This window comes from Eisenbergiella porci, assembly GCF_009696275.1.
Classification (GTDB): Bacteria; Bacillota; Clostridia; order Lachnospirales; family Lachnospiraceae; genus Eisenbergiella; species Eisenbergiella porci.
The window spans coordinates 1-48,015 of the sequence record NZ_VUMI01000042.1; the positions used below are offsets into that span (position 1 = coordinate 1).

Annotated in this window: 37 protein-coding genes and 2 pseudogenes; 10 read left to right on the top strand and 29 right to left on the bottom strand. The window is 41.2% G+C overall.

Annotated elements, in window-relative coordinates; translation table 11 throughout:
* Positions 1-493: 493 nt before the first annotated feature.
* The 3 genes from FYJ45_RS20720 to FYJ45_RS20730 all read right to left on the bottom strand — a co-directional run bounded on the left by FYJ45_RS20720 (position 494) and on the right by FYJ45_RS20730 (position 6,144).
* Entirely contained in the window at positions 494-4,723 is a 4,230-nt protein-coding gene (locus FYJ45_RS20720) for an Ig-like domain-containing protein (protein ID WP_154467065.1), read from the bottom strand.
* 715 nt (positions 4,724-5,438) lie between these two features.
* Complete coding sequence (locus tag FYJ45_RS20725) at positions 5,439-5,780, bottom strand: EamA family transporter (protein WP_021636863.1); 342 nt, start codon at positions 5,778-5,780, stop codon at positions 5,439-5,441.
* A complete protein-coding gene (locus FYJ45_RS20730; protein ID WP_154467066.1) occupies positions 5,770-6,144 on the bottom strand; it encodes a DMT family transporter in 375 nt (124 codons plus the stop codon). The genes FYJ45_RS20725 and FYJ45_RS20730 overlap by 11 nt, the downstream gene beginning before the upstream one ends.
* Before the next feature lie 537 nt (positions 6,145-6,681).
* Between FYJ45_RS20730 and FYJ45_RS20735 the strand changes: the two genes are divergently transcribed.
* Positions 6,682-7,839 carry a hypothetical protein gene (locus FYJ45_RS20735; RefSeq protein WP_154467067.1) on the top strand — a complete coding sequence of 386 codons (1,158 nt, stop codon included), beginning with the start codon at positions 6,682-6,684 and terminating at the stop codon, positions 7,837-7,839.
* Between the two features lie 163 nt (positions 7,840-8,002).
* Here FYJ45_RS20735 and FYJ45_RS20740 read toward each other — a convergent pair whose 3' ends face one another.
* From FYJ45_RS20740 to FYJ45_RS20795, 12 genes are all read right to left on the bottom strand, one after another.
* Positions 8,003-8,776 carry a hypothetical protein gene (locus FYJ45_RS20740; protein WP_154467068.1) on the bottom strand — a complete coding sequence of 258 codons (774 nt, stop codon included), beginning with the start codon at positions 8,774-8,776 and terminating at the stop codon, positions 8,003-8,005.
* A 15-nt stretch (positions 8,777-8,791) separates the two neighbouring features.
* Positions 8,792-9,877: a DUF6077 domain-containing protein gene (locus FYJ45_RS20745; protein ID WP_154467069.1), complete on the bottom strand. Its 1,086-nt coding sequence runs from the start codon at positions 9,875-9,877 to the stop codon at positions 8,792-8,794.
* Between the two features lie 79 nt (positions 9,878-9,956).
* Positions 9,957-11,018, bottom strand: a complete 1,062-nt coding sequence (locus FYJ45_RS20750; protein ID WP_117545269.1) for a hypothetical protein — start codon at positions 11,016-11,018, stop codon at positions 9,957-9,959.
* Between the two features lie 72 nt (positions 11,019-11,090).
* Positions 11,091-12,599, bottom strand: a complete 1,509-nt coding sequence (locus FYJ45_RS20755; protein ID WP_154467070.1) for an MBOAT family O-acyltransferase — start codon at positions 12,597-12,599, stop codon at positions 11,091-11,093.
* A 150-nt stretch (positions 12,600-12,749) separates the two neighbouring features.
* Positions 12,750-14,153, bottom strand: a complete 1,404-nt coding sequence (locus FYJ45_RS20760) for a hypothetical protein (protein ID WP_154467071.1) — start codon at positions 14,151-14,153, stop codon at positions 12,750-12,752.
* A gap of 88 nt (positions 14,154-14,241) precedes the next feature.
* On the bottom strand, positions 14,242-15,291 hold the full coding sequence (locus tag FYJ45_RS20765) for an acyltransferase family protein (RefSeq protein ID WP_117545266.1): 1,050 nt from the start codon (positions 15,289-15,291) through the stop codon (positions 14,242-14,244).
* 29 nt (positions 15,292-15,320) lie between these two features.
* A complete protein-coding gene (locus FYJ45_RS20770) occupies positions 15,321-16,115 on the bottom strand; it encodes a glycosyltransferase family 2 protein (RefSeq protein WP_044914626.1) in 795 nt (264 codons plus the stop codon).
* Entirely contained in the window at positions 16,112-16,900 is a 789-nt protein-coding gene (locus tag FYJ45_RS20775; protein ID WP_117545265.1) for a sugar phosphate isomerase/epimerase family protein, read from the bottom strand. The genes FYJ45_RS20770 and FYJ45_RS20775 overlap by 4 nt, the downstream gene beginning before the upstream one ends.
* A gap of 4 nt (positions 16,901-16,904) precedes the next feature.
* Entirely contained in the window at positions 16,905-18,017 is a 1,113-nt protein-coding gene (locus FYJ45_RS20780) for a hypothetical protein (RefSeq protein WP_154467072.1), read from the bottom strand.
* Positions 18,018-18,513: 496 nt separating this feature from the next.
* Positions 18,514-19,254, bottom strand: a complete 741-nt coding sequence (locus tag FYJ45_RS20785) for an NAD-dependent epimerase/dehydratase family protein (RefSeq protein ID WP_276919346.1) — start codon at positions 19,252-19,254, stop codon at positions 18,514-18,516.
* Between the two features lie 200 nt (positions 19,255-19,454).
* Entirely contained in the window at positions 19,455-20,393 is a 939-nt protein-coding gene (locus tag FYJ45_RS20790) for a glycosyltransferase (protein ID WP_117545262.1), read from the bottom strand.
* A complete protein-coding gene (locus FYJ45_RS20795) occupies positions 20,386-21,507 on the bottom strand; it encodes an FAD-dependent oxidoreductase (protein WP_117545261.1) in 1,122 nt (373 codons plus the stop codon). Before FYJ45_RS20795 ends, FYJ45_RS20790 begins: the two co-directional genes overlap by 8 nt.
* Positions 21,508-22,074: 567 nt before the next feature.
* Here FYJ45_RS20795 and FYJ45_RS20800 point away from each other — a divergent pair.
* Together FYJ45_RS20800 and FYJ45_RS20805 are read left to right on the top strand one after the other, a co-directional pair.
* Positions 22,075-23,229 (top strand): MBOAT family O-acyltransferase, encoded by a 1,155-nt coding sequence (locus tag FYJ45_RS20800; RefSeq protein ID WP_235930926.1) that lies wholly within the window; start codon positions 22,075-22,077, stop codon positions 23,227-23,229.
* A 12-nt stretch (positions 23,230-23,241) separates the two neighbouring features.
* Positions 23,242-24,324: a D-alanyl-lipoteichoic acid biosynthesis protein DltD gene (locus tag FYJ45_RS20805; protein WP_117545259.1), complete on the top strand. Its 1,083-nt coding sequence runs from the start codon at positions 23,242-23,244 to the stop codon at positions 24,322-24,324.
* 66 nt (positions 24,325-24,390) lie between these two features.
* Here the strand turns inward: FYJ45_RS20805 and FYJ45_RS20810 are convergent, their stop codons facing one another.
* The 8 genes from FYJ45_RS20810 to FYJ45_RS20845 form a co-directional block, all read right to left on the bottom strand.
* On the bottom strand, positions 24,391-25,425 hold the full coding sequence (locus tag FYJ45_RS20810) for a GDSL-type esterase/lipase family protein (protein WP_117545258.1): 1,035 nt from the start codon (positions 25,423-25,425) through the stop codon (positions 24,391-24,393).
* Between the two features lie 119 nt (positions 25,426-25,544).
* Positions 25,545-26,489 (bottom strand): glycosyltransferase family 2 protein, encoded by a 945-nt coding sequence (locus tag FYJ45_RS20815; RefSeq protein WP_117545257.1) that lies wholly within the window; start codon positions 26,487-26,489, stop codon positions 25,545-25,547.
* A 36-nt stretch (positions 26,490-26,525) separates the two neighbouring features.
* Positions 26,526-27,899, bottom strand: a complete 1,374-nt coding sequence (locus FYJ45_RS20820; protein ID WP_235930927.1) for an MBOAT family O-acyltransferase — start codon at positions 27,897-27,899, stop codon at positions 26,526-26,528.
* Positions 27,900-28,130: 231 nt separating this feature from the next.
* Complete coding sequence (locus tag FYJ45_RS20825; protein WP_117545255.1) at positions 28,131-28,376, bottom strand: acyl carrier protein; 246 nt, start codon at positions 28,374-28,376, stop codon at positions 28,131-28,133.
* Between the two features lie 28 nt (positions 28,377-28,404).
* Complete coding sequence (locus FYJ45_RS20830; protein WP_117545254.1) at positions 28,405-30,201, bottom strand: HAD-IIIC family phosphatase; 1,797 nt, start codon at positions 30,199-30,201, stop codon at positions 28,405-28,407.
* A gap of 88 nt (positions 30,202-30,289) precedes the next feature.
* Positions 30,290-31,654, bottom strand: a complete 1,365-nt coding sequence (locus tag FYJ45_RS20835) for a DUF3329 domain-containing protein (RefSeq protein WP_117545253.1) — start codon at positions 31,652-31,654, stop codon at positions 30,290-30,292.
* The gene (locus FYJ45_RS20840; RefSeq protein WP_276913510.1) at positions 31,654-32,568 is read right to left on the bottom strand and encodes a ChbG/HpnK family deacetylase; all 915 of its coding nucleotides are present in this window, start codon (positions 32,566-32,568) and stop codon (positions 31,654-31,656) included. Before FYJ45_RS20840 ends, FYJ45_RS20835 begins: the two co-directional genes overlap by 1 nt.
* Positions 32,565-33,581 carry a glycosyltransferase family 2 protein gene (locus FYJ45_RS20845; protein ID WP_330588788.1) on the bottom strand — a complete coding sequence of 339 codons (1,017 nt, stop codon included), beginning with the start codon at positions 33,579-33,581 and terminating at the stop codon, positions 32,565-32,567. Before FYJ45_RS20845 ends, FYJ45_RS20840 begins: the two co-directional genes overlap by 4 nt.
* Positions 33,582-33,920: 339 nt before the next feature.
* On the opposite strand from FYJ45_RS20845, the pseudogene FYJ45_RS33245 reads away from it, so the two are divergent.
* Both FYJ45_RS33245 and FYJ45_RS30940 read left to right on the top strand, forming a co-directional pair.
* A pseudogene (locus FYJ45_RS33245) lies at positions 33,921-34,442 on the top strand (ArnT family glycosyltransferase); the annotation flags it as partial.
* Between the two features lie 48 nt (positions 34,443-34,490).
* A complete protein-coding gene (locus tag FYJ45_RS30940) occupies positions 34,491-35,222 on the top strand; it encodes a hypothetical protein (RefSeq protein ID WP_235930928.1) in 732 nt (243 codons plus the stop codon).
* Between the two features lie 60 nt (positions 35,223-35,282).
* Here FYJ45_RS30940 and FYJ45_RS20855 read toward each other — a convergent pair whose 3' ends face one another.
* Positions 35,283-36,308, bottom strand: coding sequence for an NAD-dependent epimerase/dehydratase family protein (locus FYJ45_RS20855; protein ID WP_276913508.1), 1,026 nt, complete (start codon positions 36,306-36,308; stop codon positions 35,283-35,285).
* A gap of 4 nt (positions 36,309-36,312) precedes the next feature.
* A complete protein-coding gene (locus FYJ45_RS20860; protein WP_021636893.1) occupies positions 36,313-37,626 on the bottom strand; it encodes a UDP-glucose dehydrogenase family protein in 1,314 nt (437 codons plus the stop codon).
* A 184-nt stretch (positions 37,627-37,810) separates the two neighbouring features.
* Here FYJ45_RS20860 and FYJ45_RS20865 point away from each other — a divergent pair, with 184 nt between their 5' ends.
* From FYJ45_RS20865 to FYJ45_RS32810, 3 genes and pseudogenes are all read left to right on the top strand, one after another.
* On the top strand, positions 37,811-39,406 hold the full coding sequence (locus FYJ45_RS20865; protein WP_154467076.1) for a hypothetical protein: 1,596 nt from the start codon (positions 37,811-37,813) through the stop codon (positions 39,404-39,406).
* A 968-nt stretch (positions 39,407-40,374) separates the two neighbouring features.
* Positions 40,375-40,584: a Mu transposase domain-containing protein gene (locus tag FYJ45_RS33250; protein WP_408609528.1), complete on the top strand. Its 210-nt coding sequence runs from the start codon at positions 40,375-40,377 to the stop codon at positions 40,582-40,584.
* 366 nt (positions 40,585-40,950) lie between these two features.
* A pseudogene (locus tag FYJ45_RS32810) lies at positions 40,951-41,662 on the top strand (ATP-binding protein).
* A 262-nt stretch (positions 41,663-41,924) separates the two neighbouring features.
* On the opposite strand, the gene FYJ45_RS20875 reads toward FYJ45_RS32810, so the two are convergent.
* The 4 genes from FYJ45_RS20875 to FYJ45_RS20890 form a co-directional block, all read right to left on the bottom strand.
* On the bottom strand, positions 41,925-43,025 hold the full coding sequence (locus FYJ45_RS20875) for a glycosyltransferase family 2 protein (protein ID WP_154467077.1): 1,101 nt from the start codon (positions 43,023-43,025) through the stop codon (positions 41,925-41,927).
* The gene (gene rffA / locus FYJ45_RS20880; RefSeq protein ID WP_154467078.1) at positions 43,000-44,136 is read right to left on the bottom strand and encodes a dTDP-4-amino-4,6-dideoxygalactose transaminase; all 1,137 of its coding nucleotides are present in this window, start codon (positions 44,134-44,136) and stop codon (positions 43,000-43,002) included. Before rffA ends, FYJ45_RS20875 begins: the two co-directional genes overlap by 26 nt.
* 10 nt (positions 44,137-44,146) lie before the next feature.
* Positions 44,147-44,953, bottom strand: a complete 807-nt coding sequence (locus FYJ45_RS20885; RefSeq protein ID WP_154467079.1) for a hypothetical protein — start codon at positions 44,951-44,953, stop codon at positions 44,147-44,149.
* 461 nt (positions 44,954-45,414) lie between these two features.
* Positions 45,415-46,086, bottom strand: a complete 672-nt coding sequence (locus FYJ45_RS20890; RefSeq protein ID WP_154467080.1) for a helix-turn-helix domain-containing protein — start codon at positions 46,084-46,086, stop codon at positions 45,415-45,417.
* Positions 46,087-46,580: 494 nt separating this feature from the next.
* On the opposite strand from FYJ45_RS20890, the gene FYJ45_RS20895 reads away from it, so the two are divergent.
* Complete coding sequence (locus FYJ45_RS20895; RefSeq protein ID WP_321170281.1) at positions 46,581-47,642, top strand: replication initiation factor domain-containing protein; 1,062 nt, start codon at positions 46,581-46,583, stop codon at positions 47,640-47,642.
* Positions 47,642-47,845, top strand: a complete 204-nt coding sequence (locus tag FYJ45_RS20900) for an excisionase (RefSeq protein ID WP_002610247.1) — start codon at positions 47,642-47,644, stop codon at positions 47,843-47,845. The genes FYJ45_RS20895 and FYJ45_RS20900 overlap by 1 nt, the downstream gene beginning before the upstream one ends.
* Positions 47,846-48,015: the final 170 nt, after the last annotated feature.

The window sequence follows — 48,015 nt, forward strand, 5'->3', positions numbered from 1 at the left end:
TTCAGCCCTTGTCACGATAAATTTTCTCCTTTGCGAAAAACTTTTTTTTATTTTATCATGCATCGGCTAAATCTTCAGTGCTTATCAGTAATTTTTGTGCGAGAAATTTTCGCCTTTCAGAGCTGTTGAAAATGGTAGTTATTCGTAATAGTTCAGGCAGGTTTGCGCAGTGAATGCGCAAACCGTGAGAAAACGTGGTGGAAGCAAACATCCGCCCCCCTCGCCGAAGGCGACTTTTAATGGGCGGATGCAGTAACAGTTCGGCCGAAGGCTGAACTGTTACTGCAGTTCAGAACCTATACTGTAATGTTTCCCTGTCAAAATTTATGCTTTCGGCAAAAACAGCTTCCGCCGAAAGCAATCAAAGACCCCGCCGCAAGCAGCGGGATATCAGACTTGCAACGCTGCTAAGCAGCGGGGTCTTTGGCCCTTGCGGCAGTCGCCAAATAGCCATGCAAGCATGGCTACCTGGCTCGTTGCCCGCGGAAATAAATCAGTAGCCAAGATAGCTGATATTCAAATCCGTATAACCGCTGATTCCGCCGATTTTTCCTTTGGAGGAATACTGCCACATATCATATCTTCCGTTATACGTAGGTGCGGCAGCATACTGGGCCAGCCAGATTTTGTAGCTTCCCAGGGCGCCTACGTTCAGCTTGGAGTTGAGCCATGTTTTATTGGCATAAACTCCCGCCGTATAGCCGCTGTTGGCAATGGTCTGGCAATAAGCGTTAACAATCTGCGTTCTTGTTGCAGTATCCAGGCCGTCCGCACGGCCGCCGCTGGCTTCCACATCCAGAAATACAGGATAGGAGATCTTATAATTTTTGATCAGCGCCACCGTCATGGAGGCCTCCTCCACCGCTTCAATCTGGTTTACCGCCTGAGTGAAGAAATAGATTCCTACCTTCAGCCCCGCGGCAGTCGCCCCCTGAATGTTGGCCCTGAATTTCGGATCTTCAATCAGCGCTCCCGTGGAAGAACCACGGTATCCGCATCGGATAATGACATAGGATACCCCTGAATTCCTTACTTCCGTCCAGTTAATATTGCCGTTATGCTTGGATACATCAATTCCCAGGACACCTGAGCCTGCATTCAGTGCGCCGTCGCTTCCAAAGGTATATTTCACACCCTGGATAACCTGTTCGCCGGTTACCTTGTTGCCGTTCTTATCGAAATAATAGCGCCTGCCGTCTATGGTCTGCCAGCCGGTGTATTTGTACTCTGTGTTTTCATTGACTCTGTAGAAGGTATCATATTTGTAATAATCTGCAACCACTGCCGCCACGAATTTTCCATCAGCGGTTTTAACATAGAGGAGATTGCCGCTTCTGTCCTTTAAAGGCGTCTTGGTATCATTCCTGGGATCGTCTCCCGTTACCGTCACTTCACAGGTCGCGGTCTTGGAAGTGTCCTCGGAGCTCTTTGCCGTTATTGTTACCTTACCGGGCCTCAGGGCTTTGATGGTTCCGTTTCCATGCTCTTCCAGAGAAACAATGCTTTTATCCGAAGTATACCAGAGACAGCCTGTATATCCCGATGTGGTAATCGTGGGATTCAGCTTTACCGTATCCCCTACCTTCATGGTCAATTTATCCTTGTCAAGGACAATTTTTTCAACCTTGGCTGCAACTACGGTTAATTTCACTTTTTTGGACCTGGTATCGCCGTTTCTGTATTTCGCAGTAACCGTTATTTCCGTTTCGCCGGAGCGGATTGCCCTGATCTTGCCATTGCCATCCACCGTCGCATACTTGGTGTTGGCGATGGAGAAGGAGCGGCTTTCCACATCTCCTTTAATGGTGAAATAATCGTTTTTGGTTTCGCCTGCCGTTACCTTTACTTCTCTCACGTCAAACTCATTTTTTTCATCAGCTGTAACCTGGAAGGAAAATGTTGCTGTTTTGCCTGTGTCCTTCTTGGAGGTTGCGGTGATGGTAACCTTACCGGTATTGACGCAGGTCACTTTACCGTTTGCATCCACTTTGGCAATCTTTTCATCTGAGGATTTCCAGGTGACGGATGCATCTGCATTGGCCGGATCAGGAGTGATGGAAAGCTGAACCGTGGTTCCTTTCTTACCGCCGTCTGCACCGGTTATTTTAATGCTCTTTAATACAGCCTCCGCCTCTTTCACCGTCACGGAAATATTCCCTGATTTTCCTCCCGCTTCCGCTGTGATGGTTACGGTTCCGGCCTTTATGCCAGTTACATTGCCGCCGTCCACGGTTGCAATACTTGTATCCGAGGAGGACCACCTGATGCTATCATAGCTGGCTCCATCAGGCGAGACTTTAGCCGTCAGGGTAATGCTGCCGCCTGCGGTTACGGCAGAATCTCCGGTAATCGTTACGTTTTGTACCGGATTTTCTTTGGCGGATACTGTTACATCCGCGGTTGCCGTCTTACCTCCGCTGTTGGTGGTTACGGTAATTGTTGCATTACCTGCGCCTACAAAGTTAACGGTTCCGCCGCTTACCTTTGCTACGCTTTCGTTGCTGCTGGACCATCTGATACTCTTATCCGCAGCATTATCCGGGCTGACCTGGGCACTGAGTGTTGCACTCTCTCCTACCTTTCCCGAAAGGCTGGACGGGCTTAATGATACGCCTGTTACCTCCACCGGGCCGGGATCCGGATCTGACGGCTCAGGATCCGGTTTGGAAGGATCCGGGTCAGGATTGGAAGGCTCCGATGGATTATCCGTAGACTCCGAAGGTTTGGAGCCGGGTTCCTCATCAGAAACAGACGGCTGATTTGTATCCGATGTTTTTGTGCCACCGCCTTCGGTTATTGGCTGTGCCGTATCATTTTCCCTCATTATCCAGGGCTTCTGTGACTTCATGCCGGACAATTTATCAAATGTAATACTCGCCGAAGCAGAAGGATCCGGAATATCGGATTTCTTCACTTCCACATATTCCCCCTTGCCGTCGGTGCTGCCTATCGGTGTTTTGGTTGATTCCACCCATTCCACGGTATCCTGGATTACCGATTCCGTCTGGGTTTTAACCTGTGTATCCTCTTTGGCGGCGTTTACCTCAGATTCTTTTTTGACCTCATCACTGACATCGATTTTCTTATATTCAATATGATCCTTTACGGTAACCTCCTGGGCATCCGAAGGCATGGCATATCCCTCCTGGTTCTCCGGGCCGGTTATTCTAACCGTATATTTGCCAGGGGTAATTCCGGTCAGATAAATAATTCCATCCGTATTATCATCATCTTTGTTATATGTTTTATCCGGTCCCTTGATCTCCACCTGGAAATCCACATGAGGAATCAGCTTTCCGGTCTTCCTGTTAACGAACTTGATTTTCAGGTCCTTTTCCACAGAAGTCATGTTCAGGCCTACCTGAACGTCGGAATTATCATCCTTTTCGTTATATTCCTCCGATTCCTCCATAGACTCCGAGAAATCCGCCGCTTCCTGTTTCGCCTTATGCGCATCCGCAACGGCCATGAAAGTACTTTCCCCTGCTATATTGAGCTGTGAAAGATTTTGTCCCACAGAGGCAAAAGCATCCACCTGTTCATCTACAGTCTTGGCATTCGCAAGTACGGAGAATGTAACTACGGCAAAAATGCATACGAAAATCCCCATGAAACCTACTACTTTGTCCATTGTATGCAGGCTGTTCCAAAATTCCACCACAGGATTTTCCTGTTTTTTATGGGATGCGCTTTTTCTGCCGGGATTCCGGGAAGAGGTATTTTCTGCATAGTCCCTGCTTTTACCGGAAGGCGGCTGGGTACGTTTTTTCGCATTGGCCGTGCGTACTTCAGCTTCCTCGTCCCAGTTGTCATTCTCACGGGGACGGCGTTTTCCGGCATTTCTATCCGACTGTGAACGGCGTATATATTCTTCCCTTTCAGTTCCTCTGTATTCCGAAGCCCTCTTGCTTTTTTCCGGGCCAGCTGCCGCAGCTTTGGAGTTCGCGCTGCGTTCGGCGCCGTTTCTTGCAGCCATCGCAGCGGAGGATGTCCTGTTGGGCCGTTCGGAATCCGCCATACGGGGTGTCTGCGAGCCCTGACGGGATTCATATCTTTCCGAGCGCGGCGGGCGGGCGGCGGCATCTTTTCCAGAATCATGTTTCACCGGCTGTCTTTTCTCCGCAGGATCTTGGCGGCGGGATTCTCTTGTGTCCGTCTGCGGTTTCTGACGGCTCCGTTCAGCGGAGGTGTTCCTTTTATCGGCAGTTTTACCAGCTTCCTGGCGCCTGGTTTCTATCTCCGGGCGGTTAGAAGAGACTTTTCTTTCTCCGGTTCTCTCTGTCGCCGGACGTCTGCTTTCCGGCCGATTACTGCCTTCCGTCCGGTAACCGCCTTCCTTTCCGCTTCGTTTTTCTCCTGCGTCACCGCGGGGAGCCGCCGCTTCGCCTCTGGCAGCTGCCTGACTGCGGGGCACCGTCTGACTGAGGGGCCCCGCTTCTTCCCTGCGTATGCTGCCGGCTGCGTTCCCGTTGGAAGCGCCAGGCGCAATCTGCCTGGAAATACGCGCTGCCGTTTCCGTAAGATCCTGCGTATCCTCGAAATCATCTTCGCTGATTTCCCATTGGGACAGCAGGCTTTCTGTTACTTTTTCTATTTTCCCCGACAGCTGTTCTTCTTCGGTACCGGCTGTTCTCTGCGGCTTTTCATCGCTGGGATTCGACATTCTTCTTCCTGTTTTTTCCAGAACAGCTTTCTGATTTTTATCTGTTGGTTGATTAGGCATGATTCATTCTCCGTTTTCTGCAGTTCTGAATTAAAGAAAACCGGCGCATCGAACCTCACCGGAGCTATACAGAACCCGTTTACAGTAAAATCCGGGACATGCCGCTGCGACGGCATTTTTCCCGCAGAAACAGTATACCACACCCCTTCCTCACGGTTCAACCTTGCTTCCTCTTTTTCCAGCAATTACTTCCTTAATATTCTCTTAATTTTCCTTTTGTTCCTTGGTCTGCCGGGCGGATTTCATCCTTTTCCTTCTCCTCATACCGTAAGAATCCGCATTTTTTGTCGAATACTTTTCATTGCGGCTTCTGGCATGATATGACAGAATAAGAGGGAAAGAAAGTTAAAAAAACAGCGTTTTCTGCTTTCCTGTGCGGTGCATGTCAAACACGGGGCGGAGAGTCAAAAAGAAAAGGAGTGATTCGTCATGATGTATATCCATTACTGCAAATATTGCCGTCGAATTCACATTCTCAACGGCCACAAGGTGTATTGCCCGGCCTGCAGCGGCAAGCTGACGGAGCTGGGGATTTCGTACATGAAATATGTGAACCTGAGCAAGGAGGAGCGCGGCCAGCTGAAAGAAAAATGTGCGGATGAAAAAAGCCTGAAGGAGCTTTCCGTGGAATACCGGATGCATCGGTACAGCAAATGGTTCAAGGCGCTGCCGTCCGGCATAAATTCTGACAAAGTCATTGCTGCGGCCACCGCTTCTACAGATAGTAAACAATCACGCCTGCCAGAATACAGCCCACGCCTGCGAGTTTCCGTTTCGTAATTTTTTCCGAGAAGAAAAGCCGGCTGAGCAGAAGGACAAGCACATAGCCAAAGGATTCAATCACCGGACCATTCATAAAGGAAAGGCCTCGGAGGCCGCTGACATTCAGTATGGTAGAACCTACAAGCAGTATATATCCGCTGATTACATAGGGATTCAGATATTCGCGGATAAAGGAGCCGTACTGTCTGCAGGCGGCTTTTTTTAAAAGAACCTGGGAAAAAGAGGCTGCCAGAACGCCTGCGAAAAGGAACAGGTAATAGATATTAAGCTTCATCGCACAGTTCCTCCTTCTGCTGTCCGCCGTTAACGATTATTGTCCCGGTAATTACCAGGGCTACGCCGATTATGTTTTTCAGGGTTATTTTGTCATGAAATATTACTCCGGCCCAGATAAGGGACCAGAGCAGGGCCATGGCCCGGTTTGTATAGGCAATGGATAATTCGAATTTTTTTATCATCTGCTGCCATAAAAGGGCGTAAATCGCCAAAATGGCGAGTTCGGCGCCGTAGAAGAGGAAGAAATTAAGTGATAATGTGGGGTGGCCGCTGGCCAGCTTAGCCATTACTGTGGAAAGTGTGTATATGGCGATTACGGCTTGAAGAATGAGGATGTCTTTCAGGGTGATTTTCTTTTTCATGGGGAGTGTCTCCTTGGCTTAGTTTTTTGGATGAGGGGATTATTGTGTGATTATAGCAGGTTTTATGGGGGTTGGGAAGATGTGGGGGAGGGGAAAATGGTGGGGAGAAGGGTTTGGGGTGTTGGCGGGCCTCAGCCATGCCATTCATAATTTGGCGGGAGGTTATGTTGTGTGTTGCTTTTTTGTTGTGGACGCCAAATTATGAATGAGGGCTGGCGCCCAATAGAAATACAGATAGAAACAGTCCTTAGTGAGCAAGCTCCCACGGGCTGTTTCTATCTGTATTTCTGCATGGCTTGGGGGTGTCAAAGTCTTAATTTTAACTATTCAGTACCCCTCACAGTTACTGCTAAAATCCATCCTAAATCGCCTTTGGCGATGGATTTTAGCACTCTTGAATCACTTTCTTACGGTCAGCGCAAAGCGCTGGCCTGCGCAGCTAAATGCGCTGACCTACTGAGCAGTTACAATTTTTCCTTATAATATGGACACTTGGGGCCTATAATGGTAGTATAGAGTCGGTAAAGGAGGTAATTTATGACAGATAAGGACAGAATGGAACAGTCGGGGGAGATTGATGAATTCTGGGAGTTGGATGAGGCTTCGGATACTGCTGCCCAGAAGGGTTCCGGGAAGCGGCAGGAGGGGCAGGATACTGTCGGCCGCAAAGCTTCCCCGCATAGTACTGCTTCCCGCCGGGGTGTGTCGGGTAAAAATACCGGCAGACGCAGAAAAAGGAAAAATACGGAAACCTACGTTCACTATATAATTGCTGCCGTTCTTGCGGCAATGCTGATATTTGCTGTTGTCAAGCTGGTTGTGTGGAATATTGGGAAGGATTCCGGGTATGACCCCAATGCGGATTCTTCGGAATTTGAAGTGGAAGCCCTGGATTATATCCAGCCGCTGGATCCAGAGTTGCTTAAAGGGCGGGAGGATGACGGCGTCAACACTATCGTCTGTCTTGGGAACCATCCTTTTTCCGATGAACGGGGAAAAGACGGCCTTGCGGAGTTAATTGCCGAGAAGTGTGATGCCACGGTTTATAACGGTGCATTTCCGGATTCCTATATTTCTATGAAAAATACCGAGTATACCGACAGCTATCCTCAGGATGCGCTCAGCCTGTATCTGGTAACAGCCTCCATATGCGGCGGGAATTTTGACCTTATGGAACATGCTGTGGATTTGCTTTCAGAATCTGACAAGGCTTACAGGGAAGCGCTGGATACCCTGAAAAGTGTGGATTTTTCCAAGGTTGATATGATCGTCATCATGTATGATCTGAATGATTACATGGATAAACGGCCTGTTATGGATGAAAATAATGACATCAACCTGCTTACCTGGAACGGCGCGCTGAATGCTTCTCTTCAGGAAATCCAGAAGACCTATCCTTACATCCGTCTGGTGGTCCTGTCTCCTTCCTACGGGCAGTTTGAGGATGGTGGCGGCAAGATGGTTAACGGGGATACGGAGGATTTCGGCAACGGCGTGCTTCCTGATTATGTGCTGCATGAAATTGATGTGGCTATGGCAAACGGGGTTAGTATTCTTGATAATTATTATGGGACCATTAATGAAGATGAGGCAAAGAATTGCCTGACAGACGGATACCGGCTGAATAAAAAGGGACGGGAAAAGGTTGCGGGGCGGTTTGCAAAGGAAATTTTTCATGTTGGGGAAGAAAAATAGGTTGTAAAGTAAAAGGGCATCGGTATTCGGCCGCAATTCGCGGCCGGGTAACGGCGCCCTTTCTTCTATTAATCACACAGTTTTAGTACCTGCCTGTTCTATTCCATTATATATACTGCCTTTTTACATCGGATACTGTTCTTCGTTTTAATCAAGAGGGATTCTAGGGCAAAGTCTGTTCTTTTTTCAATACCGGAACATTCACATTCCGGAATACATCATACCCTTCCACTTCCCCGATTTTTTCCAGCCCGTATTCCGCCGGATCCCCTTCCGTCTTCTTCGCCTTATTCAGAATAATATACTGGCATTTATAGTCATCTGCCAGCTCCGCAAGCAAATCGATTCTTACCGTATCCGCTTCCATCAGCGCATATATGGGATGTTCCACATGATCCCAGCTGGCTACCAGCATGTCACGGCCATAGGGCATCTGAATCTCCGACGAATACTGACGGACAAACTGCACCAGCTCCGACGGAAAGATCGCCCATACTCTCTCTTCATCCTCAGCAGGCATAATCATATCACAAATAGTTACCACAGACTGCGGAATATGGTAACGGTTCTGAGCCTGCGATATAAAAACATTCTTATATAAATATTCCCCGCTCAGCGCCAAAAGGAGAATTACCGCAACCAGGCCGATCCTTGTATGCCGGCCAATCAGTTTTACCCCTGCGTAAGCTATCACAATCGTCATAGGCAGCAGCCACAGTATACGGTAATAAGTTCCCGCCTCCTCCACCTTATCCATCACCAGCTTAAAAAGAGGGAAGAAAAACAGAACCGTTATTACCAGGGAGGACTCCAACAAAACCCTGCGTATTTTTTTATCCTTCTCCGTCGCAAGCAAATAAATAAGCGCCACCAGAAAAAGAAACGGATAAATACCGTCACCGCAATAATCCATAAAAATCGTCAGTATCTCTCTCAAAATATTTTCATCCTTTCAGACCAGAACCAAGTAAACCGCCAGATACACAATACAGGGAATGCAGCTTGCCGCAAGCTTGGGAAGCACTGCCGGACGCCTGTCTCTCACCGCCATAACAAGGCCTGTCACGGCAATCAGCAGCCCCGTCAGGAAAGCCCCCATAGTCGTCGCCATGGCCGCCACCACATTGACCGCACTTAACAGAATCCACCAGCCGGCCTGACTCTCCCTTTTCTCTCCGTCAGTAGATTTCATATTCCACAGATTCAGCAGACACCATAGCACCGCCAACAGCACCATATTACACAATATGGACTTTCCCTGCCACGTACGCATCAGGAAAAACGTTGCATTGGTGTAAATAGAGGTATTCCCAAAAATCTGCAGCACACTTACAAGAATCATAAACACTGCCAGCCTACGGTTCTCTTTGCCAAACAGCCTTCTTCCAATCAAATAATACAAAAGATAGGTTACCGGTATCAGCACAAGCGGCAGCACCGAATGAGCAATAATCGCCGGATGTATTCCCGTCATCCTTGCCAGATACGCCTCCCATATAGGCAGCGACGCCAACGCATGCCGCACATCCACCGTTGTCGTAAGGCCTGTATACGGCAAAATCCGGTAAAGTACATCCGACTGCTCCGCAATTACAGACTGCGCCACATAATACGCATCATCCCCGTCAAAGGACGCCCTTGTATATGCCATATAAATCTGAAAGAGTACCAGTCCGCCCGCCAGAATCCAGTAAAGAGCCGTTTCCACAGACGGCCTGCGCCTGCCCTCCCAAAGCTCTCTGCCGTTCTCCGCCAAATCCCCCAGCACATTCTTCCCGAAAAACAAACCTGCTGCCGACAGCAAAATAAGCGCGCCGGAATAAAGCTTTACTATTATGGGAAATCCCCAGGGCTTCATCAAAATGACAGGCACAGCAATTATCTGAAAAACTGCCAGCGCAAGGAAAAAACCAGCCAGATAAATCAGAATCGGATTCTTTTTTCTCCGCCCCCCGGACATGAACCGGGCCGGAATCAGCCCCATGCAAAAAGGAGCCGCAAACAGAACCCCAAAGGTAATCAGTACTTTTGCAATCATGTAAAAACCTCTCTTTATCTTCCTGCAGGCAACTGCTCAGTTCCCTCACAGTTACTTCCCAAGTCACATAAACAACAGCCTAATCATACCAGTTGTCATAAATTGCTTCGTAATCATAACCCGCCGCTAACTCGCGCAGGTCCTCCAAAACCGCTTTATAATTATCCTCAGTCAGTTCTCCCTCTCCATTTTCAAAGCACTCCACAATATACCGGCAGACATCCGCATGATAATGCGTATAATCCGCATAATTATTCAGATTACATACGATATCCCTGTTGTTCTGAAAACAGAATACCCTTACATTATCATACGCAAGCAGTTTTTCCGTCATATAATCCAGTTCTCTGATAACCGCATCCAGCTCCTTCTGCCGCATCACATCATTCCAGTAAAGAATACTGTACGGCGGATACCAGAAAATGAATTCCGTTTCCGGATGAGCCTCAACAAAGGGAATAATATTGGCCTCCAGATTTGCCTGAATACCGGACACAAACGCATCCTCCGGCATCTCCTCCTCCGCTTCCTCCGCCGGAACATAATACATCAGCACATTGGCCTTCGTATAGTACTGATCCGTCCACCACGGCTTATACAGCTGTGTCCAGTCCGTCCTCTCCGTAGGATCCACCAACGGCTTGAAAATATAATTCAGCAGCACATCCTTATTAAAAAGATACTGCACATTATTAAAAGGATTTTTATCATACAAATATTCCGGAATCGGATATTTCGTCGTCTCCGTATCCGCTGAAAACGCCCCCTGATCCACGGCCATGAATATTTTTTTCACCGAATCCCCTTTCGCGTCAAAAATAATATCCATTATGTTGGCCTCATCTTTAGGAAACGCGCCGTTATAGCTCAGCTTCACCGTCTGCAGCCCCATCACCTCCGTAAACCAGTCCGTGTCAAAGCTTGCCGTCATGGAGGAGCCTAACAGAACACTGTCATAATCCAGCCGGCGGGCCATCCCCGGATTCTGGCTCAGCTGATTATCCACCTTATAGGGAAAATAAGCCAGGGGTTTATGATACTGAAAAAAAGGATCCACATATATCACTATAGCAGCTATCGCAAGAAAGCCTGCCAGGAGAATACTGCAAAACAAGAGCAGCCATCTTTTACAAGGTTTCATCCACATACCTCTCATACATTGTCACGGACAAGCCGCACTCCCTCATACCCGCTTCTCTGAAAACAGCCCGCATCAGAAATTAAAATACAGGAAACTGCTGACCCCTGAAAGCGACAGCACACACCACAGAAAGAGCCCTGCCGTCACCAGCGCATTCCAGGCCTTGGGCCGGAACCTCACCGCCACTTCATCCGCATTCGGTGCAAAAAACACCACCGCCATAGTCACCACTGTAATGATACCTCCCAAATACATCTGACTGTATGGCAGGCTGTCCAAATGCAGCAGCTTTATCACATACCAGAATTCATCCAGATTGAAGGACTGCATCATCGCCTCCGCAGGAAGAGCAATCCCACCCGTAAACAAATGCCTGAAAATTTCCAGTGCCTGTCCCACTGTCTCGGATCGGAAAAAGACACAGGTCAGACTGAAATAAACAAAGGTAAATAAAACCCCGGCAACTTTAACCACCTGTCCTCTAACCGGCCCTGCTGTCTTTGCTTTGCCGCTCTGTTCCCTCTTTTCCTTCTGATGCAGCTGCCACATCCGGGTTACTATGTACAGAACCCCCTGCGTCACACTCCACAATACAAAAGTCCATCCGGCCCCATGCCAGATACCGCTGAGCAGATAAATCAGGAACAAATTAAAGTACATCCGTCCTCTGCCCTTTCGGTTCCCGCCCAATGGAATATATACATTTTTGGTAAAAAAACGGCTCAGTGTAATATGCCACCGTTTCCAGAAATCCACGATGCTCACAGCCTTATACGGCGAATTAAAGTTCACAGGAATCTCTATCCCAAAGAGCCAGCCCAGCCCCCTGGCCATATTACAGTAGCCACTGAAATCAAAATACAGCTGCAACACATAAAAAAGAATCAGCAACGCACTGTCCACTCCGCTTAAGTTCAGAACATTGGCATACCCCCAGTTCACCGCTTTCCCAAACGTATCCGCGACCAAAACCTTCTTCACCATTCCCAGCGTAAATAAAAATACGCCCCCGGCAAACCGATCCCAATCCAGCTTCTGCTTCCCGATTTTATCAAACTGCGGCATCATTTCATTGTGGTTCACAATCGGTCCCGCTATCAGCTGCGGGAAAAAGGAGACAAACAGCGCATAATCCAGAAAACTGCACTCCCTGATTTCACCCCGGTAAGTGTCCACAAGAAAACCAATCTGCTGGAAGGTAAAAAAACTGATTCCCAGCGGAAGCAGGATTCCCTTCAGTAAAAACGAAGTACCAAATACGGCATTTACATTTTCAATAAAAAAGTCAAAATACTTGAAATAAAAAAGAATTCCCAGATTGCACAGAACACCCGCCGCCATCATTATACGGCTCCTGTTTGGCCCCGTTGCATTTATCAGCCGAAAGCAAACATAATTAAAAAGAATACTGAAAATCATAATCAGCAGATAGCTGGGATTAAAATACCCATAAAACCACAAAGAAAAGCCTGTCAGCCACAGCTTGGCAGGCACAGCCTTCCCCCAATGGGCGAACAGATAAAACCCGCCCAGGCAAAATGGTAAAAACAGGAACAGAAATATATAAGAATTAAAAAGCATATGAGTACTCCATGGAATTTTAAATTTAACCAGTCAAATTGCCGCTACAGCAAATCCCGCCTCAGGATATGCTATGCATAAATCAGTTTAGCCCAATCCATGGATTTTTACAAGAAAAAACGTAAAAACCGGAAAATATATACAACTCCTTTATTTTGTTTTCTCAGAAGCCAAACGCCAATGCCTGAACAGATTATAAAGCATCACTACCATACAAATATAAAACAGTCCCATATTATAAATCGTATACCTTGTCTGGCAAAAGATTACAAGAGAAACAAGCGTCACGTTCCCTACAATTGCAAGAAGGGTAAGCCCTGCCAATGCTGCTGTCTTTTCATGCCCTCTGATCCTCACATTCCAGATAAGCAGAATAACATAAATAATATAAATGAAAAAACTATACCAGTTTAATAAAATATTCCGTTTGGCGACAGTCGTTATCAGACCGGAAAGAACATTATCCAAAAAGGAGCCTATGATATTCAACGCATTATGCGGCATAACCGACACATTAATCGTCCGCATAATCTGATCCACCTTTTTCCCTTCTTCCACCTCTCCTCCACCATAATTCGCCTGCACATATTGTGTAATCATCGGTCCCATGGTATCAATCTGTATACAGTCATAATAATCGCCAAAATGCGTTACCCGGTTAAACCATCCTTCTCCGGCACTGTGCTTCAGATATCCCTTTTCCTCGCAAACATCATAAATCTCCAGAAAAAGTGTTCTGACCTCTTCATCTTTGATATATTCCGCATCACTTCTATCCGCCGTATAAAACGCCATTGTTGTAACAAACCGGCTGTCATTGGTGTGGCGTACTGCATTTCCACGCAAAATATAGTTATATCCAACATCAAGAAGCATAGAACAGCCCAAGATTCCCAGTGTGCACAGTATTACAGTTCCAATCCCCCAAAGGGTCTTTTTGCGGAATATATTCACAGCCACCACACAAATAATCAGCAGCGCCAATGTCATAAACATCTGTTTTCTTGTTGATACCATAACAAAAACAAGTATGCTGCTTAAAATCAGACTTTTTCTGTTCTGATGCAGACAGTATTCCAGGAGATAGCGGAAAAACAAAAGATACAGCGCAATAACAATCCCTTCCGTCAAAATACTGTTAGAATACATAGATTCCCTCTTTGCGGCAAACCGGCACAAAAACGAAACCCCAAGCGGCATAGCCAGCGCAACAAGCGCCACAGCCTTCGGAAGCCGAAGCTCCTTCCAAAGATACCTCACCAACGTCCATGTAGCAAAAGCCATAAGCCCGCTTTGAAAAAAAGCAACGGCCGTCAGGTAAAAATCATTGGGAAACGAAGAAAAAAGCTTTCGAAAAAAAGCAAGAAACAGCGGATAAAAGGGTTCTCTTGAAAGCCGCATGCTGATGTAGCCCGGAGAGTCCACACAAATAACCGCACCATCATAAAATGCGAAGAAGAGATAAAAACACAGACATATGCCAAGTAAAACAGCTGAGAAAGAATCTGGCTTGTCTTTTCTCAGCATTTTTGTAGGGGAATAATCCTTTTTCATTTTGCCTCCTGTTCCAGCAGTGTATGAAAAAATTTTTTATTTAGTTTTCCCCTCACTTGTGTGTATTATAATCTGATTTACAGAAATGTCAAGAAATTTTAAGCAACTTACTTATTAGTTTATCAACGATATATCCCATAACCACAGACAAAATTATAACTCCGATAATCCTCATTCCCATGTAAGCCAAACACCCCAGCCTTGAACTCAGCCAGCCATAGGAGAATGCAGCTAACAGTACCGCATATTCCAGCGGATCATGAAATAAATATATATGCATACTATGCCTCAATAACAAACGAAACCCCCACCGTTCACACAATTCTTCATATTTTTTAACCAAAATTATGCATAGCAAATAAACTGCATAGCTACAAATAATTATGACGAAAAAATCATTCAGAAAATCTATCTTAATATCTAATATCATTATTTCAAGCAAAAATAAAAACTTACACACTCCATACTCATAATATGAATATTCTGACAACTTCTTTCTCACCCCATCAAACCAATAGCCTAATACAAACCAAAACAAATACCCCATTCCTCTCTTAAAAAGGAAAAAATCAAATGGCAGCTGGCCATGGAAATACTGAATAAGCGCAGCAAGCACAAGGACCGGATAGATATTTCTTTTCCCGACCAATCGGTGAAGGCACCAAAAAATAATAAAACACCAAAATAAGGCTGGTAAAAACCAAAGATGCCCATCGCCTTTACCAACCAGAAATTTTACAACTGCTTCATTATAATTATCCGCATTATAATATCCTGTCATCAATTTTACCGGAAGCATAAATAACAGGCCGCATAAATAATACGGTATTATCAGTCTTTTCAGTTTATTACATGCCAGCCTTTTTAATCCGTCTTCTTCCTTTAGACGATAAACCGCACCTGATAGAAGAAAGAAAAGCGGCATATGGAATCCATACACCCATCCGCTTAAAAATCTGATTATCCGAAATAAATTCGAATCATACACCCAAGAACTGTCTGCGGGAACTTCATAGTGTACGCCTCCCATAACCAGATAACAACTATGCCCGATTACTACCAAAATTGTTGCTGTAACTCTAAGGAGATCATATTCATTTACTCTCCCTTTTTTTAACTCATCACCTTTAGCTTTCATCTGTCCCCCTCAACAGACTGAACAATTAATTAAGGATTATATCCTCCAAATAAATTGGTAACTAAAATTTTCATCAGTTCGTAATTCCCTTTAAAAAAGCTTATCTTGGTAGGTGTTTTTCCTTCTTTTGGATATCGCCGTGTTACAGGAATCTCACATGCTTTCATCCCAAGCTGAGTGGCCCGTACAGACAGATATGCAAGCAGCTCATATGATATAAAAATATCCCTCAATGGACAAACCTCAGGATTTTCCAGATATCTTCTGGAATATGCCCTGTAAGCATTTGTAGTATCCGTAAAACGCTGCCTCGCCGTTAATGATATAAGAGGCGCATGAATCAATCTGACTGATATCAGCCTGATTAAAGGCGTATTAATTGCATGCCCGCCCTTCAGGAATCGTGACCCCTGGATAAAATCATACCCATCATTCAGTTTTTCAATAAACCGGGGAATATCTTCTATACTGTCCTTATTATTTCCATCAATCGTTATTACCCCGTCATAACCTCGCTGAAGCGCCCACCAGATTCCCATTCTCAGCTGGGCTCCCTGACGCCCTTCATCACGCTTAATTAAAAGAGTATTTACACCCAGCTTCAGCAGCTTTTTCTGTTCCATAGAACCATCCGTCGAACCGCCGTCACACAGAACCACATCCGCACATGACATTACATTATAGTGCCTTGCCCTTTTTAACTCTTGAAGGATACGCTCCCCCTCATTAATTACAGGAATCAGAACACAATACCTGCTTTTTTTTACATCAAGCTCATATGCCTCAAATCGCGGAACACCATCCCGTCTCTCATATGCAATCATCCGAAAATTTCCCTCACATATTCTATTACTTTTTTCGTAACCTGAACATTTTCCTGGCGCCCCATTTCAATAGATATATAACCTGTATATTCCATATTTCTCAACAATCCGGCGATTTCTTTATGTATAGGATGTTCAGAAATTTTTTTCAGATTAGGTTCACTGATATGGACATGATTGATTAAATTGATATCCTCAGCTATCACGTTCAAAGCTTCCTTATTTTCAATCATAGTACCCAAATCCAGATTTACAAGAAAACCTTTGCTGCCTATTTTTTTTACCAGCGCCAATGCCTCTGTGGTGGTATTTATATAGTTAGTATTGTAAATCGGAGGGTTCGCCTCCATAGCCAGCACAGTCCCTTTTTCTAATGCATAATCTCCCAGCTCCTTAAAAAAAGGCTCTGCACTTTCCTTTAATTCTTCTTTTTCCGCCCACCGGTTTTTAGGACAGCCGAACACCAGATTGCCACATCCGATCTGTGACGCAAAATCGATTGCCTTCTTCGTATATTCTGTAAGAACCAACCTGTCTTCAACAGTACCGAACAACTTTTCTTTTCTTCCATACCATATTGACTGCATAGAAGAAACAGCCAAACCATATGTCTCTTTCAGCCAAACAGCAAAGGCCTGCGCCTCACCACAATGAGCATAAGGAGCATCTGGAAATAATCTGGTAGGAGCAATTTCAATCCCCGAGTATCCAGATTCCTGCAGGAAACGATACATCTCATCATCCACTTGCGGACTCCAGGCTATATTTGAAATTGACAGTTTCATAAAATTACCTCTTCCTCTTTTTTCTCAGAATATATCCCTTCAGTTTTATCCAAAGCATACGCAATGGTATATAAATCAGAAGCTGTATAAAACCAAAATACCACATCACAAAATTCATATGTGTATGGATATAAGAATGTGCTTTTCCTAAAACAAACCAAGAGACACTGGTCAAAAAAGCTGAAAACAACAAAAAGAACATATAAAGTGTACTTTTGTCTTTTTTCCCCCGTATTTTATCCTTCCAAATTCCACAAAATAATGCCAGCACCGATAAAATACACAATCCGCCAAAAAGTTTTCCACTTATACCCATAATCAAGGAGGTGTCAAAATGAAAATACAGCTTTAAAACTGTCAAGGCAGAGGCTTCTAAAGAAGCTCTCTCCGATTCAGGAAAATCCTCCGGATTTCCCCCCCAGGTTCTCTCAAGCACGTTTTTCTCATAAATAGAACAGAGTCCTCTCCAGATATCACCATCAGCCCTGATATAGGCATGAATACAAACAGCAGCCAAAAATCCCAGCAACGCCGCAATACCAACCAAAAGAATCCGCTTGAAAATTTCAGGAAATTCTTTTTTATCTGTTAGCAAAGCAGTTCCGGCATCTGCCATCAAAAAAAGGATTGTTCCCATCATAACTGTAGTTATATATTCATAACCACATGCACTTTTCAAAAATACGGATAAAAAAACCCCAATACAGCTGATACCCACAATTTTTTTGTTATCCGCATAGACTGAACATAACAATCCAAATGACATTGGCAAAAACCAGGTAAATTCCACCCAATAAAGATTCCTTGCAAACTGTACTATCCATGGAGACAGCAGAAAAACCGCGCCCCAAACCACCGCCATTCCTATACCAAATTTCCTGTTCAAAAGAAATAATATGACAACAGCGACCAAGGCCATCGCGGCAGCCGTTAATAAATGGAACCAGGTCACCGCGCTTTCATAAGGAAAAACACGTGCCAAAATACGGAAAGCCCTTCCCTGAAGTCCTATCTGAGAAGGATACTCAGAGAATATCCCCTTTGGCAGTTCCTTTCCCGAAGCATCAAACAGCTTTATTTCTGAAAGGCTTCCGTTTTTCTCTCTGTCAAGTTTCATTCCGGCATTTACTGTTGTATAGCATATATTATCTTTTCTTTCTACTTTGGTGATAACAGCCTTGCTTCCATCCGAAAACAGAAAATAATTTCCCGGAATATAGTAGGTATCTGTATATAAATTTGCAGAAAATGCAAGGAGATCTCCTCTCAGCCCATATCCATCCAGAAAATCTTCATTACTTAAATATGCTGTTTCACCGCGGTATAAGCTCAGCGTATCCGTCCAATAGGATGTGGTATCTCCCGTATTTTCATGATAATACCCCAGGCCATAGCCCTCGTCCAGCGGCGATATACCCGATCTTTCCGCCACAAAAGGGCCAATAGCCAAGGCCTCCGAAACAGCCTCAAAGTTATTAAAATTATAATTCTTTTTATCGAACGGATTGCTGAAATAAGTCCATGTCAGCAATAGTACCATAGACAGGAGCACACATACATAAAGGCTTTCCCGCATCCGCTTTTTTTTTATAAGACTATTTAATTTTTCCATATCAACAGATTTTTGTACTCTTAACAAAATTTTGGATTTCTAAAAGCACTTCTTCCTTACCCATAATATATCCACCGTCCCGTTTATAAAGCCCGCTATACCTGGTCCTATAGTCATATTTAGCCGGCACACCGGCAGTTTCATTCATAAATTCCCTTCCGTAAAGAAACTTATAAATTTCTCCTGCAGAAATAGGTTCTGTCGCCGTATGCAGCAATTCGATTTTATTTTCCAAAGCAATCTTAATATCAGACCATAACCTTTTCAGTGGATAAAGCTGAAATTCACTTCTGCTGTCCGTAAATCGAAGCGCACTGAAATTTACACGGCTTAAAATATTCCTCAGAGCATTTTTCTCTCCTTCATTCAAATTTCTGCATTTCCAGAACCCATTATCCTGTATCTCGTAGTACTCCTCAATCGCTGCCTCCTGGCTGCTTAATTCTCCCATTTTTGTTTCTGACAACATAAACGGGATGACATTAATAATATCATAAATAAAATTTTTCTTTATACCCTCACCAAACAAACCAGGAAGCCTGACAATCAAAGCTTCCGGATAATTTTCCCTCACCCAATTTTCCAATACTCTTCGGTTATATCCATATGGCTGCAAACCATCCATATCTATGGCAGAATCTTCATAGACCGCCAGCGGACTTTTAAATACATCTATTGTTGATATCAAAACCAGTTTTTGCGGCTTGATCATTCTGATATTTTCCTTCGCCTGTTCAATCATCTGCCAGTCTTTTTCCGGCTGCTGATTCGCCAGGTATTTTTCCGCCCGCAGTCCGGCATAGACACAGAGATCCGGTTTTGTTCCGTAAGCCTCCCGGACACTGCCCGAGTTTACACCCAATTCAAAACTGCCGTATCGATAAAGATTATTTCCGACAAAACCTGTATGTCCAACCAAAACATTCATCTTTTAATATCCTCTCATTTCGTAATCTTCTCTATTCTGTCAACCATATACTGCTGTCTTTTGAATACAAGATTAACTATCACAGACAGATATTTTACAATTATAGTCAAAATTCCAAACAGCCCGAAAAAAGCAAACGCCATAAACAGTATTGTTGTTGTCCAGCCCTCAATCGGATTACCACATATGTAAAACACCATCGCATATACCCCCATCAGTAATGCAATTACCATCATAATAAGCGTCATTCTGATTGAAAAAAGATAACCCAAATCCGTAAACAAAATCAGTGAGTCTGCAGCCAGATTCTTTCTGTATCTGTCCTCCAGCTTATCTCTTCCCTTCAGCCGTTCTCCTGTACATTCATACTGCATATTTTTTATAGGCAGGCCACTGGCTGCATATACTGCTTTTCTGTATGGTATCGTTTTATTCATACTGGAAACCCGGTTTATAACTCTTCTGGATAAAATACGAAAGCTTTCTGTCCTCATCTTATAATTGCCGGCTGCCCCCATATTGAATATTTTATAGAAAAATGAAGAAGTAAATTTCTGTCTTCTTGCAGGGGATGCACTTACAATATCATACCCTTTCAAGGATTCCATATAAATATCCATAATTAACGAAGATGGATAATCCATTTCTACCGTATCAAATTCTAATACATAATCGCCAATTGCAAGATCTGTCCCCGCATTCATGGATAACTCAATACCCTGGTAATAACTCATATGCAATAAGTTAACCGTCGTATCCGTCAAACCCGCAGCAACCTCCTTAATAGCTTCATGGCTTCTGTCACTTGATGCATCGTCAACACAGATTATTTCAAAATGCTCAAAATTATTTTTTAATACCTCATAAATCTTTTTCAGGAAAACACCTGCACAGTTTTCATTATTATGAACATATGCTACCGCGGAAAGAAAACATTTTTGCTTCTCATTCATTTGTTAATACATCCTCCAAATCATATACCGTATTGATTTTTCCTGAAAGGACACTTATAAAGGAAGGATTCTTACTGTGTACCCTGATTACCGTAGGTCTGGAATCATCAATCTCAGAACTTTTCAGGATTGGCTTCATCGAATACAACGAATTCTCATATTGAAATTCATACTCGCTCTTCATATATTTTCTTGCCAGCCCCGACATATATGGATAAGCCGAAGCAGGTTTTGCAGGACATTCATTACAATTTCCCAGATATTCCCTGGTACAACAGTTATGGCTCCTGCTCTGGCATTCAAAAACCGGTGTTTCGCTGTAGCTCGTATTATGAGGGGTAAAGGTAACAGATGTAAGTGAGTGCATTCCTGTTTTGCCAAATGGCATAATTGAAAAGAAGGGACCATCCATAACTGTTATTCCTTCTCCCTCCAATTTATGGTTCGTCCGGCATAAAATTATTTCACACAACTCATATTTTATTCCAAACTTCTCTTCTCCCGCCAGCTTTAATATCTGATTGGAAGACGCATACGTTGCATTCAGCAAAAAAGGGGCTGTGAAAATCCCCTGATTTGTATGTACCTCATAAACATCATCCCGTTTCGCTATAGACTGCGTATGACAGGCATATTTAATTTCAACATTTTTTAGCGCTGAGATCTTATCCAGAAAATAATCTTTCAAAATCATAGCATCATACGTATATTCTTTTGTTAAAAACGCACCATCGCACATCCCTTTATTAAAATATTTTCCGGGTTCTATTTCCTCACAGGGTATCCTGGCCGCCTCACAGAATTTTTTAAATTGCACAGCATCACTCCAGGACAGCCGCGCAGATGTAGCATACACCTGATTAAATTCCCGATTGATACAAAAAGAAAAATCTTTGTTAAATCGTTCAAAATACCCTGCTGATTTCATAGCTGTTGAAAGGGAGCGCGGATAATGGTATCCCATATGAACTCTGGCCTGATTAATATAAGTAGCCCTCCCAAAGGCTTTTGTATCACATTCAATTACCAGGATTTTTTCACCCCTGTTACCGCAAAATAAGGCCGCATATAAACCATATATTCCGGCCCCGAGTATAATTTTATCATATTTCATATATATACCGTTATTCCTATAATAATATTTACATATGTAATTATATCATACTACATATAGTATAGAAAACATTAATATCGAATTTTGGCATAAAAGATAGTATTTCTCGATATTCTGCGATACATGGAGCGCAATCTTAAAGAAATATTAAAGGTATGTTACTTGTATATTTTTCCAAGCACGTAGTATAATATAATACATTACTTTATACATCATAATTCTTTATCCTCTGAGATAATAACAGGAAAGGTAATTTTTATGCTATTTAACTCTTTCAGCTATGCCCTTTTTCTCCCCATTGTTTTTATTCTATACTGGATAATGCCGCAGAAATTCCGCTGGATTATTCTTCTTCTTTCCAGTTATTATTTTTATATAAGCTGGGGGCCTCAGTATGTTGCAGTGATACTTCTTACCACACTTGTTTCCTATGCTGCTGCTTTGTTAATGGAAGGAAGACATAACGGTACACTTTATTCCAGGACGCTGCTTACGGTCTCGGTAATAATTTGTATAGCAATTTTATTCTTTTTCAAATATTTTAATTTTTTTACAGAGAATATTGCTTTGCTGTTTCAGAAAATATCGATTCCCATACAGCCGTTTACGTTGAAGCTGGCGCTTCCTATTGGGATATCTTTTTATATTTTTCAGGTCATTAGTTATCTGGTAGATGTATACCGCGGTGATATTCATGCAGAAAAACATTTAGGCATTTATGCCGTTTATATTTCTTTCTTTCCCAAGGTTATGCAGGGACCTATAGAAAGAGGAAAAAAACTTCTTCCCCAGCTGCACTCCAGACATACTTTTCAATATGGACAGGCTTCATATGGCCTGAAACAAATGGCCTGGGGCTATTTCAAGAAACTGGTTCTTGCAGACAGCCTTTCCGTATATGTAAATCAGGTATATAATGATTTACCTTCCTATAAAGGCCTTTCGCTTATTCTTGCCACATTTTTCTTTGCCATACAGCTTTACTGTGACTTTTCAGGCTATACCGATATTGCGCTTGGTTCTGCCAAAATACTTGGAATTAACCTGACACAGAACTTCAAGGCTCCATACTTTGCCTCTTCTATTAAAGATTTCTGGGGAAGATGGCATATTTCCCTGTCCTCCTGGCTGCGGGATTATATTTATATACCTTTAGGCGGCAACAGAGTTGGAAAAGTAAGACATTCTTTAAACATACTGATTACCTTTCTGGTAAGCGGATTATGGCATGGCGCAAGCTGGAACTATGTATTATGGGGCGGACTTCATGGAGTATTCCAGATTATTGAAGGTTTTTTCCCATGGAATTCTAAAAAAAGCCCCTTCCAAAGGAATAAGCATTATCACTTTCTGCTATGCCTTATCACTGTTCCATGTACCTTCCTGCTTGTTTGCTTTGCATGGATATTTTTCCGTGCTGTTACCATCCAGGATGCATTTTATGTGATTTCCAATATGTTTGACGGTATCACACAATTTCCCACATATATCCAGGATTGTGCGTTGCAGATGGGACTGACCTTCAGTCATTTGTCATATAACTGCCTTCCGCTTGTTCTTCTGTTTTTGTATGATTTGGCATCCTTAAAAACTGATGTTATCACATTTATTTCCAGACAGCGCTTCTTTATCAGATGGCCTGTTTATTTATTCCTGTTACTGGTTATCCTGCTTTTTTCTGAGAAAGGAGTATCCACAGAATTCATTTATATGCAATTCTAAGATAAATAACTTATGAAATCTTTTATTGTTAAAAGTGTCCTTGCTGTTTGCCTTACACTTTGCTGCCTGTTTTATCTTGATATTATGTATGAACAGAAAACCAGCGATCCAATAGCTGAAGTCAATAAATTTAATTTTGTTCCGGAGGGCATACAGATTGCAAACATGGGAAGTTCTCATGGTGATGCCGCCTTTAACTGGGATTCCCTGACTAAGGAACGTAACTTTAAATGCTTTAATTTTGCACTTGCCAGCCAACCCTATAAATATGACTATGCCCTTCTTAACATGCATCAAAATGACTTAGCTGAAGGAGGCATTGTATTTATACCGGTTTCCTACTTCTCTTTTAACTCAGAGGCGGTAACTCCGGAGGATATTGAAGCAATCAGCGTACGTTACTACCGGATATTATCTCCGCAGTATAATCCGGATTACAGTCTGTACAAGGATCTTGTGGCAATTCGCTTTCCTATACTTTCTGCCGGTGATAAAATCTTTGAGCTGTTTAAACCGCCGATTACCTTCCCATCCTTGTCGGAAAACAGGCAGAATATTGTTTATGCCGCAGAAGCAAACATGGAAGAAGGGATGTCCGGCAACACGATATCTGACAACGAAATGGGGCTTTCCTCCGAAAACATACCTACCCCAGACCCTGCCCCGGTTTCCCCTGAAGAAATATATGGCGCCGAAAAAATACAGGAATTTGAAGCCAAGGGTTATGCCAGATATCAGAGGCATTTTGAAAATAAAACCGATTATTTTCAGGATGATAAAAAACAGGAATTAATTAATATGATTCTGCTATGCAAATCAAAAAAGGTTACACCGGTTTTAATCACCACCCCTTTTACTGTTTATTACAATCAATATGTCTCCGACCAGTTTTTATATGACTTTTATACTACTATTAATGAAATAGCAGTAACACAAGGAGTATCCTATTATGATTATTCTCATGATAAACGTTTTGAAACCAATCTCCAGTATTTTGGAGATGCGGACCACTTAAATCCGGAAGGTGCCATTTATTTTACAAATCTTTTAATGGAAGAAGTTCCTGAACTAAGCGCCTATCTGGCCTCTCATTGATTGCATAATAAAAGCTTACAGCCACGCCCAAAAGGGTCCTTGCTGTAAGCTTTTATTTTAAGATAATTAATAATAAACAGAGTTTCCGGAAACCTCACCAGGTTTTCCATATTTTAGACAGCTTGCAACTGCTTTTGCATATAGGGAGCGTCCTTCTATCGTAAGATGAACACCATCCTCCAAATACTGATCTGCCGTATATGGAGTTATCCCCATCGTACTGTATGCATCAATATATAATGTGTTATTTGTTTCCGCAACATTCCTTGCTGCATTCGCATACTGTGTCAGCGTTCCCTGTCCGTAATCCTTCATATTACTGTCGGTGTACATAGCCCCATCTTTATAAAACTGACAATAGGTAGGTGAAATCAATAGTACCTTAGCCTGCGGACTGATCTGACTTAACAATAAAATCGCATTCCGCAAAGCACCGGCATAGCCGTGTGCATCCCAACTGTCACTTCCCTCGACTGCTATCGGAGCACCGGAAAAATAATCATTCAACCCATAAGCAATAATATAATAATCAACGGTCTGAGGATTTACGTTCCGAATAACACCTCCGGCAGGATAACCTTCCAAAAATTCAGGATCAACCTTTCCGGCAAGTATATTGCACATTCCCATAAGTGATGAAGAATCCCACTTTTCAAAATTATCCGGTGACTCCCCATCCTTCAATGTTGCTCTGCTGCCGCCTACTGCACAATTATACACATCTGCATTCATATAATTAGCAACCTGGGCAGCAATACCCGTATCCCCTCTGTCCATATCCCAGATACTGTCACCAAACACCACAATATTCAGTCTGTCTTCCTGAGGAACCTCCTCCTGAACCGTTTCTTCCTGCGGCACGGTTTCCGTAGCCTGCACCATTTCCGTTTCTGCGGGCTGACTTTCTTCCGCAGTAAACTTCTCCAGCTGCTGCTTCAATTCTTCGTTCTCCGCTGCCAATGATTCAATCTGTGCCTTTAACTCATCAATGTCATCCGTATCTGTACTTGCCGTTTCTTGTTTTCCACAAGCAGAGAACATGACTGACACTACCAACAGCAAAGCCAGCAAGGTCTTCTTTCTTTTTATCCGTATATCCATTGTTCATCCTCCTGTCTGTAATTCCACAGACAATATATCTGTCTTTTCTCCTATATAAGTATATGCTTTTTTAAATTCGCCCGCAATGGTATTCATAAAATCTTAAGGTAACCAGATTTTCACATCTCCTTTATTTTAACCTGATATCTGTCTTCAATATCATTCAGCTGAAGTTCAAAATCTCTTCTTCCTTTTATACCGATATTGTGAAGAATCAAACCTGCAAAAACTGACTGCAGCGCCGCAAGCTCCACAAAGCCGCAGACAATAAGCGTGGGAAATTTATCCACCATTCCGGTTTTTAAAAAATCAATAAATACTGGGACAAAAAAACCAACGGAAAGAACCGTCAGAACCACAGCTACAATACAGAAAAATGCTAACGGCTTATATTGTCTGAACATTTTCAATATAGTATTCAAGACCTTTATGCCATCTGTATACGTATTCAGTTTGGATTCACTCCCCGCAGGCCGATCCCGATAATTCACCACCACGTTATCCACCTGCATATTATTATAGACCGCATGAATTGTCATTTCCGTCTCTATCTCAAATCCCTTGGATAATACAGGAAAGGTCTTAACGAACTGATAGCTGAAAGCACGGTAGCCCGTCATAATGTCCCTTATATCCGAATGAAAAAGCATATTAATGCTCGCTTTTACCAGGCCATTTCCCATGTTATGAAATGGGCGCTTGTTCTCCTGATAATAAGTAGAGGACAATCTGTCTCCAACTACCATATCCGAACCTTCCAGCAATACTTTATCCGCCATTTCCCTTGCATATTCCAATGGATAGGTATCATCCCCGTCAATCATGATATAACAGCGCGCATCAATTTCACGAAACATCCTCCGGATTACATTGCCCTTTCCCTGTTTTCGTTCATAACGGATAACAGCGCCTGCCTTACTAGCCAGTTCCACTGTCCTGTCACTGGAATTATTGTCATATACATAAATCACGGCTTCCGGAAGCGCCTCATGCGCATCCTTTACCACCTTTTCTATTGTTTTCTCCTCGTTATAGCATGGAATTAAAACTGCAATTTTATCCATATCCATCTCCTCACAGGTTACTGTGCCTAACCAATTCTAGAACCCCTGGTAAATAAATTCCGCCGTGCTAAAGCCCGGCCCATAATATCCCAGCAAAATCACATAGAATAGCAATGCATACCAGATGAGCCATCGGACAGGCATCGCTTTTTCCCTAATCCGTTCCCTCACATCGCCCTTACGCTGCATTAACGATACACCAAACAGAATCAGCAGGGATACGACCGCAATCGTAAACTCTATCCAGTCCAATCCCAATTCAAAAATCTGCCCTCCGATTAAAATCCCCGGATTAAACACAGTCGCAGCTGATTTCAACATTCTCCATGCGTCTCCCACGCTGGACGCCCTGAAAAATACAAACCCAATATTTACAAGGAAAAAAGTTCTGACAATCCGTAAAATATCCACTGCACGAGCTTTAGGATTGATGTGCAGTTTTTCCATACATTTTAAATACCAAGGCTCAAGCAGTTCGCCGCTGACAATATAAAACCAGTGCAGCAGACCGGAACCAATAATATATTTCCAGTCCCCGCCATGCCAAATACCTACTGAAAACCACAAAAGAAACATACCGGCAAATGTTGTTATCTGCTTTCCTCTCTTTTTTCCAAACTTCTTTCTCATATCCTTACTTAGTTTGGTAAAAAAAGAAGAACGCAGCAAGGGATAAAAAACATACTCTTTCATCCACACACCCAACGAAATATGCCATCTGCGCCAATACTCGGATATATTTTTAGAAAAAAACGGTCTTCTGAAATTTTCCGGCAGCTTCAGTCCGAAGGTCTGGGCCAATCCTAATACAATATCCATACCACCGGAAAAATTCGTATATAGCTGAAATGCAAAAGCTACTGTTCCTAACCAGATATATACCCCGGGATATGCCTCGTAATTACCATAAATCGTATTAACAATCAGCGCCATCCTCTCAGATATCACCAGTTCCTTAAAAAAACCCCAAAGCATCCGCTGCATACCTTGCGTTACTTGTTTATAATCAAACGGATGCGGTTCAAAGAACTGTTCCCCATCCTCTCTGTAACGTAAAATAGGGCCTGACACCATCACAGGAAAAAACATCCCGTACAAAGCCAGCTTGGCTGGATTTTTCTGCGGCACAGCAATTCCAAAATAAACATCTACAACATATCCTATTAACGAAAGCGCATAATAGGATATGCCTAAAGGTACGAGCCAGTTAAAACCGGAAAGAATATCTTTCCCGGCGCCAAAGAAAGAAGCAGCGGCATTAATCGTATGAATACCAAAATTAATATATTTCAGAAAAAATAACGCCGCCACATTTGCAAAGATCACAAAAAGAAGCGCCGCTTTACGCCGCTTCGCCGCATCCTTCCCTCGTTCCTTCAGCAGGGCCTCTTCTTCCTGTGCTTTCGTCATCCAATAAATTCCGGCAAAGCTTACCGCCACAGCCAGAAGCGGATAAAGTATCAGGATCGCGTTTCCGGAACAAAGATAATAAAAAATGCTGGCTATAAGGAGAACTCCCCACTGCCACCTTTTGGGGAGAACATAATACAAAATTAAAACTATCCCATAAAATACAAGAAAGTAAAAGGATGTTATACCCAAAATTTAGTTCCTTTCCGGATTATTTCTCTTCTGTTCCGCTCAGTCATTTAACTGGCTTATTATAATATCTGCCATCTCTCCCACATTTTTCATAGACACTACCTGTCCCATATTAAATTTTACACCAAATTCCTGCTCCACTGCTGCTAAAAGATTAATATGCTCCAGGGAATCCCAGTCTTCAATATCATTTGATGTAGTGTTTTCTGTAACACTAATGTTTTCATCATCGAAAACATCCCTGAATACTTCATTTAAAGTTTCAAAAACTGCTTCTCTTGTCATTTTTTCCTCCATCCCACCGTATAACGGCCTATTCATTTTCCATAATTTTTATATATTTATTTTTATTCTCGTAGTCCTTTGCTATTTCAAACCTCCAGACCGTGTTTCCTTCTGTACTACTTATCTGTTCGAATCCCTGAAGGCCATAAAACTCTTTTACCATCCCATTCTTAGATGTAGGATAATAATAACCATAGACAGTAGTTATACCTCTTTTTTTGCATTCTCCAACCAAACAGTCCATCATGGCGAACTCCATATCACGTTTCAGAACCCTGCAGCTCATCAGCCAAAGATCAATATGAAGCGCTTTTACCGGCCCTTCTTCCTCATGGCCGATGATAACTGAGACCACGCCATTATCGCCGAATTTATCTTCCAGCTTGCCATACAGGGTAACATACTCCTTCTTTTGGGCAAGCAGCTCAATTTCCGCCTGTGAATACCGTCTGGTCGTCAGGTTAAACTGATTGCTCTTATTCGTTAACTGGGCAATTCGGGCCATATAAAGGGCTTCAAAGGGCCTTATAACCGCACGCATTCCCAAAGAAGTCAGATATTCACCATAATCGGTGAAGGACGCCTGCTGCTTTGTCCGCAATGCGTTAGCCTTATACATTTCATTCCGCTTCCGGTCATCCTCCGAAAGCTGTGTGACTTCAAAATATCCATTATGGTCAAGAACCCTGATATACTGTTCCGGAGTTCCAATTTCGGGAACCGCGGCACCCTGTGCATTTTCCCGGACAATTTCCCGCTCTGCCGGATTATCATCCGCAAACACAAGACTATCCGGCAATATGTTAAGCTCGTGAGCAATCGCCAGCATATTTTCACTCTTAGGCTCCCAATTCGCTTTAATGATAATAAAATCATCCGGGTTAACCAATCCGTCAGGATGGTTCAGGCCAGCAAGCGCATTTTCTTCCTCATTTTTAGAATTTACATTCAGCATAACGCCTATATCTTTCAGAGATTTAACATATCCCTGAAATTCCGCATATACCTGTCCCATCGAGGTTTCCGGTCCGATTTCCAGATTTTCCACCCCGTCATCTCCCACAATACCTCCCCATAAAGTATTATCAAGATCAAGCACCAGTGATTTCTTATTTTTACCATAAATAGACTTGATAATATTAGCAATATTGTGTGTAAGCCAGGGTACCGCCTTCAGGCACAGCGCATACTTATACATGTGCCAGTAAAAAGTATCCGCCCATTCATCCAGGCCGTAAACCGCTGACTGATAATTAATGTCGTTAATGTAAAAATTACTGTTTTCTCTGGCATATGCGGCAAATTTTTCATTCAAACGGTTGACAAAAAAGGTCCTGCCTCCAGAATTTACACAATCCTGATTTCCCAACAACCTGTAAAACGGGTACTCCATATTATTCTGAATAATAGGACAACTCCAGTTTTCCCTGATTTTTTCCCACATACTGCGGAAGTGTTCATATTGGTGCTCCAGCAGCTCTTCTATCATTTCCGGTGTATCCGTTACGGAAGGCCATGTGGAAATATTTCTGTTACTTGTATGGACATAAACTATATCCGGCCGAAAGGCATTAAGGGCTTCATTTCCAAATACAGCATCTTCCCAGTATTGCCCGTATTCCGATTCATAAAAAGAAGGCTCTATCCCCTGATTAAGAAGAAACAATTCCAATATGCGAATGACGTCATGGGTGGTACTGCCTCCCAAAACCGCAATATTTTTCTTAATACGGCGGCTTCCGTCGGATAACAGCTGTCTTTTCAGGCTTTTGGATTTCTTTAAAATGAATTCACTGTCAAATGGATATTCCAGTTCTTTTAACATTGGCCGCTCCCGTTTTCTTATACATGAATTAGGACAAGCATTGCTTCCACGCTTGTCCTATATTACCATATTTTATGCAATCCCGCAATTAATATTCCGTCCAGTCTTCCCTGGGGACACCGGAGACACTGTCAAATCCATAATATGTGGCATATGCATTATTCAGCCAATACTCCGGACTTTCTTTGATATCCGAATTATAACCATCACTGTATTTTGTCTCAAAATCAGGCCTGAGCATAGGTACCGTAACCTCCTGCACACCATTTGCCGCCTGTTCGGTAAGATACACATCCCGTTCATGATATTCCCTGTAAATTCTGGCAAGATTCGCCCCGCTTTCCATGTAAGTAAAAAACATTATCAGGCACATCACCGAAATTATCCCTGCCTTCAGACAGTGGAAAACAGCCTCCCCTTCATCTACGTGTACATAAAACTGAACTACAGCTATTATCAAAAAAATCCCTGCACCGAAATATGCTCTCGGCATGGGTTCAGGCGTCAGTATCAAAGCATAACAGGTAGCCAAAAAAGTAATTCCCCATAGGAAACCATCCCGGCAATCACTCCACAATACTTTTATATTTTGTTTCTGGTATTTAACAATGATAACCAGCAGCATGCCAATAATAAGCAATACCAAAAAATTATTCCTGACTGCTAAAGTTACTTTCTGGAACCGGGATACCAGTGCAAAAAGTCCGGTATGCTCTTCTTCCTGAGCCAGGGCACGGACCGCATTTCCCGGTGCCAGAATCATAAACAAAAATCCGATTGCCTGCCCTGCAATTCCGGCAGTCATCCACCATTTTTTCTTTTTGCTTCCTTTATTATTGTAAAAATAGAATCCGGTAAGCAGGAATGACATAAGAATTCCGCCACCGGAGGTATTCTCATTACACCAACCTGCTGCAATACCGGAAACAAATAGCAATACCACCCATATTATTTTGTGTTTTATAAAATCCACACGTTTAAGACAAAACCTGTATAATGTCAAAAAAGCAAGGATAATTGTCGAGCCCCACAAATAATTGCATGCCCCTGTTTCCCACAACACAGTCTGTCTGAAAACCACCCCAAACATCCATATCAACAGATTGATCAGAAGATAAACTGAAACATCATTCTTTTTTCTGCGCTCAATATTTAAATAAATTAATAGCGTAAGGCCTACGAAAACAAATGAATTAAAGAAATTAAATATTATTTTATCGCCAAGAAGAAAACATCTGAGAATAAGATGGCTTACTGAACGGCCCGACCATGTCATATACTGATGGTATTCCTGCTGAACCAGTCCTGCAAAACTTCCCGCTGACTGGGCTTCCTTTGCATAAAACAGATCGTCCGACATCATTGGTGTAAGCATATTAAAAATAAAGATTAAAACAGCTGATATAATAACTGTCATGATAAACAGTTTCTGCTGGTTTTTTTTCGATTTCATTACTTCTCCTCAGTCCTCATTGACATAACCGCATTCTTTTCAATCCGCCTGCCATCTGAAAGATAAAATTGTTTTGCACCTTCACTTACAAATTCTTCCCCTGCTTCCTCTTCCAGCAGGCTTCCAGGATGAAACAATATTTCAAGGCAGCGTCCCTTGTCCTCCGCTTTTTTCTTCATATATGGCAGTAAAATCCCTATCCTGTCCCTGTCCATATGTCCACTCATCAGAACTCCCCAAAGAAACATCGGTGAATTTTCTGACTGCCAGGAAGGCCTGTTCTTCTTGATTGTTCTTTCCATTCCCAGTGCATAAAAATTCAGCAAAAGATTTTTAATCCAGTTTATTGGTCTGTAGCTTTTCCATAAGGAAACCTGCCTTAGATAAGGCATTATTGGTTCTTTGGTAATCCTGATATACGCTGTCCTGTAGTGTTGTTCTACTATAACCTCCAACAATGCCCAATAGCATAGTGGAATCATCTGTGTATGCTGGTGGCCGTCAAACCTGAGAGGCAAATCCTCACCAAACTTCTCCCTGAACCGCTCCGTCTGCGCTTTAATCTCTGCTTTTAACTCCTTTTTGATTGTCATGAACTTTTTAGGGGAATAATTCCAATGAAATAAATCCCACCAGGTAATATTAAAATATCCCTGTCCGTCCACCAAATGCTTTACTTCTTCCGGATCAGCCACACAATGCCCTTCCATAAAATTAAGATGTACCGCCAAAAGCGGCTGGCAGGGCCATTCTGCCTTTTCCTTCTGATATTTTTCTGCATATGCATCGTAACAGCTCATATTCGTCAGAACACTGATACTATTTAATTTACCAGCCCTCAGGCATTGTAGTATATCCTCCGATGTATTGGGGGACAGGGCATAATCATCCGCGTGAATATCTATTTTACTCACTCCGTGTCAACCTCTTCTTTTTCTTCCTGTTCATCAGTTTCCGCTTCTTTCCATATAATGGATTCAATTATATAGCGGGGACGAGCTTTGGTTTCCAGGTATATTTTCCCAACATATTCACCAACAATACCCAGAGAGAAAATTGTCAGTCCTCCCATCAGCAGTGATACCACCAAAGATGTCGTGTACCCGGGTACGTTTCTTCCTGAGAACCAGTCAACAATACAATATATAATCATGGCAAAACTGAACAAGCTGACCAGAACCCCCAGAACAGTTATTATCTGTATCGGCCTGGTACTCATGGATGTAATCCCATTTGTTGCAAGTGTCATCATTTTTCTCAATGTATATTTGGACTGGCCTGCCTCTCTTTTTTTTACATCAAAATACACTACATCTGACTGGAATCCCATAGTAGGGATCAATCCACGTAAAAACAGATTTACCTCCCGGTATTCTGCCAGCGCATCCAATGCACGTTTTGACAGAAGGCGATAATCCGCATGGTTGCTCATCACATTGCATCCCAGCAAGTGCATAAATTTGTAAAACATGTTTGCGCTGAGCTTTTTAAACAGCCCATCCGTATCACGATCATTTCTTACTCCATACACGATTTCACAGCCTTCCTGATAGCACTTGACAAATTTATCCAGCGCTTCTATGTCCTGCTGCAAGTCGGCATCTATGGTAACTACCATGTCAGCATGCTCCCGGGCTGCCATCATTCCCGCTAAAATCGCACTTTGATGACCATAGTTCCTTGAAAAACAAAGGCCGGAAAAAATGCTGTCACAGCGGCATAAATCACTAATAATTTTCCAGGTTTTATCACTGCTGCCGTCATTCACAAAAATAATTTTACTTTTTACAGATATAATATTCTGTATAGTCATTCGTCTCAGTTTATCCCGCATTACCTCGGCAGTGTGCGGAAGCACTTCTTCTTCGTTATAACAAGGTACCACCAAATACAAAATACCGCCGGCCCTTTTATTTTCCATTTTCATAATATCCTATCCTATTGATAAAGTACATTTTAACTAAATAATCATATCATCTGAGGTTTTATGCGTCAAGCAAGGGTAAGCACATAATCTGCTTTTCTGGGTACTCCAATATGGACATTTTAACTGCAATCACCTATAATTAGAAAAGTATAATAAAAGAATCCATTTTGGAGGAAATAAATGTCAAGAAAAAGTTTACTGCAGTTTACAAAAAAATATTTTGTTTATTTCATTTATCTTGGTCTTGCCCTGATAACTGCCTATCTATGCTTTTCCCGTCTGGATGTAGCTTCTCTTCAGCACTGGGATGAAGCACGGCATGGGGTTAACGGTTATGAAATGTACAAGAATCATAATTATATTGTAAATACCTATAATTATGAAAATGATTACTTTAATTTAAAACCGCCACTTAGTTACTGGGGAATCATTTTGGGCTTTAAGCTGTTCGGTGTTTCCATTTTCTCTATGCGCTTTTATTCGGCCCTGTCTCTGCTTTTAACATTCCTTGTGGTAGGATATTACATGCACAGACATTATGGTAAGATTGCCGCTGTCTCCAGCATGCTGTTTTTCATCAGCTGTTCCGATTTGTTCTACCGGCATGCCGGAAGAAATGCTGATGCTGATGCCCTATATATCCTTTTATTCACGCTGGCACTGTTATTTATGCTACAGGTGCAGAAACATAAGAATTATATCTATCTATGCGGCTTCCTTTTTTCACTTGCCTTCCTTGCCAAAAGCTGGCATGCGTTGGTTCTTCTCGCAATTGGAGGACTTTTTCTTATTTTTTCCGGATTGTGGAAGAAGCTGCATATTAAGAATTATATCCTTTTTCTGCTCAGTGCATTCGGCCCTCTTCTTTTATGGGCTTTTGTAAGATATCAGTATGACGGAATGAACTTTTTGGGGCAGATGTTTGGAGTTGATGTCACACAACGAATTGCAGGATCTGCAGATGCGAACCCCTCTTATACCTTTTTCACACGCTATCTGCTGGGATATCGTCCTATTGTCGTTATTACCGTAATTGCGGCATGTATTTTTTTATTTATGTTATTTAAGAAGAAAATCAGTTACAGCAATAACATACTGGCTTTTTTACTGTGGATTTTTATTCCGCTTTTTGTATATGACTTTTCACATGTATATTATTACTGGTACATTTTTCCCGTTTATATTCCGTTGCTCATGCTTGCCGGTATTCTTATCCAGAAATTATATCAATATCTTAAAAATAAAAAAGGGCTGTTCTGTGCAATAATGCTTATTCCTTTACTCATCGTAGGCATTGAATGCCGCAGCACTTTAAACGAACTGGATAATCTGGAGATTTCCGGTTTTCAAAACGATATAAAGGCTGCAATGGAACAAAATCCTCAGCTGCATCAGATGGATATTTATGTGGAGAAAACAGATAATGAGTATAAAGACAGTTATTATTGGGAACAGGCAGGCTTGCTTGCCGCCGAATTGAGCGGTGATTTATACTGTAAGGAAGGCGGCGTCGATGCTTTTTCAGAAGTTGAAGGCGATGCATTAATTATAGTAGATCCTGAAATATATGAAGAAAATCAGCAGCAATTAGGCAACCTGGAAATTGTATATCAAAATGAGTATCTTCTTCTGAAAAAATAATACACTTAAGAAAGCGGGTATATTAATGCTGCAGCCGCAGCTAATATACCCGTTTCTTTATTACCTATGCGTCCATTTCCTATACCAGTCTGCAAAATTCCCCAAGCCCTCTTTGATACTTGTGGAAGGTTTATAATCAAAGTCCTTTACCAGTTCTGAAACATCCGCAAATGTCTGATATACATCTCCGGGCTGCATTGGATAGAATTCCTTTTTCGCTTCTCTTCCAAGCGCTTTTTCCAATGTCTGAATAAATTCCATTAATTTCTCCGGTTTATTATTTCCAATATTATAGATTTTATAACGATCCCCATCCTCATTAGGCACCGGCGGATTATTGAGCATCCGCATCACACCTTCTACAATATCATCTATATATGTGAAGTCCCTGTACATGTCACCCTGATTAAATATCTTAATTGCTTTTCCAGCCATAATCTTATCGGAGAACCCAAAATAGGCCATGTCAGGTCGTCCGAAAGGACCATAAACCGTAAAAAAACGCAAGCCAGTAGCCGGAACATTATATAAATGGCTGTAAGTGTATGCCATAAGCTCGTCACTTTTTTTGGTTGCCGCATATAAGCTGACCGGACGGTCTACCGGATCTTCCGTTGAAAATGGAGTCTTTTTTTGATTTCCATATACTGACGAAGAGGAAGCGAACAGTAAATGCTCCACAGGATGCTTTCCTTCATCATAGGAATGCCTGCACGCTTCTAGAATATTATAAAAGCCAATAATATTGCTCTCAATATAAGAGTCAGGATTATCAATTGAATAACGTACTCCGGCCTGAGCCGCAAGGTTAACTACAATATCCGGCTGGTAAGAGGAAAACACACCTGATACCACCGCCTTATCTGCTATACTGCCAAGTACAAAATGAAAAGCAGGATTTTTTTTCAAAATTTCCAGCCTGCTTTCTTTCAGCCGGACATCGTAATAATTATTAAGATTGTCCAGTCCAATAACACAGCAGCCCTCATTCAGCAATCGTTTGGAAAGGTGGAAACCTATAAATCCTGCTGCACCAGTTATTAAAACCTTTTTAGAATTATCAAATGTTTTGTAATCCGCTCTCACTTTTTCACCTTCCTATACTATAATATTCTACTCCGGACTCCCGCATATCCGACGGGCTGTAAATATTCCTTCCATCGTATACCAGAGGTGTCTGCATCCGCTGCTTATATTCAGCCGCTTTCAATTCTTTTATTTCTTTCCATTCCGTAAATATAAAGCAAATGTTTGCGCCTTCCAGAGCAGCTTCAGGAGAAGACACATAAGTTATTTGTCCAAGCCCATTAGTTCCCTCGGGAAATTTTTTCTTACTATTCCCCTCAGCTACCGGATCGTATGCATAAATATTGGCTCCCTGCTCTAATAGAAGTTGAATGTTATCCACCGACGGCGCTTCCCGCAAATCATCAGTTCCAGGTTTAAAAGCCAACCCTAAAACCGCGACCTTCAGGTTCTGGAAGGTTATCATTCTGTCACATGCCTTGTAAAACAATCTGGTCTTCTGCTGCGCATTAACATCCACGGCCGCTTCAATCGTTTTCAAGGAATACCCATGCTGTCTCGCGATGAATTTTAATGCTTTGGTATCCTTAGGAAAGCAGCTTCCCCCATAACCAATTCCGGCCTTAAGAAAATTAGCGCCGATTCGCTCGTCATAACTCATTCCTTTTGCAATATCTTCTATATTGGCTCCCACCAATTCACAGAGATTTGCAATCTCATTCATATAGGATATTTTCAGGGCTAAGAAATCATTGCAGGCATATTTAATCATCTCCGCAGAACGTCTGCTCACAGAAACTACAGGTAATTGAAAGGGTTCATATATTTTCTGCAGCATTTCCTCCGCATGTCTGCTCTCCGTCCCTATAACAATGCGCGCCGCATGCAGCGTATCATGGACAGCGGAGCCCTGTGCCAAAAACTCCGGATTGGATGCCACTTCAATTTTTACCTCTTTATGAACTAAAAAGTCATGGATAAATTGTTCTACCTTATCATTTGTACCTACAGGAACCGTGGATTTTACTACTACCAGACAATCTCTCTCCACATTCTCCGCTATTTGCCTGGAAACTGTAGCAATGTAGCTAAGATTTGCGGAGCCGTCTGGCTGTTCCGGTGTACCAACGCCGATAAATATTGCATCAGGATCTTTATATGCTTTTTGGAAATCCGTTGTATAATGCAACCGACCCGCGGCATAATTTTTACGCATTAATTCTTCCAGATCTTTTTCGTAAATGGGAGATATTCCTTTCTCCATCAGCTCTACTTTTCTTTTATCCGTATCCACACACGTAACATTATGCCCTTTTTCAGCAAAGCAAACACCCGCAACCAAACCTACATATCCTGTACCAGCTACTACTATTTTCATCTTTTCACCCCGCTTAACTTTTATACTAAACTGTATCTATTTTAACATACCAAAACAAAATAAGAAACCTTACAATTATTAACGTCTTATAATATCAGAAACGCGCGACGAAAAACTGGACGCGATATAGTTTATTGATTATAATATTAATTGTTATTCAAACAAATATACTGGAGAAAAATCTATGAACAGAAAATCTTATAAAACCTTTTTCCTCTGTCTGCTCACAATTTGCTATACTTTAATATTATGTGTTGTCTATATACATTTTGGCCATACCAAAATTGGCTATGATGGAGATGAAGTATTTTCGTACATGTCCTCTAATTCGGAGGTCAACTATAAGGAGCTTACTGCATTGCAGGATAATTCCTGGTATCCTTCTGAATATTTCCACGATGCTTTATCTGTTAAGGAAGGGTACCGGTTCCATTACGAAATTCCAGTAAGAAATCAGGCCACAGATGTGCACCCGCCTTTTTATTATATCCTTTTGCATACTATATGTTCATTTTTTCCTGGACAGTTTTCCATGTGGTATGGCATAGCACTTAATATAATATTGACCCTTCTTTCATTATTCGTTCTCTTTTTACTGCTTCGATTATTTATAGGTGGCAGCTTTTTACCATTAACCATATGTTTTATATTCGGTATGACATATGGGGTTATTAATAATGTCCTTTTTATTAGAATGTATGTTCTTCTTATGCTTTTGGTAACGTTACAATATTATCTTCATTTACGTATGTTCCTTGCACTCAAACTTACTACTGATAAATTTAAATTTGGGCAGCTTATACTTTTAGCTCTCGTTACTATACTTGGCACGCTCTCTCAATATTATTTTCTTATTTTTCTTTTTTGGCTTGCCGCATTTTTTTGCCTTATTCTATTCATCCAGAAGAAGTGGACAGCTTTATTTCAATATATCTTAACAATATTGATATCAGGTATCTGCAGCGTTATTATGTATCCAACAATGATTAAACATATTTTTTCGGGATATCGGGGAGAAGAAGCCGCGCATAAGCTTGTAAGCATTCAGGGGACTTTCGGCGATATACGTGAAATGTTTTCTATAATGAGTCGTCAGTTAGCCAACAGGCATCTTGGCCAGATTCTGGTTATAATGCTTTTTTGGGCACTTCTTTTGCTATTGCTTAAAAAACTGACGGTAAAAAATATTGCTTATACGTTAATTTTATCATTACCAGCAATACTTTACTTCTTAACTGTAACAAAAATATCTCCTTATGTGATAGATCGTTATATTACCCCTGTGTATGGAATTATATTTGGATTAACTGCTGCTGGGGTCGTAATGCTAACAAAGATAACGCTGTCTAATGTACGAACAGTTTCTATAAATTATTTTATTGCAGCATTGATTTTATGTATTGGAGCCTTTTTTTCCATACATCATATGACCGGTAATGTCGAACAATCAAGATATTGGTTTTCTGATAGAAATCAAGCAATCAAAGAGTATACTAGTGAGAATAATTTCTGTATTTATATAAGTGCAGATGAATACCATTGGAAGATTTGGAGTGAATTTCCCTCTTTTCTGGAGTATGAGAAAATTTATTATATTGATGGGCTTCTCTGGAATTCTGTATCAGATAAAACAATATCTGATTACAATAAAATTCTTGTCTATATCGAAGATGGCGTGGATATAGAAAAAGCCAAGTCCTATATCCAAAGGGAACTCGGATATAGGACTTGGGAATTGCTATTTGAATCTGCTTATGCTGAGGGATATATTGTCAGTTAGAGCTAATCCATTTTTCAATATCACCAATTAATTTCTCAGTACGAATCTTCACACCTTGATCATTCAGATGATAAGCAGAATCGAAAAAATATTTTTCATCTATTATATAGTCTGTAAAATCTGAAATTATAGGACATTGTAGCTCCATTGCCAATTCTTTTTGTATATTCCGACTCCCGAGTCCCTGCTGTCCGACAACAGGAAACCGCAAATCCGTTTTTTAGGGAACCTTCATTCCGGAGGTGGAAACCATTAACATATATTCTTTAGAATGTCATCATTCACCGCAATGCGTAAATACATTCAAAGAAGAGCATCACCATGATCAAGTACCGAGAGGACCTGAGATTATCAAATCTCGGACTCAGCCAGCAAAGCATCGGCGAATCCAAGAAAACGGTCAATCGTGTCCTTAAGTAAGCCAATGAGCTGAATATTTCCTGGCCGCTTGATATAAATGATACCGATGTTGTGCTTGAGCTTGAGGAAAAATTATTTTCTTCTACAAACAAGCCTACCGCATCCAACAAACGGATACCGACAGGATCCTGAAATCCTATGTCTTTGTCGGTGTTATGACCTACAGCCAGTATGCATATGCTGAAGCATTTAGGGAAATAAAGCAGAAATCCTGAATCTCTACCCATGTGCATATGTATGAATACTTTGGCAGTGTTGCCAAAATCTTAGTACCGGATAACTGCAAAGCTGCCATTATCCCGGCATATGACAGGACTCCAAAGGACAAGCCCAATGCGGAGGGAACTTCAGAAGTGATATCCAAGTAGATCACCGCATCTATCCGGAATGAGTATTTCTTCTCCCTTACCGAATTAAACAGGGCAACAAGAAAGAAGCTAGAACTGTTCAACTACAAACTCTTTCAAAAGAAAGAGGGCCGCCGGATCAGCTTGTTTCTTGAGAAAGAAAAGCTATTTTTGACACCGCTGCCTGTTATCCGCTTTAAAATGGAAGACTGGAAACAGGCTACCGCCCAGATTAATTATCACATAAGTATAGAAAAAAAACGTTATACTCAGTGCTATATGAATGCAAAAAAAGTTGATGTACGGATAATGGAACACACAATTGAATTTTTCTATAACCATAACCACATCGCCTCCCACCGCCACTTCACCGGGCGCTCCGGCAATACAACACCATTACGAAGCATATAGTGCAGGATCACCAGAGATATCTGGAACGGAACGGTGACCGTTTCCGCAAATGGGCTGAGCGGATTGATATAAACACATACTCAGTGGTAAATGCAATATTACCTCCCCCCGTAGAACAGCAGATATACCGGAGCTGCATGGGCTCCTAAAGCTAGCTGGGAAGTATTAAGACAGCAGACTGGAAGCCGCCTGCAAAAAGGCACTGTCCTTTACAGCTTCGCCCAGTTACAAGAGTATAAGCCATGTTCTTGCAACCGGAGCTGACCAGCGCGTTTCATCCGAATATGAAATACCAGCCACGAAGCAGAAAGCAAAAGCAAAAGGCATCATCCGTTATGCCAACTATACTATCGGAGGTAAGCACATATGACCAATCAGAGCACAATTGATAAATTAATTGAAATACGCCTCACCACAATGGCGGATGCATTCCGCAGTCAGCTGGAAGATCCTAAGCTAAAGGAGGTTCCTTTCGAGGATCGTTTTGATATGCTGGTAGATATCGAGTTCAGCAGCCGCAAAAACAACTTTTTAAAGAGCCTGATCTGGAATGCCGTATTCGACCAACCCGATGTCAGCATTATGGATATCAAATACACACCGGGCGCAACTCATTAAGCGCCTTGCCACCAGTAAGTATGGAAGACTTACATAGCCTGTGCCTTTGGTATAGAGGCGCGTAAGCAGTATTTTCAACACCAGGTAGTCCGTCTCTGCCCGACCTACTCATTGCCCTGGAAATGGCGCGTTCTGACGGAAGATACAAAAAGGCGATGGCCAAGCACGCCCCCCCTGTTGCTAGTCCTGGATGAATGGCTTCTCCTGAGGCCCACAGTGGGATATCTTCGAGTTCCTGCATAGGAGGCGAGAGAAATCGCCTACCATCTTTTGCTCGCAGTATGAGTATTCTGACTGGTATAAACAGCTCGGTGGGGATGGCCGCCCCTCCACCCCTTGCCGATGCATCATAGGCAGAATCACTCATGACTGTTATATGAGCAACATCACCAGTATTGATCCTCAGAATGATAAATCAATGTGTGAGGTATATGGCTTAGATAAAGCATTACGCGAATAAATTCGCAATAGTGGTTTCCCATATGCCAAACTGGCGGTTTCCGCCAGCCCAGATATGCGTTTTCAACACACAAGAATATTTACTTCTTAATGAAAAGGCCAGAATCCTGGCTCTATCTGTTCACGTTTGCATTGCATACCTGAATTAGTTTTAGAATTCACCTTTTTATTTTATTATAGAAGACCTGATAAATCTTTAATTACAGAAAAACTTTCACAGACTCTCTTAAATTGTGACGACCTAAATGTTGATGTAAAATTAATTACATTATTACTTTTTTCCCATCGTAACTAGTAAACTGTGGCCTCTTGTGAATAATTTTCAAAAAATATTGGTAGATTATTTGGCTGGCTACATAAATACATAAAATCCAATGCAATAAAAATATCCCATTTTTTCTAGTAATTGAATAGTACACGCTATCAAATAAAGAAAAAAATAATGTATACGAGTACAAGGGAAATAAATATTTTTTATATTTTATACTCGGCTGTAGTTTTTCCCTGCCCGAAAATCCATTATTTCCTTGTTGTTCAAAATGTACATTATTAATAATTCTCCATTTTATCTTAGGAAAATAAGCCTTCAAAGAATCTACTGAATAATGCGTTAAGGGATCATCTTTCACCATAATAACATTTTTACTTCCACTTTCTATCATATAATAAAATAAATGAGTAAAAACATCCCCCTCCTCAAAAGCTCCTGGAATAGTATTGAAATACTCCCTATCAACCATTGTACCCATACAACATAATTCAAAAATAACTGGCGTTTTTATATTATTAAATGATATAACTAAATAATCATTATTTTCATTTATTATATCAAACTTTTTGCGTAAGACTTTTTCAAAAAAATTATATCCCTTTGAAAAACGATATATAAATAATGAAAAGGGATCGCCAAATTCAGATATATATTGATTTAATAATGGATATTTATTGGGCCTTTTATATCCACTGCATAAAGCGACTTTGCAACTTGAATTTTCTTCTAATGAAATTACCTTTCTTAAAATACTATCTTTATTTTCCATTACTTCATCATGATCTATTGTAATTACATATTTTCCGGAAGCCTTGCGAAAACCAATTAATTTTGCATTTACAGGATCAGTTTTAGGGTTCGGATATACAATACAATTATACGCATCTGCTAATGATAATGTATTATCTGTAGATCCGCCATCAATAAGTAACACCTCAATTTTATTTGAAGGATAACTTTGTCTCTTTATTGCATCTAAAGTTCGAGGTAAAACTTTTTCCGAGTTAAAGGTAGCAATAATAATAGAAACTTTAGGAAACGTCATAATAACCTCCAGTAATTTTTCTTTAATTATTTTTTCTGAAAAATTCATATATATGATCACATATATACGATATATCTTCTTGACGCAACTTATAATACATTGGAAGTCGTAATAATCTTTCACTTTCTTTAGTTGTAAATCTATCTACTCCAAAAAAAACACCATATCTAAGACCTGCAGGAGAATTATGCAATGGTACATAATGAAAAACTGTTAATACTCCACATTCTTTTAGATACTGAATTAATTTTGTTCTTTCATCCAATGATTTTAACTTTATATAGAACATGTGTGCATTATGCTCACAATATTTTGGAATAAATGGAAGTTCAATCTTTCCATCTTCCTGCAATGGTTTTAAATATTTATAATATAAATTCCAACTATTTAGCCTATTATGCCTAATTTCATTTGCCTTTTCTAGTTGTGCCCATAGATAAGCTGCATTTAACTCGCTTGGTAGATAAGAAGAGCCATATTCAACCCAAGTATACTTATCAACTTCTCCGCGGAAAAACTTACTTCGATTTGTACCTTTTTCACGAATAATTTCTGCCTTTTCACAAAATTCTTGATCTCTAATTAGCAGAGCACCGCCTTCACCCATACTAAAATTTTTAGTTTCATGAAAACTTAAACAACCATAATTACCAAAAGTCCCTAAAAATTTTCCTTTATAAGTTGACTGTATAGCTTGTGCAGCATCCTCAACAACATATAATTGGTATTTATTAGCTATTTCCATGATGTTATCCATTTCACAAGCCACCCCAGCATAATGCACTGGAACTATAACTTTTGTCTTTTTTGTAATTGCTGATTCTATTAACTTTTCATCTATATTCATTGTATCAGGCCGAATATCAACAAATACCAACTTCGCACCTCTTTGAACAAAAGCGTCTGCTGTTGAAACAAAAGTAAATGATGGTAAAATAACTTCATCTCCGGGATGAATATCACACAAAATAGCAGCCATCTCTAATGCATGTGTACAGGATGTAGTAAGTAATGCTTTCGTTGTTTCAATCCTACTCTCGATCCACTCATTACATAATTTTGTGTATTTACCATCCCCACATATCTTTCCTGAAGCAATCGTATCCTTTATATAATTAATTTCCGTTCCTACAAATGGAGGATCATTAAATTTAATCATAACCGCTCTCCTAATTCTTTGATTTATTAAAAAAATTTTGAACTTTCATTACCAGGGTGGGATTTATTTCTAATATTGCCCCTTTAAAATAAATTTTTGTTAAATCCCAATTGGTCATTATCTTCCTTTTATTAGAATCTATTTTGATTCCATTTCTTTTACACAGACGGACACCGTTATCCATCCACTTACCTCTGCGTACAGCTTCTTCATAGGGGAATGCGTAATCTAATGTTACTAAAAAAGGATGTTTATTATCTTTTATCTCTAGCGAACCTAATCTCTCGAAATCCCAAGCACTCCAATTTAGTTTAATATATTTGTTCAAAAACTTTGAATCCCATATTCCTACCTGAGTTGAAATCGAATATGCTGTTCCAGGCTTATAACATCCTATATTTTTTACGCCGTCAAAAACTTCACATGGAATAATTGGTGACTCCATCAAGCGCAAATTAGCAGCAGAATACTTCTGGGCTATTTGTATTAATTCGTCTATCTTATTGTTATTTACATAATCGCATAATAAATAATCATCCATCCATAACATAACATAAGGTTTATTAACTACTTCTAATGCATTTAATATCATCTCAGACCACTGGCCATCAAAAATAATTTCCCTATCAAAATGGAGTACATTAGTTTTTTTATATTCATCTGGCAAACTATCAGTTACCAAAACCAATTCATATTTACAAAATTCCCAATATTTTCGAAATAGTCTCAAAAAAATATCCCACATATCAGAGTTCTTTTTACAAGAATATACAAGAATAGATAAGTCATTACTAAAATTTTTTTTCTCTTTCATCATACTATTACCCTTCTCTCTTAATAATTTAATTGTTCAATATTATAAAAATCACAATAAGTTTTAGGTATAATATCAGCTAAGGCAACAAATAAAAAACACATAACAACAAGTATTATAATTATATTAAGAATAATTTTTCTTTTAATAAAAGCGCTATTATAAATTATTCATAATTAAATTTTGAGTATCAACAATCAACAATATCATTCTATTACCTCCCAAATTCAAATTTGTCGCTTTCTTCATACTCATATTATAACAGTTCCATATATCCGCCACAATAAAAATCAGCATACCCCTTAACAATTTTTCTGTCTTGAAAAATGAACACTTTTTCTTTCTTCCTCTTGATTACCCACCACAGAAAAGAAAAAGCCCTGTCAAGAGCCTTGCCACCATTGGTGGTGCTTTGCACTCTTTACTGGGCTTTTTGTTTGCTGTATCTTTCATGCAAGAGGAAATCAAAGTCCTCTGTTCCATTTTGCTTTTAGATAATCTTCATAGTCCGTTTCATTGAAGTCTAATTGTGGCGAAGTGTCGGGAATGTTGTTTTTGTTGTCAATGTCCGCAAGTTGACGGAATATCCAGTCATCATAAGGGTCTTGATATTTATACTCTTTGGGTTGTTCTCTGTATCGGTCTAAACCTCGCATTTCCTTATGTACTTTCATCATGCGTTCTATTTTTTGACGCTGTATTAACTGTTTGATTTCCATAAGTTCTTCCAACTCCGTAACCTCATTGGTAATGTAGTTATGGATATACTGTATGAGTTTATATACCTTGTAAAATCTGCATTCTTTTTCGTCATTGAAAAATTCATTTTCAGACAGATAATCTAAAGAAACATTGAAGTCCTGTTCCCGTTTGATAATATCCATGATATATGGCTCGGTGTGGTCAATATACTTCCATTCTCCCGATAATAATTCATTAGGTGTTACCTCCAACACGTCCATTATCTTTTCCAGTGTATCAAAGGTAGGATAATTCACGCCACGTTCAATCTTGGAAAGGCTCTGCATATTGATACCGATTTTGTCCGCAAGTTCCTGTTGTTTCATTCCTCTGTGTTTTCTTATGGTCTGTATGTTCTCTCCTAAGAAACTGATTTTCTTTTCATAATGCTCCATGACTTAGTATAAACACTCCTTTCGTTACTTTTTTGGTATTTATAAGCATATAATACTTAATATATATCGAAAAGTCAACAAAAATTTCTTGACAAGTAATTCTAATGGCGTTATTATCGTATCAGGCAGAGTGATTAAGCACACTAGGGTCAATCACACGCTTGAGTAAGCATAGAAAAGATGTATTTTCACTTTGATAGCATGAATAAGCATGGACTACCAGACCGAAAATAAGGTTTCTGACTGGGGCTGTTCCGTTTAGCCACGAGCCTTACAAGGCTCGTAAGCGTTAAGAACGGAGCAGACACAGGAAGAAAAGGAACGCCTTTCGGCGTTCGTAAAGGGCGTATATGTAACACCGCCCTGCACATACATGTCATAGTACCTAGAAACTGTGATAAATAAAGGAAAAAACACGATTTTTACCCCGCAAAAAACGGGGCATACGAAAGGAGCAATGCACTATAACTACACACAAAAATTTATCCGTTAAGATTGATTACATCAGCATTGTATTTGATACTGCAACCGCCGAAGATGTTATCATGTACATTTTAGGTTTACCGACTGACATTTTCAATGTCTATCCGGCAACCGTTAAATTCAAGACCTATCAGGCACGCTGGCAGATTGGAGATATTTATGTATCGGGGGACGCAAGAAAGACAGAGGACAACCCACAGGGGCTAGGCTGTTATCTTGTTATGACTGGCAGAGGCTGTGATGATATTTTCCGTATTCTCGACAGTAGGAATGATACCTTTGGGGATATGTTCAGACGCTGTGAGCGAAGATACGGACTGGATAACTTCCACTTCACAAGGCTTGATATTGCCATTGATGATAAGAACGAAAAACCATTCTTTACCATAGAGCAGATAAAAAAGAAATGCGAAAAAGAGGAATTTATCTCAAATAGTGAGGGCTACCACTTTGATGAAAGCAAGTTTGACGATTTCGACACCGCAAAGACCGTTTATATCGGTGCTGGGAAATCGGGATTGTCCTACCGCTTTTATGACAAGGATAAGGAAGTCTGTTCAAAGTATAATAAGACGCTTGATGAAGTCGGCAGTTGGAAACGGACAGAAATGCAACTGCGTGATGATAAGGCTCATGCCTTTGCCATGACATTCAAGGACAGACCTCTTGAACTTGGGGAACTGGCTTTTGGGCTATTGGCAAACAACCTACGCTTTGTCGTGCCAAACAGAAATGAAAGTAATAAGAGCAGATGGAAAACGTGTCGGTTTTGGGAACGCTTTTTAGGGGCTGTGGAAGTCTTAAAACTGCAAGTACCGAAACTACATAATTCTCTTGAGGAAACACAGCAATGGCTCACAGAGGGTGGCGTGATTTCCGCTGTCAAAAGTTTTTACTTCTTAGAAGAACATGACGCATTAGGTGGACTGGAAAAAGTGGGAACTATGCTTGACAGGGCAAGATACAGCAGTTCCCTTTCCAGTAAATTAACCGCCCACTTACAGAGGATAGACCGCACCGACCTTATCCCCTATATCCAGTATGACACGAAACAAGGGAAAGGGGGTATCTGATGAATAACAACGATATTCCCGTATGGGAAAAATACACTCTTACCATTGAAGAAGCGTCAAAGTATTTCCGTATCGGAGAAAACAAGTTAAGACGCTTGGCAGAGGAAAACAAGGACGCTGGCTGGCTCATTATGAATGGCAACCGCATACAGATTAAACGCCGACAGTTTGAAAAGGTCATTGATAAATTGGACGCAATCTAATGCAAATGAGCCTTGTATGTGTTATGATGAACACAAGTCATATCAAGGTGTTGTCCGGCAAATTAAATGATGTTCCATCCGGCAGATTATTTCGTGCCGATTTGGGATCTCTACAGATAGGTTAGTCATTTTAAAAGTAATTGTTTCTGCGAATTGTTTTCCTGACAGAA

Bases quoted from the DNA above. Each gene is read 5' to 3' on its own strand.
- FYJ45_RS20720 (WP_154467065.1), bottom strand. From the start codon at position 4,723: ATGCCTAATCAACCAACAGATAAAAATCAGAAAGCTGTTCTGGAAAAA.
- FYJ45_RS20725 (WP_021636863.1), bottom strand. From the start codon at position 5,780: ATGAAGCTTAATATCTATTACCTGTTCCTTTTCGCAGGCGTTCTGGCA.
- FYJ45_RS20730 (WP_154467066.1), bottom strand. From the start codon at position 6,144: ATGAAAAAGAAAATCACCCTGAAAGACATCCTCATTCTTCAAGCCGTA.
- FYJ45_RS20735 (WP_154467067.1), top strand. From the start codon at position 6,682: ATGACAGATAAGGACAGAATGGAACAGTCGGGGGAGATTGATGAATTC.
- FYJ45_RS20745 (WP_154467069.1), bottom strand. From the start codon at position 9,877: ATGATTGCAAAAGTACTGATTACCTTTGGGGTTCTGTTTGCGGCTCCT.
- FYJ45_RS20750 (WP_117545269.1), bottom strand. From the start codon at position 11,018: ATGAAACCTTGTAAAAGATGGCTGCTCTTGTTTTGCAGTATTCTCCTG.
- FYJ45_RS20755 (WP_154467070.1), bottom strand. From the start codon at position 12,599: ATGCTTTTTAATTCTTATATATTTCTGTTCCTGTTTTTACCATTTTGC.
- FYJ45_RS20760 (WP_154467071.1), bottom strand. From the start codon at position 14,153: ATGAAAAAGGATTATTCCCCTACAAAAATGCTGAGAAAAGACAAGCCA.
- FYJ45_RS20765 (WP_117545266.1), bottom strand. From the start codon at position 15,291: ATGAAAGCTAAAGGTGATGAGTTAAAAAAAGGGAGAGTAAATGAATAT.
- FYJ45_RS20770 (WP_044914626.1), bottom strand. From the start codon at position 16,115: ATGATTGCATATGAGAGACGGGATGGTGTTCCGCGATTTGAGGCATAT.
- FYJ45_RS20775 (WP_117545265.1), bottom strand. From the start codon at position 16,900: ATGAAACTGTCAATTTCAAATATAGCCTGGAGTCCGCAAGTGGATGAT.
- FYJ45_RS20780 (WP_154467072.1), bottom strand. From the start codon at position 18,017: ATGAAACTTGACAGAGAGAAAAACGGAAGCCTTTCAGAAATAAAGCTG.
- FYJ45_RS20785 (WP_276919346.1), bottom strand. From the start codon at position 19,254: ATGATTGAACAGGCGAAGGAAAATATCAGAATGATCAAGCCGCAAAAA.
- FYJ45_RS20790 (WP_117545262.1), bottom strand. From the start codon at position 20,393: ATGAATGAGAAGCAAAAATGTTTTCTTTCCGCGGTAGCATATGTTCAT.
- FYJ45_RS20795 (WP_117545261.1), bottom strand. From the start codon at position 21,507: ATGAAATATGATAAAATTATACTCGGGGCCGGAATATATGGTTTATAT.
- FYJ45_RS20805 (WP_117545259.1), top strand. From the start codon at position 23,242: ATGAAATCTTTTATTGTTAAAAGTGTCCTTGCTGTTTGCCTTACACTT.
- FYJ45_RS20810 (WP_117545258.1), bottom strand. From the start codon at position 25,425: ATGGATATACGGATAAAAAGAAAGAAGACCTTGCTGGCTTTGCTGTTG.
- FYJ45_RS20815 (WP_117545257.1), bottom strand. From the start codon at position 26,489: ATGGATAAAATTGCAGTTTTAATTCCATGCTATAACGAGGAGAAAACA.
- FYJ45_RS20820 (WP_235930927.1), bottom strand. From the start codon at position 27,899: ATGACGAAAGCACAGGAAGAAGAGGCCCTGCTGAAGGAACGAGGGAAG.
- FYJ45_RS20825 (WP_117545255.1), bottom strand. From the start codon at position 28,376: ATGACAAGAGAAGCAGTTTTTGAAACTTTAAATGAAGTATTCAGGGAT.
- FYJ45_RS20830 (WP_117545254.1), bottom strand. From the start codon at position 30,201: ATGTTAAAAGAACTGGAATATCCATTTGACAGTGAATTCATTTTAAAG.
- FYJ45_RS20835 (WP_117545253.1), bottom strand. From the start codon at position 31,654: ATGAAATCGAAAAAAAACCAGCAGAAACTGTTTATCATGACAGTTATT.
- FYJ45_RS20845 (WP_330588788.1), bottom strand. From the start codon at position 33,581: ATGAAAATGGAAAATAAAAGGGCCGGCGGTATTTTGTATTTGGTGGTA.
- FYJ45_RS20860 (WP_021636893.1), bottom strand. From the start codon at position 37,626: ATGAAAATAGTAGTAGCTGGTACAGGATATGTAGGTTTGGTTGCGGGT.
- FYJ45_RS20865 (WP_154467076.1), top strand. From the start codon at position 37,811: ATGAACAGAAAATCTTATAAAACCTTTTTCCTCTGTCTGCTCACAATT.
- FYJ45_RS33250 (WP_408609528.1), top strand. From the start codon at position 40,375: ATGGAAGACTGGAAACAGGCTACCGCCCAGATTAATTATCACATAAGT.
- FYJ45_RS20875 (WP_154467077.1), bottom strand. From the start codon at position 43,025: ATGAATTTTTCAGAAAAAATAATTAAAGAAAAATTACTGGAGGTTATT.
- rffA (WP_154467078.1), bottom strand. From the start codon at position 44,136: ATGATTAAATTTAATGATCCTCCATTTGTAGGAACGGAAATTAATTAT.
- FYJ45_RS20885 (WP_154467079.1), bottom strand. From the start codon at position 44,953: ATGATGAAAGAGAAAAAAAATTTTAGTAATGACTTATCTATTCTTGTA.
- FYJ45_RS20890 (WP_154467080.1), bottom strand. From the start codon at position 46,086: ATGGAGCATTATGAAAAGAAAATCAGTTTCTTAGGAGAGAACATACAG.
- FYJ45_RS20900 (WP_002610247.1), top strand. From the start codon at position 47,642: ATGAATAACAACGATATTCCCGTATGGGAAAAATACACTCTTACCATT.